Origin of the sequence: Rhizobium sp. Root483D2, from assembly GCF_001426685.1 — a bacterium.
Lineage (GTDB): Bacteria > Pseudomonadota > Alphaproteobacteria > Rhizobiales > Rhizobiaceae > Pararhizobium > Pararhizobium qamdonense.
This window is the reverse complement of sequence record NZ_LMFB01000038.1, coordinates 1-55,217: the sequence shown is the minus strand read 5'-3', so window position 1 is coordinate 55,217 and position 55,217 is coordinate 1. Positions and strand designations below refer to the sequence as shown.

Annotated in this window: 59 protein-coding genes and 2 pseudogenes (1 of these 61 running past the window's edge); 34 read left to right on the top strand and 27 right to left on the bottom strand. The window is 60.5% G+C overall.

Annotated features, from left to right (window positions below):
• The 3 genes in view from cobN to cobO are tightly spaced (at most 9 nt apart) and all read left to right on the top strand, a layout consistent with a single transcriptional unit that may run on beyond the window.
• Positions 1-3,287: the 3' portion of a cobaltochelatase subunit CobN gene (gene cobN / locus ASD32_RS23290; protein ID WP_060640422.1), read on the top strand. The gene continues 871 nt to the left of window position 1, outside the view; the window shows 3,287 of its 4,158 coding nt (coding positions 872-4,158); the start codon falls outside the window, past its left edge; the stop codon is at positions 3,285-3,287.
• 9 nt (positions 3,288-3,296) lie between these two features.
• A complete protein-coding gene (locus tag ASD32_RS23285; RefSeq protein WP_060640421.1) occupies positions 3,297-3,887 on the top strand; it encodes a dimethylsulfonioproprionate lyase family protein in 591 nt (196 codons plus the stop codon).
• Positions 3,880-4,524, top strand: a complete 645-nt coding sequence (gene cobO, locus ASD32_RS23280; protein WP_060640420.1) for a cob(I)yrinic acid a,c-diamide adenosyltransferase — start codon at positions 3,880-3,882, stop codon at positions 4,522-4,524. The genes ASD32_RS23285 and cobO overlap by 8 nt, the downstream gene beginning before the upstream one ends.
• 26 nt (positions 4,525-4,550) lie before the next feature.
• Here the strand turns inward: cobO and ASD32_RS23275 are convergent, their stop codons facing one another.
• From ASD32_RS23275 to ASD32_RS29785, 3 genes are all read right to left on the bottom strand, one after another.
• Positions 4,551-5,336 (bottom strand): TSUP family transporter, encoded by a 786-nt coding sequence (locus ASD32_RS23275; RefSeq protein WP_060640419.1) that lies wholly within the window; start codon positions 5,334-5,336, stop codon positions 4,551-4,553.
• Between the two features lie 123 nt (positions 5,337-5,459).
• On the bottom strand, positions 5,460-5,723 hold the full coding sequence (locus ASD32_RS23270; RefSeq protein ID WP_060640418.1) for a DUF1488 domain-containing protein: 264 nt from the start codon (positions 5,721-5,723) through the stop codon (positions 5,460-5,462).
• 49 nt (positions 5,724-5,772) lie between these two features.
• Positions 5,773-6,012 (bottom strand): hypothetical protein, encoded by a 240-nt coding sequence (locus ASD32_RS29785; RefSeq protein ID WP_156383308.1) that lies wholly within the window; start codon positions 6,010-6,012, stop codon positions 5,773-5,775.
• Between the two features lie 458 nt (positions 6,013-6,470).
• Between ASD32_RS29785 and ASD32_RS23265 the strand changes: the two are divergent.
• The 13 genes and pseudogenes from ASD32_RS23265 to ASD32_RS23205 all read left to right on the top strand — a co-directional run.
• Positions 6,471-6,872, top strand: a pseudogene (locus ASD32_RS23265) (cobalamin biosynthesis protein); the annotation flags it as partial.
• A 116-nt stretch (positions 6,873-6,988) separates the two neighbouring features.
• Positions 6,989-7,831: a uroporphyrinogen-III C-methyltransferase gene (cobA, locus tag ASD32_RS23260; protein WP_060640416.1), complete on the top strand. Its 843-nt coding sequence runs from the start codon at positions 6,989-6,991 to the stop codon at positions 7,829-7,831.
• Entirely contained in the window at positions 7,828-9,132 is a 1,305-nt protein-coding gene (locus ASD32_RS23255; protein WP_060640415.1) for a cobyrinate a,c-diamide synthase, read from the top strand. Before cobA ends, ASD32_RS23255 begins: the two co-directional genes overlap by 4 nt.
• Positions 9,129-10,133 carry a threonine-phosphate decarboxylase CobD gene (cobD, locus tag ASD32_RS23250; RefSeq protein WP_060640414.1) on the top strand — a complete coding sequence of 335 codons (1,005 nt, stop codon included), beginning with the start codon at positions 9,129-9,131 and terminating at the stop codon, positions 10,131-10,133. The genes ASD32_RS23255 and cobD overlap by 4 nt, the downstream gene beginning before the upstream one ends.
• 12 nt (positions 10,134-10,145) lie before the next feature.
• On the top strand, positions 10,146-11,129 hold the full coding sequence (gene cbiB, locus ASD32_RS23245) for an adenosylcobinamide-phosphate synthase CbiB (RefSeq protein WP_060640413.1): 984 nt from the start codon (positions 10,146-10,148) through the stop codon (positions 11,127-11,129).
• A gap of 148 nt (positions 11,130-11,277) precedes the next feature.
• Complete coding sequence (locus ASD32_RS23240; RefSeq protein ID WP_060640412.1) at positions 11,278-11,706, top strand: L,D-transpeptidase; 429 nt, start codon at positions 11,278-11,280, stop codon at positions 11,704-11,706.
• A 253-nt stretch (positions 11,707-11,959) separates the two neighbouring features.
• Positions 11,960-12,244, top strand: coding sequence for an acyl carrier protein (locus ASD32_RS23235; protein WP_112834592.1), 285 nt, complete (start codon positions 11,960-11,962; stop codon positions 12,242-12,244).
• 229 nt (positions 12,245-12,473) lie between these two features.
• Positions 12,474-12,959, top strand: a complete 486-nt coding sequence (locus ASD32_RS23230; protein WP_060640509.1) for a 3-hydroxyacyl-ACP dehydratase FabZ family protein — start codon at positions 12,474-12,476, stop codon at positions 12,957-12,959.
• A gap of 2 nt (positions 12,960-12,961) precedes the next feature.
• A complete protein-coding gene (locus ASD32_RS23225) occupies positions 12,962-14,167 on the top strand; it encodes a beta-ketoacyl-ACP synthase (RefSeq protein WP_060640510.1) in 1,206 nt (401 codons plus the stop codon).
• A gap of 12 nt (positions 14,168-14,179) precedes the next feature.
• Entirely contained in the window at positions 14,180-15,463 is a 1,284-nt protein-coding gene (locus tag ASD32_RS23220; RefSeq protein ID WP_060640411.1) for a beta-ketoacyl-ACP synthase, read from the top strand.
• Between the two features lie 56 nt (positions 15,464-15,519).
• A complete protein-coding gene (locus ASD32_RS23215) occupies positions 15,520-16,548 on the top strand; it encodes a zinc-binding dehydrogenase (protein ID WP_060640410.1) in 1,029 nt (342 codons plus the stop codon).
• 11 nt (positions 16,549-16,559) lie between these two features.
• Complete coding sequence (locus tag ASD32_RS23210; RefSeq protein ID WP_060640409.1) at positions 16,560-17,492, top strand: lipid A biosynthesis lauroyl acyltransferase; 933 nt, start codon at positions 16,560-16,562, stop codon at positions 17,490-17,492.
• A 397-nt stretch (positions 17,493-17,889) separates the two neighbouring features.
• Positions 17,890-18,600 carry a PAS domain-containing protein gene (locus tag ASD32_RS23205; protein WP_060640408.1) on the top strand — a complete coding sequence of 237 codons (711 nt, stop codon included), beginning with the start codon at positions 17,890-17,892 and terminating at the stop codon, positions 18,598-18,600.
• Positions 18,601-18,646: 46 nt separating this feature from the next.
• Here the strand turns inward: ASD32_RS23205 and ASD32_RS23200 are convergent, their stop codons facing one another.
• Together ASD32_RS23200 and ASD32_RS23195 are read right to left on the bottom strand one after the other, a co-directional pair.
• Positions 18,647-18,997 carry a VOC family protein gene (locus ASD32_RS23200; RefSeq protein ID WP_060640407.1) on the bottom strand — a complete coding sequence of 117 codons (351 nt, stop codon included), beginning with the start codon at positions 18,995-18,997 and terminating at the stop codon, positions 18,647-18,649.
• Positions 18,998-19,017: 20 nt separating this feature from the next.
• Positions 19,018-19,416: a hypothetical protein gene (locus ASD32_RS23195; RefSeq protein ID WP_060640406.1), complete on the bottom strand. Its 399-nt coding sequence runs from the start codon at positions 19,414-19,416 to the stop codon at positions 19,018-19,020.
• A gap of 268 nt (positions 19,417-19,684) precedes the next feature.
• On the opposite strand from ASD32_RS23195, the gene gndA reads away from it, so the two are divergent.
• Positions 19,685-21,115, top strand: coding sequence for an NADP-dependent phosphogluconate dehydrogenase (gndA, locus tag ASD32_RS23190; protein ID WP_060640405.1), 1,431 nt, complete (start codon positions 19,685-19,687; stop codon positions 21,113-21,115).
• A gap of 75 nt (positions 21,116-21,190) precedes the next feature.
• Here the strand turns inward: gndA and ASD32_RS23185 are convergent, their stop codons facing one another.
• Positions 21,191-22,219, bottom strand: a complete 1,029-nt coding sequence (locus ASD32_RS23185) for a LacI family transcriptional regulator (protein WP_060640404.1) — start codon at positions 22,217-22,219, stop codon at positions 21,191-21,193.
• Positions 22,220-22,712: 493 nt separating this feature from the next.
• Between ASD32_RS23185 and ASD32_RS23180 the strand changes: the two genes are divergently transcribed.
• The 9 genes from ASD32_RS23180 (at position 22,713) to mgrA (ending at position 33,549) form a co-directional block, all read left to right on the top strand.
• On the top strand, positions 22,713-23,948 hold the full coding sequence (locus ASD32_RS23180; RefSeq protein WP_060640403.1) for an ABC transporter substrate-binding protein: 1,236 nt from the start codon (positions 22,713-22,715) through the stop codon (positions 23,946-23,948).
• A 118-nt stretch (positions 23,949-24,066) separates the two neighbouring features.
• On the top strand, positions 24,067-24,969 hold the full coding sequence (locus ASD32_RS23175) for a sugar ABC transporter permease (protein ID WP_060640402.1): 903 nt from the start codon (positions 24,067-24,069) through the stop codon (positions 24,967-24,969).
• A 7-nt stretch (positions 24,970-24,976) separates the two neighbouring features.
• Positions 24,977-25,903 (top strand): carbohydrate ABC transporter permease, encoded by a 927-nt coding sequence (locus ASD32_RS23170; RefSeq protein ID WP_156383315.1) that lies wholly within the window; start codon positions 24,977-24,979, stop codon positions 25,901-25,903.
• Positions 25,904-25,913: 10 nt separating this feature from the next.
• Positions 25,914-26,993, top strand: coding sequence for an ABC transporter ATP-binding protein (locus tag ASD32_RS23165; protein WP_156383314.1), 1,080 nt, complete (start codon positions 25,914-25,916; stop codon positions 26,991-26,993).
• 205 nt (positions 26,994-27,198) lie between these two features.
• The gene (locus ASD32_RS23160) at positions 27,199-29,664 is read left to right on the top strand and encodes a glycoside hydrolase family 2 protein (protein WP_060640400.1); all 2,466 of its coding nucleotides are present in this window, start codon (positions 27,199-27,201) and stop codon (positions 29,662-29,664) included.
• 9 nt (positions 29,665-29,673) lie between these two features.
• Entirely contained in the window at positions 29,674-30,363 is a 690-nt protein-coding gene (locus ASD32_RS23155; RefSeq protein ID WP_060640399.1) for a D-lyxose/D-mannose family sugar isomerase, read from the top strand.
• 39 nt (positions 30,364-30,402) lie between these two features.
• Entirely contained in the window at positions 30,403-31,164 is a 762-nt protein-coding gene (locus ASD32_RS23150) for a sugar phosphate isomerase/epimerase (RefSeq protein ID WP_060640398.1), read from the top strand.
• Positions 31,165-31,193: 29 nt separating this feature from the next.
• Positions 31,194-32,327, top strand: a complete 1,134-nt coding sequence (locus ASD32_RS23145) for a Gfo/Idh/MocA family oxidoreductase (RefSeq protein WP_156383313.1) — start codon at positions 31,194-31,196, stop codon at positions 32,325-32,327.
• Positions 32,328-32,517: 190 nt separating this feature from the next.
• Positions 32,518-33,549, top strand: coding sequence for an L-glyceraldehyde 3-phosphate reductase (gene mgrA / locus ASD32_RS23140; RefSeq protein ID WP_060640396.1), 1,032 nt, complete (start codon positions 32,518-32,520; stop codon positions 33,547-33,549).
• A gap of 73 nt (positions 33,550-33,622) precedes the next feature.
• On the opposite strand, the gene ASD32_RS23135 is transcribed toward mgrA, so the two are convergent.
• From ASD32_RS23135 to ASD32_RS23120, 4 genes are all read right to left on the bottom strand, one after another.
• Positions 33,623-34,642 (bottom strand): sulfate/molybdate ABC transporter ATP-binding protein, encoded by a 1,020-nt coding sequence (locus ASD32_RS23135; RefSeq protein ID WP_060640395.1) that lies wholly within the window; start codon positions 34,640-34,642, stop codon positions 33,623-33,625.
• Positions 34,639-35,568 (bottom strand): sulfate ABC transporter permease subunit CysW, encoded by a 930-nt coding sequence (gene cysW, locus ASD32_RS23130; RefSeq protein ID WP_060640394.1) that lies wholly within the window; start codon positions 35,566-35,568, stop codon positions 34,639-34,641. The genes ASD32_RS23135 and cysW overlap by 4 nt, the downstream gene beginning before the upstream one ends.
• Before the next feature lie 2 nt (positions 35,569-35,570).
• Positions 35,571-36,392: a sulfate ABC transporter permease subunit CysT gene (gene cysT / locus ASD32_RS23125; RefSeq protein WP_060640393.1), complete on the bottom strand. Its 822-nt coding sequence runs from the start codon at positions 36,390-36,392 to the stop codon at positions 35,571-35,573.
• Between the two features lie 95 nt (positions 36,393-36,487).
• On the bottom strand, positions 36,488-37,465 hold the full coding sequence (locus ASD32_RS23120; protein WP_060640392.1) for a sulfate ABC transporter substrate-binding protein: 978 nt from the start codon (positions 37,463-37,465) through the stop codon (positions 36,488-36,490).
• Positions 37,466-37,977: 512 nt separating this feature from the next.
• Here ASD32_RS23120 and ASD32_RS23115 point away from each other — a divergent pair.
• The gene (locus ASD32_RS23115) at positions 37,978-39,084 is read left to right on the top strand and encodes a TRAP transporter substrate-binding protein (protein WP_060640391.1); all 1,107 of its coding nucleotides are present in this window, start codon (positions 37,978-37,980) and stop codon (positions 39,082-39,084) included.
• A 112-nt stretch (positions 39,085-39,196) separates the two neighbouring features.
• Here the strand turns inward: ASD32_RS23115 and ASD32_RS23110 are convergent, their stop codons facing one another.
• Together ASD32_RS23110 and ASD32_RS23105 are read right to left on the bottom strand one after the other, a co-directional pair.
• Positions 39,197-40,993: a TRAP transporter large permease subunit gene (locus tag ASD32_RS23110; RefSeq protein WP_060640390.1), complete on the bottom strand. Its 1,797-nt coding sequence runs from the start codon at positions 40,991-40,993 to the stop codon at positions 39,197-39,199.
• Entirely contained in the window at positions 40,990-41,565 is a 576-nt protein-coding gene (locus ASD32_RS23105) for a TRAP transporter small permease subunit (protein ID WP_060640389.1), read from the bottom strand. Before ASD32_RS23105 ends, ASD32_RS23110 begins: the two co-directional genes overlap by 4 nt.
• A 342-nt stretch (positions 41,566-41,907) precedes the next feature.
• On the opposite strand from ASD32_RS23105, the gene ASD32_RS23100 reads away from it, so the two are divergent.
• Positions 41,908-43,527 carry a glycoside hydrolase family 43 protein gene (locus ASD32_RS23100; RefSeq protein WP_060640388.1) on the top strand — a complete coding sequence of 540 codons (1,620 nt, stop codon included), beginning with the start codon at positions 41,908-41,910 and terminating at the stop codon, positions 43,525-43,527.
• Between the two features lie 141 nt (positions 43,528-43,668).
• Entirely contained in the window at positions 43,669-44,022 is a 354-nt protein-coding gene (locus ASD32_RS23095; protein ID WP_060640387.1) for an RcnB family protein, read from the top strand.
• Positions 44,023-44,105: 83 nt separating this feature from the next.
• On the opposite strand, the gene zigA is transcribed toward ASD32_RS23095, so the two are convergent.
• Together zigA and znuA are read right to left on the bottom strand one after the other, a co-directional pair.
• On the bottom strand, positions 44,106-45,311 hold the full coding sequence (gene zigA, locus ASD32_RS23090) for a zinc metallochaperone GTPase ZigA (protein WP_060640386.1): 1,206 nt from the start codon (positions 45,309-45,311) through the stop codon (positions 44,106-44,108).
• A gap of 90 nt (positions 45,312-45,401) precedes the next feature.
• Positions 45,402-46,397, bottom strand: a complete 996-nt coding sequence (gene znuA, locus ASD32_RS23085; protein ID WP_060640385.1) for a zinc ABC transporter substrate-binding protein ZnuA — start codon at positions 46,395-46,397, stop codon at positions 45,402-45,404.
• A gap of 101 nt (positions 46,398-46,498) precedes the next feature.
• Between znuA and ASD32_RS23080 the strand changes: the two genes are divergently transcribed.
• The 3 genes from ASD32_RS23080 to ASD32_RS23070 are packed head-to-tail and all read left to right on the top strand — an operon-like array spanning position 46,499 to position 48,661.
• Positions 46,499-47,431, top strand: a complete 933-nt coding sequence (locus tag ASD32_RS23080; RefSeq protein WP_244490246.1) for a metal ABC transporter ATP-binding protein — start codon at positions 46,499-46,501, stop codon at positions 47,429-47,431.
• Positions 47,424-48,257 carry a zinc ABC transporter permease subunit ZnuB gene (znuB, locus tag ASD32_RS23075; protein ID WP_060640383.1) on the top strand — a complete coding sequence of 278 codons (834 nt, stop codon included), beginning with the start codon at positions 47,424-47,426 and terminating at the stop codon, positions 48,255-48,257. Before ASD32_RS23080 ends, znuB begins: the two co-directional genes overlap by 8 nt.
• Positions 48,257-48,661 (top strand): Fur family transcriptional regulator, encoded by a 405-nt coding sequence (locus ASD32_RS23070; protein WP_060640382.1) that lies wholly within the window; start codon positions 48,257-48,259, stop codon positions 48,659-48,661. Before znuB ends, ASD32_RS23070 begins: the two co-directional genes overlap by 1 nt.
• 48 nt (positions 48,662-48,709) lie before the next feature.
• On the opposite strand, the gene ASD32_RS23065 is transcribed toward ASD32_RS23070, so the two are convergent.
• The 3 genes from ASD32_RS23065 to ASD32_RS23060 all read right to left on the bottom strand — a co-directional run bounded on the left by ASD32_RS23065 (position 48,710) and on the right by ASD32_RS23060 (position 49,712).
• On the bottom strand, positions 48,710-49,240 hold the full coding sequence (locus tag ASD32_RS23065; protein WP_060640381.1) for a gamma carbonic anhydrase family protein: 531 nt from the start codon (positions 49,238-49,240) through the stop codon (positions 48,710-48,712).
• Positions 49,241-49,249: 9 nt separating this feature from the next.
• The gene (locus tag ASD32_RS29780; protein ID WP_156383306.1) at positions 49,250-49,414 is read right to left on the bottom strand and encodes a hypothetical protein; all 165 of its coding nucleotides are present in this window, start codon (positions 49,412-49,414) and stop codon (positions 49,250-49,252) included.
• A 100-nt stretch (positions 49,415-49,514) separates the two neighbouring features.
• Complete coding sequence (locus ASD32_RS23060; protein ID WP_060640380.1) at positions 49,515-49,712, bottom strand: hypothetical protein; 198 nt, start codon at positions 49,710-49,712, stop codon at positions 49,515-49,517.
• 284 nt (positions 49,713-49,996) lie between these two features.
• Here ASD32_RS23060 and ASD32_RS23055 point away from each other — a divergent pair, with 284 nt between their 5' ends.
• Positions 49,997-50,245: a hypothetical protein gene (locus ASD32_RS23055; RefSeq protein WP_060640379.1), complete on the top strand. Its 249-nt coding sequence runs from the start codon at positions 49,997-49,999 to the stop codon at positions 50,243-50,245.
• 253 nt (positions 50,246-50,498) lie between these two features.
• Complete coding sequence (locus tag ASD32_RS23050; RefSeq protein ID WP_060640378.1) at positions 50,499-50,741, top strand: DUF982 domain-containing protein; 243 nt, start codon at positions 50,499-50,501, stop codon at positions 50,739-50,741.
• Between the two features lie 168 nt (positions 50,742-50,909).
• On the opposite strand, the gene ASD32_RS29775 is transcribed toward ASD32_RS23050, so the two are convergent.
• The 10 genes and pseudogenes from ASD32_RS29775 to ASD32_RS30125 all read right to left on the bottom strand — a co-directional run.
• On the bottom strand, positions 50,910-51,263 hold the full coding sequence (locus tag ASD32_RS29775) for a hypothetical protein (protein ID WP_156383305.1): 354 nt from the start codon (positions 51,261-51,263) through the stop codon (positions 50,910-50,912).
• On the bottom strand, positions 51,244-51,537 hold the full coding sequence (locus ASD32_RS23045) for a pyocin activator PrtN family protein (RefSeq protein ID WP_060640377.1): 294 nt from the start codon (positions 51,535-51,537) through the stop codon (positions 51,244-51,246). Before ASD32_RS23045 ends, ASD32_RS29775 begins: the two co-directional genes overlap by 20 nt.
• Entirely contained in the window at positions 51,534-51,908 is a 375-nt protein-coding gene (locus ASD32_RS23040) for an HNH endonuclease signature motif containing protein (RefSeq protein WP_060640376.1), read from the bottom strand. The genes ASD32_RS23045 and ASD32_RS23040 overlap by 4 nt, the downstream gene beginning before the upstream one ends.
• On the bottom strand, positions 51,905-52,180 hold the full coding sequence (locus ASD32_RS23035) for a hypothetical protein (RefSeq protein WP_060640375.1): 276 nt from the start codon (positions 52,178-52,180) through the stop codon (positions 51,905-51,907). Before ASD32_RS23035 ends, ASD32_RS23040 begins: the two co-directional genes overlap by 4 nt.
• A 46-nt stretch (positions 52,181-52,226) precedes the next feature.
• Complete coding sequence (locus ASD32_RS23030; RefSeq protein ID WP_060640374.1) at positions 52,227-52,487, bottom strand: hypothetical protein; 261 nt, start codon at positions 52,485-52,487, stop codon at positions 52,227-52,229.
• Positions 52,484-52,720, bottom strand: a complete 237-nt coding sequence (locus tag ASD32_RS30130) for a hypothetical protein (RefSeq protein WP_162252699.1) — start codon at positions 52,718-52,720, stop codon at positions 52,484-52,486. The genes ASD32_RS23030 and ASD32_RS30130 overlap by 4 nt, the downstream gene beginning before the upstream one ends.
• On the bottom strand, positions 52,713-53,288 hold the full coding sequence (locus ASD32_RS30810) for a hypothetical protein (protein ID WP_244490245.1): 576 nt from the start codon (positions 53,286-53,288) through the stop codon (positions 52,713-52,715). Before ASD32_RS30810 ends, ASD32_RS30130 begins: the two co-directional genes overlap by 8 nt.
• Positions 53,285-53,941 carry a hypothetical protein gene (locus ASD32_RS23020; protein ID WP_060640373.1) on the bottom strand — a complete coding sequence of 219 codons (657 nt, stop codon included), beginning with the start codon at positions 53,939-53,941 and terminating at the stop codon, positions 53,285-53,287. Before ASD32_RS23020 ends, ASD32_RS30810 begins: the two co-directional genes overlap by 4 nt.
• Positions 53,934-54,701: a hypothetical protein gene (locus ASD32_RS23015; protein ID WP_156383304.1), complete on the bottom strand. Its 768-nt coding sequence runs from the start codon at positions 54,699-54,701 to the stop codon at positions 53,934-53,936. The genes ASD32_RS23020 and ASD32_RS23015 overlap by 8 nt, the downstream gene beginning before the upstream one ends.
• Positions 54,691-55,217: pseudogene (locus ASD32_RS30125) on the bottom strand (hypothetical protein); the annotation flags it as partial. The pseudogene ASD32_RS30125 and the gene ASD32_RS23015, both read right to left, overlap by 11 nt.

Sequence of the window (55,217 nt, the reverse complement as noted above, 5' to 3'; positions counted from 1 at the left end):
CGCTTGTTCAAAGTGGCGAAACCAAACCCGTCGAAGCCCTGATCGCAGCACTCGGTGCCGAAGGGATGACGGTGCTGCCGGTATTCGTGTCCAGCCTCAAGGATGCCGTGTCGATCGGGACGCTTCAGGCGATTTTTGGCGAGGTGCCGCCGGCTGTGGTGATGAATGCAACCGGGTTCGCGGTCTCTGCGCCCGGCGCCGACCGTAAGCCGACCGTGCTGGAGTTTTCGGATGCACCCGTTTTGCAGGTGATCTTTTCCGGTTCGTCGCGATCCGCATGGGAAGCCTCGCCGCAGGGGCTGATGGCGCGCGATCTCGCCATGAACGTGGCGCTGCCGGAGGTCGATGGCCGCATCCTGTCGCGGGCCGTCTCGTTCAAGGCGGCGGCAATCTATGACGCGGATGTCGAGGCCAATATCGTCGGCCACGAACCGCTGGCCGACCGGGTCGCCTTTGCCGCGAAGCTTGCGGCCAACTGGGCAAGGCTGCGCAAGGCCGCGCCAAGCGAGCGCCGCGTGGCGATCATCATGGCAAATTACCCCAACCGCGACGGGCGGCTCGGCAATGGCGTCGGTCTCGATACCCCTGCAGGAACCATCGAAGTGATGAAGGCAATGGCCGCCGCCGGCTATGCCATCGATTCGATCCCCGCCAGTGGCGACGCGCTGATTGCGCATCTGATGGAGGGTCCGACCAACTCGGCGCGGGCGGATTGCGACATCCGTGAAACGTTTTCGTTGAGTGAATACAACGCCTTCTTTGCATCACTTCCCGATCGGATTCAGGCTGAGGTTACCGGCCGGTGGGGCGAGCCGCAGAGCGATCCGTTTTTCCGGGATGGCCGTTTCGCCCTGCCTTTGACGCGCTTTGGGCAAACGCTGGTAGGCATCCAGCCGGCACGCGGCTATCATATCGATCCGAAGGAAACCTATCACTCGCCGGACCTTGTGCCGCCGCATGGATATCTCGCCTTCTACGCCTGTCTGCGCCGCGACTACGGCGCCCATGCCATCATCCATATGGGCAAGCACGGCAATCTCGAATGGCTGCCGGGCAAGTCGCTGGCGCTGTCGGAAGGTTGCTATCCGGAAGCCGTCTTCGGCCCGATGCCGCATCTCTATCCGTTCATCGTCAACGATCCCGGCGAGGGCACGCAGGCCAAGCGCCGCACGGCCGCCGTGATCATCGACCACCTGACGCCGCCTTTGACGCGGGCTGAATCCTATGGTCCGCTGAAGGACCTGGAAGCGCTGGTCGACGAATATTACGACGCGGCCGGCGGTGATCCCCGGCGCCTGCGGCTGCTCAGCAAGCAAATTCTCGAGCTCGTCCGCGATATCGGCCTTGACCATGATGCCGGCATTGCCGGCACGGATGGCGAGGACAAGGCGCTTGAAAAACTCGATGCCTATCTCTGCGACCTCAAGGAATTGCAGATCCGCGATGGTCTGCATGTCTTCGGGGTGGCGCCGGAAGGCCGGTTGCTGACGGATCTGACGGTTGCGCTGGCGCGCGTGCCCCGCGGACAGAGCGAGGGCGGCGATCAGAGCCTGCAACGGGCGATTGCGGCGGATGCGTTTGCGAAAGACCCCACCCCAACCCCTCCCCACAAGGGGGAGGGGCTTAACCCGGCTTCTAACGCCGGGGCCCATGTTCAAGACAGCGAGGGTGCTGCGTCTGCAGAGTTTGGCAGTAGCCTGACGGGCAAGCCGCAGATTAGTCCCTCCCCCTTGTGGGGAGGGGTTGGGGAGGGGATCTTTTCCTTCGACCCGCTCGATTGCATCCCGTCCGATCCCTGGTCCGGCCCGAAACCGGCCATTCTCGCCGAGATATCCGACGCCCCATGGCGGACGGCTGGCGATACCGTCGAGCGCATCGAGCTTCTGGCGGCGAAATTTGTCTCCGGCGACTTGCCATGCCCGCAAGGCTGGGCGGCCACCGGCGCCGTTCTGCATGAGGTCGAAACCCGTCTCAAACCGTCGATCGTCCAGTCCGGGCATGCGGAAATTGCCGCCCTGATGACTGGTCTTGATGGACGGTTTGTCGCTCCCGGTCCGTCGGGTGCGCCGACGCGCGGGCGGCCGGACGTGTTGCCGACCGGGCGCAATTTCTATTCGGTCGATAGCCGCGCCGTACCGACGCCGGCGGCCTTCGAACTCGGAAAGAAATCGGCGGAACTGTTGATCCGCCGCTATCTGCAGGATCACGGCGACTGGCCGACATCGTTCGGGCTGACCGCCTGGGGCACATCGAACATGCGCACCGGCGGCGACGATATCGCCCAGGCCATGGCACTGATCGGCACCAAGCCGGTCTGGGATATGATGTCGCGGCGTGTGACGGGCTATGAAATCGTGCCGCTTGCTATTCTCGGCCGTCCGCGCGTCGATGTCACCTTGCGCATTTCCGGCTTTTTCCGCGATGCCTTTCCCGAGCAGATTGCCCTTTTCGACACGGCTATCCGCGCCGTTGGCGGGCTCGAGGAGGATGATGCCGACAACATGATCGCCGCCCGCATGCGTGCGGAAGCCAAACGGCTGGAAGCCGCCGGCGTTTCGGCAAAGGATGCGGCACGGCGCGCGTCCTACCGCGTCTTCGGGGCCAAGCCCGGCGCCTATGGTGCCGGGTTGCAGGCGCTGATGGACGAGGGCGGCTGGGGCAATCGCGCCGATCTCGCCGATGCCTATCTCACCTGGGGAAGCTATGCCTATGGCGCGGGCGAGGACGGCAAGGCCGAGCGCGGGCTGCTTGAAGCGCGATTGAAGACGGTTGAGGCCGTCGTGCAGAACCAGGACAACCGCGAGCACGACCTGCTCGATAGCGACGACTATTACCAGTTCGAAGGCGGCATGAGCCTGGCCGTCGAGCAGATGGCCGGCACGCGCCCGGTGATCTATCACAACGACCATTCGCGCCCGGAAAAGCCGGTGATCCGCTCGCTGGAAGAAGAGATCGGCCGGGTGGTGCGCGGCCGCGTTGTCAATCCGAAATGGATCGACGGCGTCATGCGCCATGGCTACAAGGGCGCCTTCGAAATCGCAGCCACCGTCGATTACATGTTTGCCTTCGCGGCAACGACGGGTGCCGTGCGCAGCCATCACTTCGAGGCGGTCTACCAGGCCTATGTGATGGACGAGCGCGTGCGCCAGTTCATGGAAGAGAAGAACCCGAATGCACTGCGGGAGATGACCGACAAGCTGATGGAGGCGATCGACCGCGGCCTGTGGTCGCCACGCTCCAACTCGGCCCGGTTCGAGCTGCAGGGCCTTTCGGCGGCGGCGGAATAGGCGGCGGCGATGGAAAAGCGGACGCTGCTCACGGCATTCAGGGACTATCTGGATTCGATGAATTCAGCTGATGTCGCGGATTTTCTCGATGGTTTCGACTGGGATTTGCAGTTGCGGCAGCTTGACCCGGAAACCATCCCGGTCGTCAGGCAACTGCAGTCGATCACCGCAGGTCCCGGCGATAGCCTTCTAGAGATGCTGTCGCAGCAAGCGCATGGCCTCCATTGGGGGCGCACCTATGGCTCGGCCGATTTCGGCGAGCATTTCCTCAGGAACTATGGCTGGATGGAGCTTTTCGGCTCTCGCGGCCATTTTGCCAGCGGCGACATGGCGGGCGGTTTTCTTCTTCTGGGGCCTGATATCGACTATCCGGATCACCATCATATCGCCGAGGAAATCTACGTGCCGCTGACGGATGGCTCTCTGTGGAGCCGCGATCGCAGCGCGTTTGCAATCCGCATGGCCGGTGAGGTCATCCATCATCCATCCGGCATCAACCATGCCATGAAAACCACGGACCGGCCGCTCGTTGCACTCTATCTGTGGCGCGGCGGACCGCTTGCTGAGAAACCGAAATTTGAGGGGACACACCATGAGTGAAGACGACGTACAGGCAGCGGAAACAGGCCCCGTCCACGACGAAGCCCGTCACGCCATGAAGATGGCGAAGAAGAAGACCGCGCGTGAAAAGATCATGGCGACGAAGACGGACCAGAAGGGCCTCATCATCGTCAATACCGGCAAGGGCAAGGGCAAATCGACGGCCGGTTTCGGCATGATCTTCCGCCATATCGCCCATGGCATGCCGTCAGCCGTCGTGCAGTTCATCAAGGGCGCCTGGGAAACCGGCGAGCGCGATCTGATCGAGAAGCATTTTGGCGATGTCTGCCAATTCTATACGCTGGGCGAGGGCTTCACCTGGGAAACGCAGGACCGGTCGCGCGACATCGCCATGGCCGAAAAAGCCTGGGAAAAGGCCAAGGAACTGATCCGCGACGAGCGGAATTCCATGGTCCTGCTCGATGAGATCAATATTGCGCTGCGCTATGATTATATCGACGTGGCCGAGGTGGTACGGTTCCTGAAAGACGAAAAGCCGCCTATGACGCATGTGGTGCTGACCGGCCGCAACGCCAAGGAAGAGCTGATCGAGGCCGCCGATCTCGTCACCGAGATGGAACTGATCAAGCATCCTTTCCGCTCCGGCATCAAGGCGCAGGTCGGCGTCGAGTTCTGACCGTCTAGCGGTGAAGCGCTCGTGTTTTACCAGCCGAGCCAGATCCGGACCGGATGGCCCGGATCGGCCAGAAGCTTGATCGCCAAGGCGATGCAGGTGACGACCAGGAGCGGCTTGATGATCTTGGCGCCGTTTTTCATGGCAAACCGCGATCCGACCTGAGCGCCGGCAAACTGACCGGCGCCCATCAGGAGGCCAACTTTCCACAGGATCACGCCGTACAGCGCGAACACGACGAAGCCGCCGATATTGGAGCCGAAATTCAGGAATTTCGTATGCGCCGTCGCCTTCAATATGCCGAAACCGGCCAATGTTACAAAGCCCAGCATGAAGAAGGACCCTGTGCCGGGGCCGAACACGCCATCATAAAAGCCGATCAACGGAACGAAGATCAGGCCGAAGAGAAAGGGTGTCATCCGCCGTGTCCGGTCGGTGTCGCTGATATTCGGCTTCAAGCCGAAATAAAGCGCGATGGCGATCAGGAAAAACGGTAGCGCCACCTTCAATACGTCACCGGGAACGATCGTGGCGAGCACGGCACCCAGCGCTCCGCCGATCATCGCAAGGGCCGCCATCGGCAATTGTCCGACCAGATTGACATGGCCGCGCCGCGCATAGGCAATGCTCGCCGAGCCTGATCCGAACAGCGATTGCAGCTTGTTGGTCCCCAGCGTTTCGAGCGGCGGAATACCGGCAATCAGCATGGCCGGTATGGTGATCATGCCGCCGCCACCGGCGATGGAATCGATGAACCCGGCAACAAAGGCGGCGATGAATAGGAAGGCGAGGAGATGGGGGGCAAGATCGTGCACGGGGAGACTCGGACGGCCGGAGCGGATGGAAATTCAGCCACTGTGTGTCAGAGGTTCACCGGAAATGCAAAGGCGGCGGCCAGAACGGCGCCGCCCCTTGCAGAGATCACGATGGTTTGTGCCCTATTTGAAATGCGCCTCGGTCAGCACATAGCTGTCACGCCGGTCGCGCCCATAGGCCTTGCGGGCAATATCATGCACGGACGTGCGCGCCGCATCGAAGGCGGCCAGGCAATCGGCCTCGCTCGGTGCGCGCGAGACGATCTTCGGCAGGGCGCCGATTTCAACGAAGAATTTGACCTCGAACATGCCGTCATGGCCCAGAAAGCGGACGCGTCTGGCAGTTTCGTCGTAGCTGCGGCTGGTGTTTGGAAAGGTCAATGCCATGAAAAATCTGTGCCTTGAATGATTGAAATATCGGCTGCCGAAATCCGGCTTATAAAAGGCGGTTATCTTCGACAGTGCGCAGCATGCGGCGGTGTTGACCGTCGCTGTCTGGTTTCCCGGCCGCCTTGACCTTGATCTCGGCTATCTTGCGCACCGGCCTTGGCGTTGTTGCCGAGACAATCTGGATCAATGCCGGCTTTTTCTTGAAAAACATCATGGACAGTCCTCCCGCATCGGCTTGGCTGTCGGCAGCGAACGCTCGATACTGTTCTATCAAATGCCCGCGCACCGAGCGCGCATCCTGCGGTTCGTGCCGTCACTGATTGTCATTGGTAGCGCGATGACCAGGAGCAATGGTGCTTGTCATCGTCAGAAATATTCCAGAACGGAATGCGGTGCCGCAGTCTTTTGCGGTTTTGGGTGCACCTTGTCTGAGGCGTGGGCGTCAAATGCGGTTTAAGTGCGTTCAAAGCGTGGGGAGGCGCGTTTGCGGTGCTTGAAAGGGCATAATCGTCTGTATGACGCGGGCGGCTGCGCGAATGGCGCAATCCGGTTTGACCGGGCAGGTGGCCTCCGTTAAACAGGAGTGACGTGCGACGGTGCCCATCGAGGTGGGCTGAAAGAGCGTCCGGTGCGGCCGACCCAGTCAGGGGGCTTCATCCGGTGCTGTCCAGACCGCTTCGAAGCCTTTGGCTGTCGAAGGCCCCGCGCATCGTGATCGTGCGGCGCGGGAGGCGCGTTTTGGTGATGCATCGGGATATCGGCGATCAGGCGGGCCAAAGGCCGCTCGTGCTCGGCCTTGGCTGCGAGCGCGGCACGCCATGTGGCGAGGTGATCCTCCTGGCCGAAAACGCGTTGCGTCTGGCAGGTCTCGATCGCCGTGACCTGACCGGTATTGCCTCCCTCGACACGCGTGCGGCAGAACCGGCGATGCTGGCGGCCGCCACGCATTTCTCCGTACCCTTTCTGGTCTTTGATGCCGGCGCGCTGGAGGCGCAGACGTCACGGCTTAAAAATCCGTCGGAGATCGTCTTTGCCCTGACGGGCTGCCATGGCGTGGCGGAAGCGGCGGCGCTGGCTGCGGCCGGCAAGTCTGGCTCGCTCATCGTTGCGAAGATCAAGTCGGCCCATGCGACCGCAGCCATTGCTTGCGGAGAATTTGTCGAATCAAATCCGAATGTTGCCGCCGGGCGCTGGCAAAGTGATTCCGCATCTTCACATCTGGAATCAGGGCGCCTCGTATCCGTGCTGAGCGGAGCCGCGTCATGACAGGCGGACTGTTTTCCGGTCTTCCCGAGCTGGCGCCGGGCTCTGTCTGGCTCGTCGGTGCCGGTCCCGGCGATCCCGGCCTGCTCACCCTGCATGCCGCCAACGCGCTGGGCCAGGCGGATGTCATCGTCCATGATGCGCTTGTGAACGCCGATTGCCTGAGCCTCGCCAAGCCGGGCGCCGTCCTGGAATTTGCCGGAAAGCGCGGCGGCAAGCCGTCGCCGAAACAGCGCGACATTTCGCTCCGGCTGGTCGAACTGGCACGGCAGGGCAAGCGCGTGCTGCGGTTGAAGGGGGGCGATCCCTTCGTCTTTGGCCGTGGTGGCGAAGAGGCGCTGATGCTGGTCGAGCATGGCATTCCGTTTAGAATCGTGCCGGGTATCACCGCCGGGATCGGCGGGCTGGCCTATGCCGGCATTCCGGTGACGCATCGCGAGGTCAATCACGCGGTGACGTTTCTCACCGGCCATGATTCCTCCGGGCTCGTTCCCGACCGCATCCATTGGGAGGGCATCGCCAAAGGTTCGCCCGTGATCGTCATGTATATGGCGATGAAACATATCGGCCAGATCGCCGCCAATCTGATGGCCGCCGGCCGCTCGCCGGACGAACCCGTTGCCTTCGTGTGCGACGCCGCAACGCCGCAACAGACGATTTTGGAAACGACGCTGTCGCGGGCGGAGGCCGATATGGCCGCATCCGGGCTACAGCCGCCGGCGATCGTCGTGGTCGGGGAGGTGGTGCGCCTGCGGGCGTCGCTCGACTGGCTGGGTGCGCTCGATGGCCGGGTCCTGACATCCGATCCCCTCTCAAGCCGCGCCTACAAGGACCCGGCATGACCGGCCTGCTGATCGCAGCGCCATCCTCCGGTTCTGGCAAGACGACGGTGACGCTCGGCTTGATGCGGGCCTTGCGCAATCGCGGAATATCGCTGGCGCCGGGCAAGGCTGGTCCTGATTATATCGATCCGGCCTTCCATACGGCCGCAAGCGGCCGGGTGTGCCTAAACTATGACCCATGGGCGATGCGCCCGTTGCTGCTCGGTTCCAATGCGGCGATGGCAAGCGCAGGCGGCGAAGCGCTGATCATCGAGGCGATGATGGGGCTTTATGACGGTTCCGTGGATGGCACCGGTTCGCCCGCCGATCTCGCCGCCATGCTGGGGATTTCCGTCATCCTGGTGGTGGATTGCGGCCGCATGGCGCAATCGGTGGCAGCGCTGGTGCGCGGCTACGCCACGTACCGCGACGATGTGCAAATCTGCGGCGTTATTCTCAACAAGGTCGGCAGCGCGCGCCACGAAACGATGCTGCGCGGTGCGCTGGATGCGATCGGCATGCCGGTGCTGGGCGTGTTGCGGCAGGATGCCGGCCTGAAGCTGCCCGAGCGTCATCTCGGCCTCGTGCAGGCCGGGGAACATGGCGCGCTGGATGCGTTCATCGAGCACGCCGCCACACAGGTCGAACAGGGCTGCGATCTGGATGCAATCCTGTCTCTTGCCCGGCCGGGCCCTATATCGCGTGCGCAGGCCGATATCGCGCCTTTGAAGCCGCTTGGCCAGAAGATCGCCATTGCCCGCGATATCGCCTTTGCTTTTTGCTATGAGCATCTTCTGGCGGGCTGGCGGCGTGCGGGGGCTGAACTCGTGTTCTTCTCGCCGCTTGCAGACGAGGCGCCCGCTGATGATACCGACGCCGTCTATCTGCCGGGCGGCTATCCCGAGCTTCATGCGGGCACACTCGCGAATGCCGCAACGTTCAAATCCGGCATGGCGGTAGCCCGGGATCGCGGCGCCCGGATTTTTGGCGAATGCGGTGGCTATATGGTGCTGGGCGAGGGGCTTGCCGCTGCCGATGGCACGCGCTACGAAATGCTTGGCCTCCTGCCGCTCGCCACCAGTTTTGCGGTGCGAAAACGGCATCTGGGCTACCGGCGGGTCACGCCGCTCAATGCCAGCTTTTTCGATGGTCCGCTGATGGCGCATGAATTTCACTATGCCACGATCCTGTCCGAGGGCGACGCCGACAGGCTGTTTGCCACTACCGATGCCGCAGGCACGCCGCTGGGGCCCGCCGGGCTGCAGCGCGGGCAGGTTGCCGGTTCCTTCATGCATCTGATCGACATGGCCGCCGGCGCATGACCGCGCCGATCGTGCATGGCGGCGGGATTACCGAGGCTGCAGCTGCGTTCGGCGGCAAGCCGGAGGACTGGCTGGATCTTTCGACCGGCATCAACCCCAATCCTGTGCGTTTGCCCGATATCGACGTTCAGGCCTGGCACCGGCTGCCGGACCGGCATCTGGTGGACAGCGCCCGGCATGCGGCAGCTCGTTATTATCGTAGCAGCGGCAGCCTGCCGCTTCCTGTTCCCGGCACGCAGTCGGTCATCCAGCTCCTGCCGCGTCTGGTTGCGCCCGGCCGCCGCATCGCCATTTTCGCGCCGACTTACGGCGAATATGCGCGGGCCTTCGCCAGTGCCGGTTTCGCGATCGACGAGATTTCGTCAGCCGATCAGCTGACGCCGGATCATGGACTGGCGGTCCTGGTCAATCCCAACAATCCGACCGGACGCGCCTTTGCGCCCGAGGATGTCGTCTGCATGGCGCAGCGCATGCAGGCTCATGGCGGGTTGCTGCTTGTCGATGAAGCCTTTGGCGATACCGCGCCTGATCTCTGCGTCGCCGGACAGACCGCCGCTCACGGCAATCTCATCGTCTTCCGCTCCTTTGGCAAATTCTTCGGCCTGGCGGGGCTGCGGCTTGGTTTCGTCATTGCAGCGGAGCCGGTTCTATCCGCGTTTCAGGAATGGCTCGGCCCCTGGGCGGTGTCAGGGCCGGCGCTTGTGGTGGCGGCAAAGCTGATGGGCGGGGATACGAAGGCGGTGCAGTCGCTGATTCTGGCGCGGAGTGAAGGGCTTGCGGCCGTCCTGCGCCGGGCCGGGCTGACGATCATCGGCGGCACGCCGCTTTTCACGCTTGTTGATCACGCGCGGGCAGCCGATCTGCACGCGCATCTCTGCCAGCAGCGGATTTTGACGCGGAAATTCGCCTATGCGCCGTCATGGCTGAGGATTGGACTTGCACCCGATGCGGCAGGCGATACACGTTTGGCGGATGCCTTGCGCAGCGCGCACCTCGCCTGAACGGACCTTCTAATGTCGACCGGAATTCTGCTCGTCCTGATCGCCGCCCTGCTGCTCGACCGGATTATCGGCGATCCCGATTGGCTCTGGCGCCGGCTGCCGCATCCGGTCGTTCTGTTCGGGGCGATGATCGGCTGGTGCGACCGGACGTTCAACCGCAAGCGTCTGGGAGAGGATGCCCTGCGGATCAGCGGTGTTCTGGTCATTGCAGGTTTGCTGTTGTGGAGCCTGTTCTGCGGCTGGCTGCTGCACCGTGTGTTCATGCAGGTGGGCAAATTCGGCTGGTTGCTTGAAACCGTTGTCCTTGCCATTTTCCTTGCCCAGAAAAGCCTTGCCGATCATGTGTCGCGGGTGGCAACCGGTCTTCGCAGCGGCGGGCTGGAGGGTGGCCGGCAGGCCGTGTCGATGATCGTCGGGCGTGATCCGCAGACTTTGGACGAGCCGGCCGTGTGCCGTGCCGCGATTGAAAGCCTGGCTGAGAATTTTTCCGACGGGGTGGTCGCTCCGGCGTTCTGGTATGCGCTCCTCGGCCTGCCGGGCGTGCTTGCCTACAAGATGCTCAACACCGCCGATTCGATGATCGGTCACAAGAGCCCAAAATATCTGCATTTCGGCTGGGCTTCGGCCCGTCTCGACGATCTCGCCAATATCCCTGCAGCCCGGCTGTCGATTTTTCTGATTGCTGCCGGGGCGTTCTTTACCAATGGGCGGCGCGCGGCAAGTAATGCCCTTGGCGTCGCATTGCGCGATCACGGATTGCATCGTTCGCCCAATTCCGGCTGGCCGGAGGCTGCAATGGCGGGGGCACTCGATGTGCAACTGGCAGGCCCCAGAATCTATGGCGGGGCCTTGGTGAGTGAGCCGATGGTCAACGGAGCGGGCCGGGCCGTGGCAACCGTCGCCGATGTCGAGACGGGTGTTTCCATATTCTACCGCGCCTGCGGTTCGCTGACAGTCTTGGCGGCCATAACGGCGCTTTTCTTCAGTATAGTCTGAGCTTTCTACTTTCCTTGATAAAATTGAATGCGCGGGCGTTAACGCAGAATTTTCCAATTGTCTTAAACGTCTATCATGTCAAAGGCTGTAAAGTCTGTGCCGTTGGGGACACCAGTAAAATTCGGCGTATTTTTCGGAGAGAGCTTTCATGCGTACAGTCTTTATGGCCTCTTTGGCCGTCTTATTGATGCAATTTCATTCGCCAGCGGCCTTTGCCGCCAATCTTGTTGCAAGAGTGAGCCTTTCTTCTCAGACCATGACTGTGTCGCAGAATGGTTTTGTCCGGTATCGCTGGAAGGTTTCCACCGCCCGCAAAGGCTATGTGACGCCGCAGGGAAGCTGGAGCGCCAAGTGGCTGTCGCGGGACCATCGCTCGCGCAAATATGACAATGCGCCCATGCCATATGCAGTGTTCTTCAACGGCGGTTACGCCGTGCATGCGACATTCGACCTGAAACGCCTCGGCCGCCCCGCCTCGCACGGCTGTATCCGCCTGCATCCGGAAAATGCTGCCGAATTCTTTTCGCTGGCACGGGAATACGGACTGAAGAACACCCAGATCGTCGTCAGCCGCTGATGGGGGTGAGTCTTGCGGCATCGCTGACAGCGCTGCGGCATCGCTACCGCGCTGCGGCATCGCCAACAGCGTTGCCAACTGGAGCATGCCGAGCTTGATCCGCACCCCAACGGGGCTTTGAGGCCGCGTATTTCAGGGCGAACTTGATGTTTGCGCAACACCACCGCCATAAATGCAACTCTTGAGCCCAAGGCCATTGGCTTTTCAGCCGCATTTACCTATAGGTTCGCCAAAACATGTATTCTAAAGAGGTATGCGCGTGACAGCTACATTCGACAAGGTTGCCGACATCATTGCGGAAACGAGCGAAATCGATCGCGAGACGATTACGCCGGAAAGCCACACCATCGACGATCTCGGCATCGACAGCCTGGACTTCCTCGACATCGTCTTTGCGATCGACAAGGAATTCGGCATCAAGATCCCGCTTGAGCAGTGGACCCAGGAAGTCAACGAAGGCAAGGTTTCGACGGAAGAGTATTTCGTCCTGAAGAATCTCTGCGCCAAGATCGACGAACTGAAAGCCGCCAAGGGCTGATGACGATATTGCGCGTTTTCAGCGCGCGATCCCGTGCATGAACCACCCATCAATGCCGCCTGTCGCGTGGACCGCGCTTGACAGGCGGCATTTGCGTTTTTACTTGACGGTCGGATGATCGCGATACCGGACGCTGTCCGGACGGGATCATGCGCGAATTTGAAATCCGGAATCGTTCAGGCGCCGTTACCAAAGCGCCGCGCTCCGGGCCAAGCTGGATTTGCTCCTGATGCTCCTTGAATATTTTCAGATGATCGATCGGGTCGAAACGGTCGATCTCAATGCCAAGACGCTGACGGCGCGGTCTGTGGTGCCGGCCAAAAGCCCCGTCTTTGAGGGACATTTTCCCGGTTACCCGCTGGTTCCCGGTGTTCTTTTGATCGAGACGATGGCGCAGGCCTGCGGCTTTCTGGTGCTGGCTGCCACCGATTTCGCCGCCATGCCGTTCCTGATGTCGGTCGATAGCGCCAAGATGCGCACTTTTGTGGAGCCGGAAGCGGTGCTCGATATCGAGGCCTTCCTGGAACATGACGGTTCCGGCTTCGCGGTGGTGAAAGCCAAGATCACCTCGCAGGGCAAGAAAGTCTGCGATGCGCAATTGAAGTTGCGCACCATGCCGTTCGATCAGGTGCCGCTCGGCCCGGTCGTCAAGAAGCGGGCTGAAGAAGTGGGGCTGATGGCCGCGATTGCGGCGTCAGTTGCGACGGGGGAATGACGATGAGCAAATCCGCCAATGATGTTGTGATCACCGGTGTCGGCATTGTCACCAGCCAGGGCGTTGGCGCGGACGTGCACACGGCATTTCTAACCGCTGCAGAAACCCCGGCCGTGCGCGTCGATACCGAGCGTTTCGCGCCGTATCCGGTGCATACGCTGCCTGATATCGACTGGTCGCAGCAGATTTCCAAGCGCGGCGACCAGCGGCAGATGGAAAACTGGCAGCGGCTGGGCGTTTTCAGCGCCGGCCTCGCACTCGATGATGCCGGTTTCAAGGACGATCTGGAGGCCTGCGGCAGCATGGACATGATCGTGGCGGCCGGTGGCGGCGAGCGCGATATCAATGTCGATTCGCTGATCGTCGATGAAGCCTTGAAGCGCAACGACCGCGAACAGCTTCTCAACGAGAAACTGACGACCGAACTGCGCCCGACGCTGTTTCTGGCCCAGCTTTCAAACCTGATGGCCGGCAATATCTCCATCGTGCACAAGGTCACCGGTTCCTCGCGGACCTTCATGGGCGAAGAGGGCGCCGGCATTTCGGCGATCGAAACCGCCTTTGCCCGCATCAAAGCCGGACAATCGACCCATACGCTGGTTGGCGGTGCGTTCTCGGCCGAACGTCTCGACATGATCCTGTTGATCGAAGCGATCCAGGGCCATGCGCTGGGTGCCCATTATCCGATCTGGTCGCGCAAGCCTGAAGATGGCGGCGGCATGATCACGGGTTCGGTCGGCGCGTTCCTGATGCTGGAATCGCGCGCGCATGCCGAGGCCCGCAATGCCCGTATCTACGCAACGATCGATGCCGTCGGCGGCGATCGCGGCAGCCGCGAAGGCGACCGCCTTGAGCAGCGCCTGCAGTATCTGACGGCTCCTGCCGCAGACGCCGATCCGGCGCGCACGGTGATCTTTTCCGGCGCGACCGGCTTTCCGGACCTTACGGCGCGCGAAAAGGCGTTTCTCGATGCGCAGTTTCCCAAGGCTGCCGTGCGGGCCTATAGCGGGCTCGTCGGCCATGGTCTGGAATCCCAGTTTCCGCTGGGCCTGGCGTTTGCCGCGCTGTCGCTCGGCGCGGGTGCCAAGGTGCCGCCATTCGATCCGGGTGCAGAGACCGCCATGGAACAACCGGCTAAGACGGCCATCGTCACCACGATCGGCCATGCGCGCGGCGAAGGCATTGCCGTGCTTTCGGCAGAAGAATAAGGAGCGGCAGATATGACCAGCGCTTACAAGGATCATCTCGGCCGCCCGCTGATCGCCGTGACCGGCATGGGTGTCATCACCTCGCTCGGCCAGGGCGTCGAGGATAACTGGAAGGCGTTGACCTCCGGCGTCTCCGGCATCCACAAGATTACCCGTTTCCCGACGGAAGGCCTCTCGACCCGAATCAGCGGAACCGTCGATTTCATTGATTTGCCTGCGGAAAACGCCGTTGAGCGTTCCTATGCCTTCGCCCGCGAAACCACCGCTGAAGCCTTGGCTCAGGCGGGAATTTCCGGCGATTTCAACGGCCCTCTGTTTTTGGCAGCGCCGCCGATCGAGCCGGAATGGAACGCCCGTTTCGAACTCGCCGACCGTTCGCCGCCATCGCAGAAGCCGGGCGACGCCTATGACCGTTTTCTCGCCGCCATGCGCGAGCGGGCCGATCCGGTGTTCCACGAGGCCGCCCTGTTTGGGGCAATTTCCGAGCGCCTGTCGGACCGGTTCGGCACGCGCGGACTGCCGGTGACGCTGTCGACGGCCTGCGCATCGGGCGCAACGGCGATCCAGCTGGGTGTCGAAGCGATCCGCCAGGGCCGCACCGACCGGGCGCTCACCGTCGCCACCGACGGTTCGGTCAGTGCCGAGGCGCTGATCCGCTTTGCCCTCCTGTCGGCTCTATCGACCCAGAACGACCCGGCCGAGCGCGCCTCCAAGCCGTTCTCCAAGGATCGCGACGGCTTCGTCATCGCCGAAGGTGCGGCGACGCTGGTGCTGGAATCGCTGGAAGCGGCAGTCGCGCGCGGCGCAAAAATCTACGGCATCCTGAAGGGCTGCGGCGAAAAGGCCGATTCGTTCCACCGCACGCGGTCTTCGCCCGATGGCGGCCCGGCGATCGCGACGATCCGCGCTGCACTTGCCGATGCCGGGCTGAGCGAAGGCGATATCGGCTATATCAATGCGCACGGCACTTCGACCCCCGAAAACGACAAGATGGAATATGGCGCCATGCTGTCTGTGTTCGGCGACGCTCTGCCGTCCATTCCGGTCTCGTCGAACAAGTCGATGATCGGCCACACATTGACGGCAGCAGGCGCCGTCGAGGCGGTGTTTTCGCTGCAGACGATTCTCACCGGCACCGTGCCGCCGACGATCAACTATCAGAACCCCGATCCGTCCATCGTTCTCGATGTCGTGCCGAATGTGAAGCGGGATACGCAGGTTCATGCCGTCCTGTCGAACTCCTTCGGCTTCGGCGGCCAGAATGCCAGCCTTGTCATGGCCGCAGAACCGGCCTAATCGGACGTCACATTTTTTTTCCAGGCACATATGCCTCGGGCTCAAGGACTTATATCATGCGCGCTTTGCAACTGGTCGATGACCGCAAGCTGGAAATCACCGATCTGCCCGAGCCGGACGCGCCGGGTCCCGGTGAAGTCACCCTTCGCGTCAAGGCCGTCGCGCTCAATCATATCGATGTCTGGGGCTGGCGCGGCATGGCGTTTGCCAAGCGCAAGATGCCGCTGGTGATCGGCGCGGAAGCGTCCGGCGTGGTCGATCAGATTGGTCCTGGCGTCTCCAACGTCCTGCCGGGGCAGCTCGTATCGATCTACGGCGCGCGCACCTGCGGCCTTTGCCGTCCGTGCCGCGAAGGCCGCGACAACCTGTGCGAACATGTCGGCGGCGTGCATGGCTTCCATCTCGATGGCTTTGCGCAGGAAAAGGTCAATCTCCCGGCGCGTCTGCTCGTTCCGGCTCCTCCAGGCGTCGATGCGGTTGCTGCTGCCGTCGCTCCGGTGACCTTCGGCACCGTCGAGCACATGCTGTTCGACAATGCCAAGCTTGAGCCCGGCGAAACCATTCTCATTCACGCCGGCGGTTCCGGCATTGGCTCGGCGGCGATCCAGCTTGCCAAGAAGATCGGCTGCACGGTGATCACTACCGTTGGATCCGACGACAAGATCGAAAAGGCGAAGGCCCTTGGCGCCGATCACGTTATCAACTACCGCAAGGACCGTTTCGAGGGCGTGACGCGCAAGCTGACCAAGAAGAAGGGCGTCGATGTCGTCTTCGAACATGTCGGCAAGGATACGTTTGCAGCGTCCATGTTCGTTCTGAAACGCGGCGGCCGTCTGGTCACCTGTGGTTCGACCTCCGGCGTTTCCACCGAAATGAACCTGATGATGCTTTTCCAGCAGCAGCTGAAGCTGTTCGGCTCGTTCGGCTGCCGGATGGAGAACATGGCCAACGCGATGCAAAAGATGGCGCGCGGGCTCGTTCACCCCGTCATCGATACCGAAGTCGGTTTTGGCGACATCGACAAGGCGCTGGAGCGCATGGAAACACGCCAGGTCTTCGGCAAAATCATTCTGCGGATGGACTGAACACCGTGCGCATGCTGATCACACGCCTGGTTCTGTCCCTGCTGCGGTTTCGCCAGTGGTCGATCGCCCAGTTCGTCTTTCTGCTTTTGGGTCTGCTCAAGCTGTTTCCGGCGAGAGGCGCCATCGAGTTTTCCGCGCGCTTCACCCGTTGGCTGGGGCCGAAACTGAAGCGGCGCCACACGCTGACGATGACCAATCTTCGCAATGCCTTTCCGGAAAAGAGCGAGGCGGAGATCGAGGCCATCGCGCTGGAAAGCTGGAGCAGCATCGGCCGGCTTGCCGCCGAATATGTGTTTCTGGACGAGATCTTCGATTTCGATCCGGAAAATCCGGTGCCCGGCCGGATCGAAGTTTCAGGTATTCCTCTATTCCTGGAACTGCGCGACAATCCGCGTCCCTTCATCGTGTTTACCGCCCATACCGGCAATTTCGAGCTGTTGCCGGTGGCAAGTGCGGCGTTCGGGCTGGATGTGACGGTGCTTTTCCGGCCGCCGAACAACCCTTATGTGGCCGAAAAGGTTTTCGATTTCCGCAAGCAGCGCATGGGAAATCTGGTTCCGTCGCATGCGGGCTCCTCGTTTACGCTGGCGCGCAGGCTGGAGGCGGGCGGGGCAGTCGGCGTTCTCGTCGATCAGAAATTCCGCAAAGGCTTGATGACGAAATTCTTCGACCGCGACGTGCGCACCAATCCGCTTTTGGCCAAGCTGGTGCGGCAGTTCAATTGCGAGGTCTATCCCGCCCGCTCGATCCGCCTGCCGGATGGCCGCTTCCGCCTGGAGCTGGAGCCTGCGATCGAAATCCCGCGCATGCCCAACGGCAATGTCGATGTCAATGCAACGGCGCAGCTGTTGAACGACAAGGTGGAAAGCTGGGTGCGCGAATATCCGGGACAATGGCTCTGGTATCACGACCGCTGGCACATCAAGAAATCCCTGAACGACTAAGCCTCACCCCGCGCATTTGAGACGTCTGGAGGGGCGGTATTCACATTCCGGAGGGGACCACGCGGCTTCCGGGCATTGTGCGCGGGAATCGGCATATTTTTGACGCCGTGGATGATCCGGGAATGCCGATGGCAGCTCCGGTTGCATGAAATCGCCGCCCCTTACCGGACATTTTATATAAATCATCTAAAATATCTTCACCGGAAACGTTTCAGGTCAATTTTCGGGTGTTGAACAGGACAATTTTGGGTGTAAACTTCGAATATTACTATAGGACGATTGCAAGCGCTTCGGGTCTGTAAAAATAGCGCCTTCAATCGATTTGATTTTTGATTGCGTTCAATTTTCCGAGCTGTTCTGGCTTAAATGGAGGATTGAGTGGGGAGTGGGGTGGAAATTGAAGGCACTGATCGAGCTCTTCTGGTTCAAATATTCTCAGCTGCAATATGCGGTGAAATCCGGCGATGATCTGCTGATCAGCATTCTGGATCGCGAGATCGATCCGGTTCTGACCGCGATCTATGAGGAAAAGGCCGGGAACGTCCACGACGCGCGCATGCAGTTCCAGTTCGTCCTCGATCTCCTGCGCAAGGAAGCCGATGACGTCTCGAGCGTTTTGCGTCAGCGCGAGGCCCTGCAGACGCTGGCCGACCGCTATTTCTCCACCGGCAGCAACGAGATTGCCGGACAATCCTGGAAATCGCCGTCTCCGGTTGTCGCCCTCAAGGGCCGGGCCGACGAAGGGTTCCTCAACGAGGCCATCCTTGACTGTTTGCCGGACCGGGTTGCGGTGATCACGCCGGATTATCGCTATCTGTACAGCAACCCCCTCAACGCAGCGCGCCTCGAAGAGCGTCCGATGGATCTCGTTGGACGCCATATTGTCGAGTTCGTCGGCATCCAGCGGTTCGAGCAGCGGGTGAAGCCCAATCTCGACAGGTGTTTTTCCGGCGAACTGGTGGACTATACCTTCGCCAAGGATGTTGGAAACCGCACCGTGGTGGTCCGCTGCCGGATGACGCCGTGCATGTCCGGCACGGGCAAGGTCATCGGCGCCATCCTGGTGTTGCAGGAAATCGCCGACCGCCGCCGTTCGATTGCGGCCTGAGCGTGAGAGGCGAGGGCGCTTGCCCTCGCTCGATGTCCTCTAAAGACTATTTGTCTGACCACACAGCCAATTCGTATCCATCCGGATCCTGGAACTGAAACCGTCTTCCGCCGGGGAAGGAAAAGGTTTCCACCGTGATGCGGGCGCCGAGCGCTTCCAGCCGCGCTTGGGTTTCAGCAAGATCATCGGCATAGAGGATGATCAGGGGGCCGCCGGGTCTTGCCGTTCCCGTGGTCAAACCGCCCGTCAGCCGGCCGTCTGTAAATTCGCAATATTGTGGCCCGTATTCCGTGAATGACCATCCGAAGGCGCCGCCGTAAAACGCCTTCGAGCGCGCGATATCGGCAACTGCGAACTCGATATTGTCGATCTGGCGGTCCGTGCCCTTCTGTCCCATGCTGTCTCTCCTACGAGGCTCTATGCTTCCAATCGTTCTTTCAATGCGGTGAGGTCCTTCTTGACCCATGCGGCATCGTCGTCGAACTGTTCCTTGCTCATAGCAGGCTGCCTGAGCAGCGTGAACATGACTTCCGCTCCGCTGCCGTTCGCCACGACGCGAAGGGCGTTGTGCACCTGAACTCCTGTTTCCAGTGTGACGAGATGGTCAAGCACGCCGAAATCATTGAGAGGCGTGAAGCGGATGCGGGCATTGCCGAGGGCGCCATGCGCAACCCAGTCCTCGCCATCCGGCTCCAGTCCGGCGGCCAAACCTGATGCCCAGAGGGGCATATTTTCCGGCTTTGCCGCAAACGCGTAGACGTCGCGCCACTGTCTTTCGATGGTGATATGGATGATTTTTGCGTCCATTGCAGCCATGCTGTTTTCTCCGTTCAGATCATTTGCCGTCTGGTTTTTGCAGTCTGCATTGAGGCGTCAAAGACGACCGCGCCATACCGGAAATATATCACTTTTGACAACAATCACTTGTCGTTAATCGATTTGAATGCCAAAACTCCCTCAGCATCTGCGGGGCGTGCCTGGCTTTTGGAGCCTGAGCAAAGTCACCCTGCAACTTCAATCTGGTGGAGCCGTGCGCACGCCCAGCCGGGCTTTGGCACCTTCACTGTCCAACGGAGGCACATACGTGGCACAGGCAGAAATCGGCCTTATCGGTCTTGGCGTTATGGGATCGAATCTGGCGCTCAACATTGCCGAAAAGGGCAACACGATCGCAGTCTTCAACCGCACCGTCGAGGCGACGCGGAAGTTCTATGCCGAAGCCGGCGCGTTGCAAAGCCAGATCGTGCCATGCGAGACCATCGAGGAATTCGTGGCTGCGATCCGCCCGCCACGGCCGATCATCATCATGATCAAGGCCGGCGAGCCGGTCGATCAGCAGATGGAACTGCTCAAGCCCTATCTCGAGAAGAATGACATCATGATCGATGCCGGCAACGCCAATTTCCGCGACACGATGCGCCGCTTCGACAATCTGAAGGATAGCGGCCTGACCTTTATCGGCATGGGCGTTTCCGGTGGCGAGGAAGGCGCGCGCCACGGCCCGTCGATCATGGTCGGCGGCAAGGAAGAATCCTGGAAGCGCGTTGAAAAGGTGCTGACCTCGATCGCTGCGAAATACAATGACGATCCGTGCGTTGCCTGGCTCGGCGAAAATGGCGCAGGCCATTTCGTCAAGACCATCCATAATGGTATCGAATATGCCGACATGCAGATGATCGCCGAAATCTACGGCATCCTGCGCGATGGCCTGAAGATGAGCGCCACCGAAATCGGCGAGGTCTTCGGCGAGTGGAACAAGGGCCGCCTGAATTCCTACCTGATCGAAATCACCGAGAAGGTGCTGAAAGCGGCCGATCCGATCACGGGCAAGCCGATCGTCGATCTCATCCTCGACAAGGCCGGCCAGAAGGGCACCGGGAAATGGTCGGTCATCGAGGCGCAGAACATGGGCATTCCGGCGACCGCGATTGAAGCCGCAGTTGCTGCCCGCAGCATCTCGTCGGTCAAGGGCGAGCGCGAAGCGGCCGAAAAGGTACTGGGCCTGCCTGCTGTCGGTGAGTTCAACGTTGCCGACAGGACCGCGTTTCTCAAGGATCTGGAAAGTGCGCTGCTGGCCGCTAAGATCGGTGCCTATGCGCAGGGCTTTGCCGTGATGGCCGAAGCGTCGCGCGAGTTCAACTGGAACCTGCCGATGCCGACGATCGCCAAAATCTGGCGCGCCGGCTGCATCATCCGCTCGGCCTTCCTCGACGAAATCACCACTGCCTTCACCAAGGATCCGAATGTCGCCAACCTGATCGTGACACCGGCCTTCTCCGGCATGGTCAAGGAAACCGACGGCGCGCTTCGCCGGGTCGTGTCGGCAGCCGTGCTCGGCGGCCTGCCGGTTCCAGCGCTCGCCTCGGCACTCGGCTATTTCGACAGCTACCGCCGCGGCCGCGGCACGGCAAACGTCATCCAGGCGCAGCGCGACTTCTTCGGCGCTCACGGTTTCGACCGTATCGACGGAGCCGATTCGCACCATGGCCCCTGGGGCAGCGGCCTCATCGCCTGATCGCGTTTCATTATCTTGAAACAACAAAGCCCGCGTGGAGCGATCCACGCGGGCTTATCAATGGCACCTCTTCAGTCAAACAGCTTTGCTGAGGCTTTGCAGTTCTTCTGCAGGCGTGCCGGCGATGCGGGCGATCACGGCCTTGGCGAGTTCGCGGCCTGCATGGCGGATGTCCTCGTTCATGGTGATGACTTCCGGCCGCAGCCAACTCAGGAAATCGCTTGGCACTTTGGAGACCATATCGACATCATGCTTCAGCCGTTTTCCGACCGCTTCTAGACCGGCAATGACCGCGATCGAGCCTGCGCCGGAGCCGGAGACGATGCCGTCAGGCGCATCCGGCGCACCCATCAGACTCTCGAAAGCAGCGCGGATATCCACGAGGCTATTGTCGATATCGACGGAATTGAACGGCACGGCTTCGATCCCGAAATCGCGGACGGCCCGGTCAAACCCCTTTCGCATATGCCGGTGGAAGGTCAGATGCTGCGGCGGCTGCAGGATGACGATGCGCTTTCGCCCAAGTTCGGCCAGGCGCCGCACGGCCTCATAGGCAAAGCCTTCGTTGTCGAAGTCGTGATAGGGGTGGGTCAGCCCCATATCGGTGCGCCCATGCGTGGCGAAGGGAAAATTCCGCTCCATCATCAGGGCAACCCGGGGGTCGTTCGGTTCGGTCCGTGAGATGATCACGCCGTCGGCCGCGCCCGTGTCGAGCACGTAGCGCACCGGCGCCAGCGCGTCCTTGGAGAAGCGGTATGGCGTGATGACGAGGTGATAGCCCGTCGAGGCCAGGATTTCGGAAATACCGACGACGATCGGGCTGGTCAGGCCCATCACCTCTTCCTCAAGCGAGAGCACAAGGCTGATCACATTGGTTTTGCCGGTGCGCAACCTGACGCCGGCGCGGTTGGGCTGATACCCGACCTGTTTGGCGACCAGCCGCACGCGCTCCTTGGTTTCGGCGCCGATATCGGGAGCATCCTTCAGCGCGCGCGATACGGTGGTGATGCCAAGGCCGGTCATGAAGGCGATTGTCTTCAGGGTGGGGCGATCATTCATCGAGGCCGGGTGCGCCGCCTGTCGGCTTTTGTTTTTGTCGTCCATTCCCGTCCGTCGCTTTCCATGTTCAGACCGATCCATCACAAGGATGGAGCCTGCCTGCAGCAGTTTAAAAGGTCCTGCCTTGCCTTATATCCGATTCACAACCTGGAGGCACCCACGGCCTGATCTCTTCCCTTGTCTCGAAATCTGTAACGATACAGTAGCATTGTCGAGCGGTTTTTTTCGTCTCACTAAAGTTGCTCCCGGAAGGGTTGAATGATGCGCCGCACCAAAATCGACTGCAGATGCGAGGCTCTTACTCCGGATCGGGTTTATTGCATATTCCCGGAAATATCGCCAAATAACTGCATTTCCAGCAATTCTTGAGCTTATTTTCTCGCTTTACGTCGTCACGCGGGATTATTTTGCAGCCGCGAAAATTTACACTCTGGATTGTGTGGAGATTTTTAACTGGAATTTTGCGTTGTAGAGGTTGCGTCTGGAAAACGATTGAACTAAGTTTTTACGGTAACGTTACAGTGAGGGAGGAAAACTCATGAAATTGCGTTTGTTGGCTGCTGCATTGGCGGCGACTGTGGTTTTGCCGTTGGGCATGGCCAACGCTGCCGATCTGGAAGTAACGCATTGGTGGACGTCGGGAGGCGAAGCCGCTGCCGTCGCTGAACTCGCCAAGGCATTCGATGCCACCGGCAATAAATGGGTCGATGGTGCCATCGCCGGTTCCGGCGGCACGGCGCGGCCGATCATGGTCAGCCGCATCACCGGCGGCGATCCGATGGGCGCCACCCAGTTCAACCATGGCCGCCAGGCGGAAGAGCTGGTGCAGGCCGGGCTGATGCGCGACCTGACAGATGTTGCGACCAAGGAAAACTGGAAGGACGTCATCAAGCCGTCGAGCCTGCTCGACAGCTGCACGATCGACGGAAAGATCTATTGCGCCCCGGTCAATATTCATTCCTGGCAGTGGCTCTGGCTGTCCAACGCCGCCTTCAAGACGGCCGGCGTCGAAATTCCGAAGAACTGGGATGAATTCGTCGCTGCCGGTCCCGCATTGGAGAAGGCCGGTATCGTGCCGCTCGCCATCGGTGGCCAGGCCTGGCAGGCAAACGGCGCCTTCGGCGTTCTGGTGATCGCGATTGGCGGCAAGGACGTCTATCAGAAGGTCTTTGCCGACAAGGATGAGGAAGCCGCAGCCGGTCCCGAGATGGTCAAGGTCTTCAAGGCTGCCGACGACGCGCGCCGCCTGTCCAAGGGCACCAACGTGCAGGATTGGAACCAGGCCACCAACATGGTCATCACCGGCAAGGCCGGCGGCCAGATCATGGGCGACTGGGCGCAGGGCGAATTTCAGCTCGCCGGCCAGACGGCCGGGACCGACTATACCTGCCTGCCGGGCCTCGGCGTCAATGAGATCATCTCGACGGGCGGCGATGCCTTCTATTTCCCGCTTCTGGAGGATGAGGAGAAATCGAAGGCGCAGGAAGTGCTCGCCTCGACGCTTCTGAACCCGAAAACGCAGGTTGCCTTCAATCTGAAGAAGGGGTCGCTGCCGGTGCGCGGCGACGTCGATCTGGCCGCCGCCAACGACTGCATGAAAAAAGGTCTCGACATTCTCGCCAAGGGCAATGTCGTCGTGAGTACCGACCAGCTGGTGTCCGCAGACAGCCAGAAGCAGATGGAGGATCTCTTCTCCGAGTTCTTCGCCACACCAACGATGACGCCGGAAGATGCGCAGAAGCGCTTCGTGGATATCATCGCCGCTGCCGACTGACGGGCACGTCTTTGTGAAAGACCGGCTCTGCAGTGCAGGACCGGTCTGAAGCAAGCTGGCATCTCATGCCTGCGCTTCATCCTCGCACGAAAACCACGATCCAGGGGAGGGTTGATCCATGACGGGCCAAGCGAATGCCGGCCGGCCAAACCAGTTGCTGCGCAATCTCCATTCAAAGATTGCCTCAATTCCGATGATACTCACCGCCGTCGTCATCTTTCTCGGCGGCACGCTCTGGACGGTGTTTTATTCCTTCACCAATTCCAAGCTCCTGCCGCGCCTCTCCTTCGTCGGGCTTGATCAGTACGAGCGTTTGTGGGCCGCACCGCGCTGGATCGTCTCCATCCAGAACCTTGCCATTTACGGCGTCTTCTCGCTGATCTTCAGCCTGGTCATCGGCTTTCTGCTGGCAGCGCTGATGGATCAGAAGATCCGTTTCGAAAACACCTTCCGGACGATCTTCCTCTATCCTTTCGCCCTGTCCTTCATCGTCACGGGACTTGTGTGGCAATGGATCCTCAATCCTGAATTCGGTATCCAGTCGGTGGTGCGTTCGCTGGGCTGGACGACATTCAGCTTCGATCCGCTCTACACGCCGAGCATCGTCATCTACGGCATTCTGATTGCAGCGCTTTGGCAGGGCACCGGCCTTGTCATGTGCCTGATGCTGGCCGGTCTGCGCGGCATCGACGAAGACATCTGGAAGGCCGCGCGCGTCGATGGCATCCCGATGTGGAAGACCTATCTGTTCATCATCATCCCGATGATGCGTGCCGTCTTCATCACAACGCTGGTCATCATCGCCAGCGGTATCGTGCGCGTCTACGATCTCGTGGTGGCGCAGACCAGCGGCGGGCCCGGCATCTCCTCGGAAGTTCCGGCAAAATACGTCTACGACTACATGTTCCAGGCCCAAAATCTCGGCCAAGGCTTTGCCGCCTCGACCATGATGCTGATCACCGTCGCCATCATCATCGTTCCCTGGGCCTATCTCGAATTCGGAGGACGCAAGCGTGGTTGATATCGCAATGCCTATCGATCCGTCCTCAAAGGCCGGTTCCACCACGAAAATGGCCCCCGGTCCAAGCGGCAGGAAGCCGCGTCCGATGCTTTCGCCGCGCAACATCATGGTCTATGGCGCGCTGCTCTTTGCGGCCGCTTATTATCTGCTGCCGCTCTACGTCATGGTCGTCACCTCGCTGAAGGGCATGCCGGAAATCCGGCTTGGGAATATCTTCTCGCCGCCGATGGAGATTACCTTCGCGCCCTGGGTCAAGGCCTGGTCGAGCGCCTGCACGGGGCTAAACTGCGACGGGCTTTCGCGGGGGTTCTGGAATTCGGTGCGCATCACCATCCCATCGACGCTGTTTTCCATCGCGATCGCCTCGATCAATGGCTATGCGCTCGCCAACTGGCGGTTCAAGGGCGCGGACCTATTCTTCACCATCCTGATCGTCGGAGCGTTCATTCCCTACCAGGTGATGATCTATCCGATCGTTATCGTGCTGCGCGAACTGGGGCTTTACGGCTCGCTCACCGGCCTGATCATCGTGCATTCGATCTTCGGCATGCCGATCCTGACCCTTCTGTTCCGCAACTATTTCAGTTCGTTGCCGGAGGAACTGTTCAAGGCGGCGCGTGTCGATGGCGCCGGGTTCTGGACGATCTATTTCAAGATCATGCTGCCGATGTCGCTGCCGATCTTCGTGGTCGCGATGATCCTGCAGGTCACCGGGATCTGGAACGACTTCCTGTTCGGCGTCGTGTTCACCCGGCCGGAATATTATCCGATGACCGTCCAGCTCAACAATATCGTCAATTCGGTCCAGGGCGTGAAGGAATACAACGTCAACATGGCGGCCACCATCCTGACCGGCGCCGTGCCGTTGATCGTCTATTTCGTCTCCGGACGGCTTTTCGTCCGTGGCATCGCCGCTGGCGCAGTGAAAGGGTAATTGCATGACCATCAACAGCGTATCGGTCAGGGATCTGTCATTGAGCTTCGGTGCCGTCACCGTGCTCGAAACCCTCAATCTCGATGTCCGGGATGGCGAGTTCCTGGTGCTTCTCGGCTCGTCCGGCTGCGGAAAATCGACCCTTCTGAATTGCATCGCCGGTCTCCTCGACGTCACCGGCGGCCAGATCTTCATCAAGGACAAGAATGTCACCTGGGAAGAGCCGAAGGATCGCGGCATCGGCATGGTGTTTCAGTCCTATGCGCTCTATCCGCAGATGACGGTGGAGGGCAATCTGTCCTTCGGCCTGAAGGTGGCCAAGCTGCCGCAGGCGGAAATCGACAAGCGGGTGGCGCGCGCCACCGAAATCCTGCAGATCCAGCCGCTCTTGAAACGCAAGCCGTCGGAACTCTCCGGCGGCCAGCGCCAGCGCGTGGCCATCGGCCGGGCTCTGGTGCGCGATGTCGATGTGTTCCTGTTTGATGAGCCGCTGTCCAATCTCGACGCCAAGCTGCGCTCGGAACTGCGCGTCGAAATCAAGCGGCTGCATCAGTCCTTGAAGAACACAATGATCTACGTCACCCATGACCAGATCGAGGCACTGACGCTGGCCGACCGTATCGCGGTGATGAAAAGCGGCGTCATCCAGCAGCTGGCCGATCCGATGACGATCTACAACATGCCGGAAAATCTCTTCGTCGCCGGCTTCATCGGCTCGCCCTCGATGAATTTCTTTCGCGGCGAGATCAAGGACAAGAGCGGCCGCAAGGTCATCGAGATCAATGGCGTCGATTTCGCCATGGACGCCTATCCGGCCCGCGGGCCCTTGGAGGCCGGCCGCAAGGTCGTGCTCGGGGTGCGCCCGGAACATGTCAAGGTGGATGAGCCGGGTGCTGAGATCCATGACGCGGTCGTCGATATCGAGGAACCGATGGGGGCCGACAATCTCCTGTGGCTGAAGCTTGCCGGGCAGACGATCTCGGTGCGCATTGCCGGCGCGCGGCGCTACGCGCCGGGGACGGCGGTAAAACTCAGCTTCGACATGTCGATGGCCTCGGTGTTCGATGCCGTGACGGAGAACAGGATTTAGTCCGTATTTGCGGAGGCTTTACCCCCCTCTGTCGGCGACGCCGACATCTCCCCCTCAAAGGGGGGAGATTACCGCAAGCTTCAGAGCTTCAATCGCCAGTGTGGCACAGAGTTCTCGGTCGATCTCCCCCCTTTAGGGGGAGATGTCCCGGAGGGACAGAGGGGGGTGCAAGCCCCGAACACGAAAATATATTGGATAGTCTCGCATGACCACATTCACCCAGAACACCGCCATCGACCTTTCCGGCGACTGGCAGCTTGCCGCGTCCGACAGCAGCCATGCGTTGACGATTGCCATTCCCGGTGATGTCCACAGCGCGCTGCAGGCGGCAGGCGTGATTGCCGATCCCTATGCCGGGCGCAACGAGGACGATGTACAGTGGGTGGCGCACAAGGACTGGGTGCTGGAGCGGCAGTTTCATCTCGATGCGGCTGATCTGCCCGGCAATTGGTATCTCGACATCGACAGCCTCGACACGGTTGCCGATGTCTATGTCAACGATCAGCGGGTGCTCACCGCCGACAATTGCTTCCGGCGCTACCGCCCGGATGTTGCCCCGGCCTTGAGCGCGGGCGAAAACAAGCTGCGCATTGTCCTTCATTCCTCGATTGCTGCGGGCGTGGAGCGGCAGGCGGCCCAGCCATTCTACATTCCCTATTCGACCGGCAACTCGCCGATCGCCAATGGCAACATGCTGCGCAAGCCGCAATGCCATTTTGGCTGGGACTGGAATATCGCCATTGCACCGCTCGGCATCTATGGCGAGATCGCGCTCAAGAAATTTGCGGCTGCGCGCATCGAGCATCTGACGACGCGGCAGGTGCCGCGTGTCGGCGGTGCGATTGATCTTCATGTGACGGTGACGCTGTCTGGGAACGAGCCCGGCACTGTCGGCCTTGATTTCGCGCTGGATGGCGAACAACAGTGGCTGGACTGCACGGTCACTGCCGGTGAAACGCGGATCACCCAGATTTTCACCGTCGAAAACCCGAAACTCTGGTGGCCGGCGGGCAGTGGCGAGCAGGCCGTGTCGGTGCTGACGGTCTCGCTGCCGGGCGAAACCGTCTCCCGTCAGATCGGCTTTCGCACCGTCGAACTGCTGACCGACGCGGATGCGGCGGGTAGCCGGTTTGCATTCCGTGTGAATGGTCGCGAAATCTTCTGCCGTGGCGCCAACTGGATCCCGGCCGATGCGCTGGCCTCGCGGGTGACGCGCGCGGGCGTCGAGGATCTGCTGCAATCGGCCGTCGATGCCAACATGAACATGATCCGCATCTGGGGCGGTGGCTTCTACGAGCCGGACTGGTTCTATGATCTGTGCGACCGGCTGGGCATCATGGTCTGGCAGGACTTCATGTTTGCCTGCAATCTCTATCCCTCGACGCCGGATTTCCTCGACAATGTCGCAGCCGAGGTCGCCTATCAGGTCAAGCGCCTGTCGTCGCATCCCTCCATCGTGCTCTGGTGCGGCGATAACGAACTGGTCGGCGCGCTCACCTGGTTTGAGGAAAGCCGGAGGGATCGTGACCGCTATCTCGTCTCCTATGACCGCCTGAACCGGGTGATCGAGACGGGCATCAAGGTGGCCGCCCCTGAGGCGATCTGGTGGCCGTCGAGCCCATCGGTCGGGCCGCTCAATTTCGGCGATGCCTGGCATGCCGATGGCTCCGGCGACATGCATTACTGGTCGGTCTGGCACGAGAACAAGTCGTTCGACAATTACCGCACCGTGCGGCCGCGTTTCTGCTCGGAATTTGGCTTCCAGTCCTACACCTCGATGCCGGTCATCCGGCAGTTTGCCGGGCAAAACGACCTGAACGTCGCTTCGCCGGTGATCGAAGCGCATCAGAAGAACGCCGGTGGCAATGAGCGCATCGCCGCCACCATGTTCCGCTATTTCCGGTTCCCGAAGGATTTTTCCAATTTCGTCTATCTCAGTCAGATCCAGCAGGGGCTGGCGATCCGCACCGCCGTGGATTTCTGGCGGTCGCTGAAACCGCATTGCATGGGGACGCTCTACTGGCAGCTCAACGACACCTGGCCGGTCGCCTCCTGGGCGAGCCTCGATTATGGCGGCAACTGGAAGGCCATGCATTATATGACCCGCCGGTTCTTCCAGCCGGTCACCGTTGCCGCGATCCCGTCCGATAACGGCAAGACGATCAGCTTTTCCATGGTCAACGACACGCAAGCGCCGGTGACGGTCGCGCTTCAGACGTTCCTTGTGACGCTCTCAGGCGAAAAACGGCCCTTGATGGCCGCAGCCGGGACCTGCAGCCCGGATCGCGCGGCAACGCTGATGACAATGGCGGCATCGGATATTCCAAAGGACGAAGTGCTGTTCTGGTCGTTCGAGGCTTCAAACGGCATGCGGGGCGAGGGGCATCATGTTGCCGGCACCTACAAGGCGCTGGATCTACAGCCCTCCGGCCTTTCCATCTTGGCAATTCCAACCGGCGACGGTTCCTTCGGGGTCACCGTGTCTGCCACTGGCCTTGCCTTGCATGTGATGATCGAAGCCGATGCCGAGGGCCGTTATTCCGACAACGCCTTCGATTTGACGGCTGGCGAAAGCCGCGTCATCCGCTTCACCCCCAGACAGCCGCTGGCTGAAGGCAGCGTGCCGGTCTTTACCGGCTACGACCTGCAGTCCTGCCAGGGCAACGGATAGGAGACCACGATGCTGCGAAGCGAAGTCAATGCCATCATCGAGAAAAGCGACGCCTTCATGCGCCAGCATGGTTTCGTCCTGCCGCCATTCGCCTACTGGTCACCGGATGAGTTGAAAACGCGGGTTGCGTCTGACACCCCGTCGATCCGCGATACGCGGCTCGGGTGGGATATCACGGATTACGGCAAGGACCGGTTCAGCGCGTTCGGCCTTGTGCTCTTCACGCTGCGCAACGGTTCTGCCGCAGCGCTCGCCCATGGCCGTGGCATGCTCTATGCCGAAAAGCTGATGATTACCGCCAAGGACCAGGTCAATCCGCTGCACCGGCATGCGGTCAAGACCGAGGATATCATCAATCGCGGCGGCGGTACGCTGGTGCTGCAGATGTACGATTCGCTGCCGGACGGCGATGTCGATGAAGCAACGGATGTGGTGGTGGCGGCAGATGCGCGGCTGCGCACGCTGAAGGCCGGCTCTTTCCTGCGCCTGTCGCCCGGCGAAAGCGTCACACTCTTGCCTGGAAACTGGCATGCCTTCTGGGCTGAGGGTGCCGATGTGCTGATGGGTGAGGTTTCCACCGTCAACGACGATCTCACCGACAATTATTTCCGCGAGCCTGTCGGCCGCTTTTCCACCATCCAGGAAGACATCAAACCGAGCCATCTCTTGGTGTCGGACTATGACACCTGGCTTTCGTAATCGATCCCCTTTCCCAAGCGATCCCAAGGAGACATTCCCATGCAGACCGTCAGCTTCCAACTTTACAGCGCCCGAAATTTTCCACCGCTCGCCGATGTCCTAAAGACCATCGGTGCCGCCGGCTATACGCAGGTCGAAGGCTATGGCGCGCTCTATGCCGCCCTCGACGATGCGGCCCTCACGGCGCTGAAAGCCGACATGGACAAGAGCGGCGTCACCATGCCGTCGGCGCATTTCGGGCTCGACCTGCTCGAATCCGATCCGGCGCGGGCCGTGCATATCGCCCAGACGCTCGGCATCCAATCGATCTACTGCCCTCATCTCGCTGCAGACCAGCGGCCGGCCGATGCGAGCGGCTGGAAGGCTTTTGGGGCGCGGCTGGAAAAGGCAGGCCAACCCTTCCGGGATGTCGGTCTCGATTTCGGCTGGCACAATCATGATTTCGAATTCGCCGCACTGCCCGATGGCTCGATCCCGCAGACCCATATTTTTGCCGGTGGGCCGAACCTGTCCTGGGAAGCCGATATTGCCTGGATCATTCGCGGCGGTGCCGACCCCTTCGCCTGGATCGAGACATACGGCCACCGCATCACCGCCGTCCACGTCAAGGATATCGCGCCAGCCGGGGAGAATACCGATCAGGACGGCTGGGCCGATGTTGGCCACGGCACCGTCGAATGGGCGAAACTCTTCAAGGCGCTGTCTGCGACACCTGCCAAATATTACATCGTCGAGCACGACAATCCCAAGGATTACAAGGCGACGGCCGAGCGCTCGATCGCGTCGATCAAGACCTATTGAAAGAAAGACAGACCATGACACAGGAACGAGTGACCGGGGAGCTTGGCGTCGGCATCATCGGATGCGGCAATATCTCTACCACCTATTTCACGCTCTCGCCGCTCTTCAAGGGCATCAAGGTTATCGCCTGCGCCGACATCAACCCGGCGGCTGCCGAAATCCGCGCGGCTGAATTTGGCGTCGAGGCACAGACGATCGAAGCGCTGCTGGCCAATCCGGACGTCGATATCGTCGTCAACCTGACGATCCCGGATGCGCACTTTCCGGTCTCCAAGATGATCCTGGAAGCCGGCAAACACGTCTATTCCGAAAAGCCGCTGGTCCTGTCTCTGGAACAGGGCGAGCAGCTGCGCGGGATCGCGACCGCCAGCAATCTCAAGGTCGGTTGCGCTCCTGACACGTTCCTCGGCGGCGCTCATCAGCTGGCGCGCGATTATATCGACCAGGGCAAGATCGGCCGCGTCACTTCCGGAACCTGCCACGTCATGAGCCCGGGCATGGAAATGTGGCATCCGAACCCGGATTTCTTCTTCCTGCCCGGCGGCGGCCCGATCCTCGATCTCGGCCCTTACTACATTGCCGATCTCGTCAACCTGATCGGCCCGGTCAAGCGCGTTGCGGCACTGACCTCGATGGCCAATGCAAGCCGCACCATCACCAGCGAGCCGCGCAAGGGCGAGGTCATTCCGGTTGAAACGCCGACCAATATCCATGCGCTGCTCGAATTCCAGAATGGCGCAACAGTTACCCTGTCGGCGAGCTGGGATGTCTGGTCGCACAACCATGCCAATATGGAGCTCTACGGCACGGAAGGCTCTCTGTTCGTGCCGGATCCGAATTTCTTTGGCGGTACGGTTTCGGCAAGTGGGCGCGACAAGGATATCCAGCCGCTGGAAACCTGGGATCATCCGTTCTCCGTTCCCAACCAGGAACACAAGCAGGGTATGATGGCGAATTACCGCACCGCCGGTCTTGCCGACATGGCGCTCGCCATCCTCGATGGCCGGGACGCACGCTGCTCGCTGGAGCGTGCATTGCACGGCGTCGATGTCATGGTTTCGATCCTGAAATCGGGCGAAGAGGGCCGGTTCATCGAACTGACGACGACCTGCACCCAGCCGGCGGCACTGGGGATCGAGGAAGCCAGGGCTCTCTTGCGCTGAAGCAATTGCGCCAAAACTGCGCAACGGTTTTGGGTCCGGAATTGCGCCGGCATAAAAGCCAAATCTGGGGGGGCCGGTCAGTATCGCTTTGCACCGTCATCACAATAAAATATACCGGATCTATCCCAATCCTTCCCGGAGCATCGCTGCTCCGGGAATTCCAATTTCAAAGACAGGGCAGGATAACACCATGAGCTGGCACCCGGCTGACAATCGCTATGAGACGATGAAGTACAATCGCTGCGGCAAGACCGGCCTGAAGCTGCCGGCGATCTCGCTCGGCCTTTGGCACAATTTCGGCCATGACACACCGCATGAGCGCAAGCTCGACATGTGCCGCACGGCGTTCGACCTCGGCATCACCCATTTCGATCTTGCCAACAATTACGGCCCGCCTCCGGGCTCAGCCGAAACCGCATTCGGCGACATCCTGCGCACCGATTTTGCCGGCCTGCGCGACGAGCTGATCATCTCGTCCAAGGCCGGCTATGACATGTGGCCGGGTCCTTACGGCGAATGGGGCAGCCGCAAGTACCTGATCGCGTCCTGCGACCAGAGCCTTGCGCGCATGGGTCTCGATTATGTCGACATCTTCTATTCGCATCGCTTCGATCCGGAAACGCCACTGGAGGAAACCTGCGCTGCGCTCGATCATATCGTCCGCTCGGGCAGGGCGCTTTATGTCGGCATCTCCTCCTACAATTCGCAGCGCACCCGCGAAGCCGCGGCGATCCTGAAGGATCTCGGCACGCCGCTGATCATCCATCAGCCGAGCTATTCGATGCTGAACCGCTGGGTCGAGGATGACGGTCTGGTCGATACACTGGATGATGTCGGTGCCGGCTCGATCGTGTTCTCGCCCTTGGCGCAGGGCATGCTGACGACGAAATATCTCGGCGGCATTCCAGCCGACAGCCGCGCGGCGCAGAACCACTTTCTCAAGAAGGACTTCATCCGCCCGTCGATCCTCGACAATATCCGCAAGCTCAACGAGATCGCAGAAAAGCGCGGACAGACCTTGGCGCAGATGGCGATCGCCTGGGTGCTGCGGGGCGGCCGCATCACCTCGGCGCTGATCGGCGCCAGCCGCTCCTCGCAGATCGTCGACTGCGTGGCAGCGCTCGACAACGACACGTTCACGCCGGAAGAACTGGCGGAAATCGATATCTATGCCAAGGAAGCCGACATAAACCTGTGGGCTTCGTCGGCGGAACGCGACTAAGCACTGAACTCAATTACAACAGAAAGAGCCACCGGATCGCGAGATCCGGTGGCTTTTGCGTTTTGCAATGTGTTCAGGCCGGATAAACCCGCGGGCGGCGGATATCGACGAAGCCGCGGGCTTCCGCGCGGAACGGGAATTCCGGGGCGGCGTCGAACTCGATGGACTGGCCATCCACCGTCAGGGCAAGCACCCGTTTGGAATCGGGCCGGTCGATGACGCGGGCAATGGTCGCCTGGATGCCGTGACCGTCCTCGCGCCAGGTGACGTCGGCCGGGCGGAAGTAGAGTTCGGCGGCACCGTCGGCGATCCCGGCGGCGTCGAAGACGACATTCTGGATCTGCGCTTTTTCAGCCGATACCGTCACCTTCAGACGATTGGCATCGCCGAGGAAGTTCATCACGAAGGCGCTGGCTGGCGCACGGCAGACTTCTTCCGGCGTTCCCGTTTGAATGATCCGGCCCTTGTCGAGGATGACGACGCGGTCGGCGAGATCGAGCGCTTCGGCCTGGTCATGGGTGACGAACAGCGTGGTGATGCCCAACTCGTCATGGATCTTGCGCAGCCAGCGGCGCAGGTCGCGCCGCACATTGGCATCGAGCGCGCCGAAGGGTTCGTCGAGTAAGAGCACCTTCGGATCGACGGCGAGCGCCCGGGCAAGCGCCACGCGCTGTCTTTGCCCGCCGGAAATCTGCGCCGGAAAGCGGTCCTGCAGGCCTTCAAGCTGAACCAGGCGCAGAAGATGCGCGACGCGTTCGGAAATCTCGGCACCCGACCGTTTTGTCTTCGAGACCTTCATGCCGAAAGCGATGTTTTCCCCCACCGTCATATGCGGGAAGAGCGCATAATGCTGGAAGACGAAGCCGACGCCGCGATGGCGCACCTCGATATCGGTGGCGTTCTCGTCACCGAAATAGATGGCGCCGCCGTCGGGGAATTCGAGGCCTGCGACCATGCGCAGGATCGTCGTCTTGCCGGAGCCGGAAGGGCCGAGCAACGCCACCAGTTCGCCGCTCTCAATATCCAGCGAGACGCCGTGCACGGCGCGAAACGTGTCGAATGTCTTGACGACGGTATCGAGGCGGATTTTCACGGTGTGGTCTCCGGTGTGTTCGGCGCTGTGCCGGCAAGCGACGGGCGGCGCACGCGGCCGGCTCCACGGCGCTCCAGCGCAACCTTGGCAATCAGGGTAACGACCGCAAGGGCAGCCAGGATCGAGGCGGCGGCAAAGGCGCCGACGGCGTTATAGTCGTGATAGAGCAGCTCGATATGCAACGGCAGGGTGTTGGTCTGGCCGCGAATATTGCCCGAGACCACCGAGACCGCGCCGAACTCGCCCATGACCCGCGAGTTGCAGAGGATGACGCCGTAGAGCAGCGCCCATTTGATATTGGGCAGGGTGACGAAGAAGAATGTCCGCCAGCCGCTGGCCCCGAGCGAGGTGGCGGCTTCCTCAAGGTCGCGGCCCTGCGCCTGCATCAAAGGAATAAGCTCGCGGGCGACGAACGGGGCGGTGACGAACATGCTGGCAAGCACGATACCGGGCAGCGCGAAGAGGATTTTGACATCGGCCGATTGCAGCGCATCGCCGAACAGTCCCTGCAGGCCGTAGACGAACAGATAGGCGACGCCGGCAACGATCGGCGACACGGAGAATGGGATCTCGATGACGATCAGAAGCAGGCGGCGGCCGGGAAAATCGAATTTGGTGATCGCCCAGGCGGCGGCCACGCCGAAGGCGGTGTTGACCGGCACCGCAATCAATGCGGTCAGCCCCGTCATCAGGATGGCGTGACGCGTATCGGAATTGGCGATGGTCTTGCCGAAATAGGCGACGCCCCTGGAAAAGGCTTCATAGCCGATGACGGCGAGCGGCGCGATAATGACCAGCGCCACCAGGATCAGCACGACGGTGATCATGGTGTTGCGGAAGATCGGCGCCTCGCCGATCCGTGGCGGGCGCCGGGTCTTGGATTTGGTCTTGGTCTTGGCTGGCGTTGCGGCTGCAGTTTTGGCCATGCTCAACCCTTCACCGTGTAACGCAGGGCGCGCGCCTGCAGAAGATTGGTGATGGCCAGCATCGTGAAGGCGGCGATCAGCATGACCGAGGCGATGGCGGCAGAGGCGGGGTAGTCATATTCCTCCAGCCGGATGAAGGCGAGAAGGGCGGTTATTTCCGTCTCGAACGGCTGGTTGCCGGCGATGAAGATGATCGCGCCGAATTCGCCAAGGCTGCGCGCGAACGACAGCGACAATCCGGCCAGGATCGCCGGTGCCAGTTGCGGCAGGATCACGCGCATGAAGATTTCAAGATCGCTGGCGCCAAGCGTCTGGCCCGCTTCCTCCAGCGCCGGATCGAGTTCCTCCAGCACAGGCTGCACGGTGCGCACGATGAAGGGCAGGCTGGTGAACGCCATGGCGATGATGATGCCGAGCGGCGTATAGGCGACCTTGATGCCGATGGCGGCAAGCGGCGCGCCGAACCATCCGTTCGAGGCAAACAGCGTCGTCAGCGCGATACCGGCAACGGCAGTCGGTAGCGCGAAGGGCAGGTCCACCAGGGCATCGACGAAGCGCCGTCCGGGAAAGCGGTAGCGCACGATGATCCAGGCAAGCGCCATGCCGAAGACGAGGTTGAACAGCGTGGCCGCGAGCGCGCAGAGAATGGTGACCCGGTAGCTGGCTATGGCGCGGTCAGACGAGACGATGCGCCAGTAGTCTTCCGGCCCAAGGCTGGCGGCCTTGAAAATCAGCGCGCCAAGCGGCAGCACCACGATGATGGCGACATAAACGAGCGTGATGCCGAGCGTCAGGGGCAAGCCTGGAAGAATGCGCCGTGCCAAAACATGCCCTTTGAAAATCGAGTTCAAAAATAACGGGAGGCCGTGGCGGATCGATATCCGCCACGGCCTCCGTTTTTCACATTATTCGTTTGGGATCAACGATTACCGTAGATTTTATCCAGTGAGGCACCTTCGGCGAACTGCTCCGTCTTGACCTTCTCCCAGCCACCGAAGACATCTTCGACCTTCAGCAGACGGACGTCGGGGAACTGGTCCTTGAATTCGGCAGAAACGGCCGCATCGTTGACGCGGTTGCCGTTCTCGGCCAGGATCTTCTGGCCTTCCGGCGTGTAGAGGAAGTCGAGATAGGATTTGGCCAGCGCGCGGGTGCCATTCTTGTCCACCACCTTATCGACGATCGCGACCGGGAATTCGGCGAGAAGGCTGACGGAGGGCGTGACGATGTCGAACTTGTCTTCGCCGAATTCCTTGGCAATGCCCTTGGTTTCCGCTTCAAACGTGATCAGCACGTCGCCGGTTTCGCGCTCGACGAATGTCGTCGTGGCTGCACGTCCGCCGGTGTCGAAGACCGGAACATTGTCAAAGATCTTCTTGACGAATTCCTCGACCTTGGCCGGATCGTTGGCGAATTTTTCCTTCGCGTAAGCGGTGGCGGCGAGGTAGGTGTAGCGGGCATTGCCTGATGTCTTCGGGTTCGGGAAGATCACCTTGACATCGTCGCGCACCAGATCGCCCCAGTCCTTGACACCCTTCGGATTGCCTTCGCGCACCAGGAAGGACGGGAAGGAATAGAAGGGCGATGCGTTGTTGGCAAAGTCGCTCTTCCAGTCCTCGGACACAAAGCCGCCCTTGACCAGGGCATCGACGTCGGTCACCTGGTTGAAGGTCACGACGTCGGCCTCGAGGCCCTCGAGAATGGCGCGGGCCTGCTTGGAGGAGCCGCCATGCGACTGGTCGATGGTCACGCCGGGATGGGCGGCGACAAAGGCTTCGTTCACCTGTTCGAACAATTCACGGGAAATGTCGTAGGATGCATTGAGCAGCTTGTCGGCGGCTGCGGCCGGAGCGGTCAAGGCCGCAAGCGCGACGCCGATGAGCAGTAGACGTTTCATTAAAAAACTCCCCGAGATTTGATTTCGGGTGGAGCATAAGCTGGAGGCGTGGACCTGCCGAGGAACCCATCTGTGAATGTGTCAGCCACATTGGAAAAATATTGCCGTAAACGCTTCAATGAAGAAACGGTCGCCTTAAGCGGGCAAAAACCGGCAGAGACTTCCGATTTCTCTATATTAGCTCTTTCAATAGTTTGGCGCTGTGTCTTCACAAAGTTTGGCGGTTCGCGTGCTGCTCAGACCAACCTCGCGTCAGCCGCTGCAAACCCGGGTGATTGGTCTTAGACAAAAGTCGAACATCGCCGCTTCCCGCATAGCTGGACATGAGGGGGTGAGCGTGTAATCTGCCGTGTGAAGGCATGCGCATTCCCATCAAAAATCGCATGTTCGCAAATGGATTGAGATTGCGCATATCCGTTTTTGACCGGCCGATACCGGCCGGTGCGGCTTGCGCCCGCGGGGAGGAGCAGATCAGGCTTTGCCGTTCTGTCCGCGACAACAGAGGAGAGAACATGGATCGCCGTCTATTCATCAAGCGCGCGGCTCTCGGTGGCGTCGGTGCCGCTGCAGCTACGACGCTCGCAGCGCCAGCCATCGCCCAGAGCAATCCGAAGATCAACTGGCGCCTGGCATCATCGTTCCCGAAATCGCTCGACACGATCTATGGCGGCGCCGAGGTGCTGTCGAAATATCTGTCTGAGGCCACGGATGGCAATTTCCAGATCCAGGTCTTTGCCGCCGGTGAAATCGTTCCGGGCCTGCAGGCTGCAGACGCCGCTGCCGCAGGCACGGTCGAAGCCTGCCACACGGTATCCTATTACTATTGGGGCAAGGACCCGGTCTGGGCGCTCGGCGCTGCCGTTCCCTTCGCGCTCAACGCACGCGGCATGAACGCCTGGCACTATCATGGCGGCGGCATCGACATGTTCAACGAGTTCCTGGCCACCCAGGGTCTCGTCGGCTATCCCGGCGGCAATACCGGCGTGCAGATGGGCGGCTGGTTCCGCAAGGAAATCAAAACCGTTGCCGACATGCAGGGGCTGAAGATGCGCATCGGCGGTTTTGCCGGCAAGGTGGTCGAGAAGCTCGGCGTCGTGCCGCAACAGATTGCCGGCGGCGATATCTATCCGTCGCTGGAAAAGGGCACGATCGATGCGGCCGAATGGGTCGGCCCCTACGATGACGAGAAGCTCGGCTTCTACAAGGTTGCGCCCTATTACTACTATCCCGGCTGGTGGGAAGGTGGCCCGACGGTGCATGCGATGTTCAACAAGGCGGCCTTCGACGGCCTGCCGAAGAACTATCAGTCGCTGCTGCGCACCGCCTGCCAGGCAACCGACGCCAACATGCTGCAGAAATACGATTACCTGAACCCGGCCGCAATCAAGCGTCTGGTGGCCGCCGGCGCCAAGCTCAGCCCGTTCAGCCCGGAAATCCTGTCGGCCTGCTTCGAAAAGGCCAACGAGGTCTATGCCGAGATGGAAGCGACCAACCCGACCTTCAAGAAGATCTGGGATTCGATCAAGGCTTTCCGCGGCGAATACTATCTCAACGCCCAGATCGCTGAATACAATTACGACACGTTCATGATGATCCAGCAGCGCGGCGGCAAGCTTTAAGCGCTGGAGAGATAATCGCGGAAACCAAAAACCCCGAAGTTGAACAGCTTTGGGGTTTTTCATTGTCTGCTTTTGGAGGGAAGGGCCGGTTCGAAAACCGGCCCTTCCGTTATCAATTGAAGGACGGCGGAGCGCTGAGGTCCGTGGCAGGCTTGTTGCCACCCGCGCCACCGTTCTGATCCGCCGGTTTCTGGCTGTCGCCATCCAGCGCGCTGCCGCCCGGCAGCTGCAGGCCACCGGGCAATCCAAGCCCGCCGCCATTGTCCGGCAAGGTCAGCCCGCCGCCGCCTGTTCCAAAACCAGGAACGACGATGTTGATCGTATTGGGATCGACCACGGCAGCATCGCCCTTGTAGTGCATGACCATCTGCGGGAACATGATGGTGAGCCCGACCATGATGATCTGGATGCCGACGAACGGGACGGCGCCCCAATAAATCTGCCCCGTCGTGACAGGTTGCGTCACCTTGCCGGTAACCCTGTCAAGATAGGGCACCTTGGCCGCCACCGAGCGCAGGTAAAACAGAGCGAAGCCGAAGGGCGGGTGCATGAAGCTCGTCTGCATGTTGATGCCCAGAAGCACGCCGAACCAGATGAGATCGATGCCGAGCGCATTGGCCGCCGGTACGAGCAGCGGCACGATGATGAAGGCCAGTTCGAAGAAATCCAGGAAGAAGGCCAGGAAGAATACGAGCAGGTTGACCGTGATCAGGAAGCCGGTTTCGCCGCCGGGCATGGCGACCAGCAGATGCTCGACCCAGATATGGCCGTTGACGCCGTAGAAGGTCAGCGAAAACACCCGCGCACCGATCAGGATGAACAGCACGAAGGCCGAGAGCCGCGTGGTGGCGGCCAGGGCCGAGCGGATCACCTCCATGCTCAGCCGCCCCTTGGCCGCCGCCATGACGAGCGCGCCAACGGCACCCATCGCGCCGCCTTCGGTCGGCGTTGCGATGCCGAGGAAGATCGTGCCGAGCACCAGGAATATCAGCGCCAGCGGCGGGATCAGCACGATGATGACCTGCTGGGCCAGCCGCGACATCGCGTTGACCTTCAGCCCCTTGTCCAGAAGGGCGACGATATAGATGAAGCCGATGCCGACGGTTGCGCCGAGGATATCGGCGTTTTCGCCATGTGCCGGATAGAGATAGATATGGGCGGCATAGGCAAAACCGGCCGCCACGATCAAGGCGATGATCAGCGAGGTGACGCCGGAGCCGAGCGTGCGGGCTTCGAGCGGCAGGGCCGGCATGGAATCGCGCCGGACGAAGGTCATGATCAGGATATAGAGCATGTAGAGCCCGGTCAGAACCAGGCCGGGGATAAGCGCGCCGGCATACATGTCGCCGACGGAGCGGCCGAGCTGGTCGGCAAGGACGATCAGCACCAGCGATGGCGGGATGATCTGTGCGAGCGTTCCGGACGCGGCAATGACGCCGGAGGCGACGCGGCGGTCGTAGCCGTAGCGCAGCATGATCGGCAGCGAGATCAGGCCCATGGCGATGACAGATGCGGCAACCACGCCGGTGGTTGCGGCCAGAAGTGCGCCGACGAAAATGACCGCATAGGCAAGGCCGCCCCGGATCGGGCCGAACAGCTGGCCGATCGTATCAAGCAGATCTTCGGCCATGCCCGAGCGTTCCAGCACGATCCCCATGAAGGTGAAGAAGGGAATGGCGAGCAAAGTGTCATTCGACATCACCCCCCAGAAGCGATCGGGCAGAGCGTTGAGCAACGGCCAGGACAGGTTGATAGAGCCGCCGGATAAGGGTGCCAGTTCCACGCCGATGATGAAGAACAAAAGACCGTTGGCGGCGAGCGAAAACGCGACGGGATAGCCAAGCAGCAGAAAGATGATCAGCGACACGAACATGATCGGCGCAAGATTGACGGCGATGAATTCCATCATGGGCGTGCCTCCGGAACGGTGACATCGTCAAGCGGCGCATGGGTCGGCACATAGGGCGTCGGATCGTCCACGTTGCCGGTCATGATCGCCACCTTCTTGATGATCTCGGAGACGCCCTGGAGCGCCAGAAGCACGAAGCCGGCCAGGAGGATGGCCTTGGCCGGCCAGACGATCAGGCCGCCGGCGCTGGAAGACCCCTCCTGCGAGCGAACCGACATCAGCACGTAGGGGATGAGGTAATAGGTCATCAAAAGCACGAAGGGCATCAGGAAGAAGACATGCCCGAACAGGTCGATCCAATGCTGGGTGCGGCGCGAAAACTTGCCGTAGACCACGTCGATGCGGATATGTTCGTTCTGGCTGAGCGTATAGGCGGCCGCGAGCATGAAGGCGGCCCCAAACAGGTACCATTGCGCCTCCAGCCAAGCGTTCGACGACATGTTGAATATCTTCCGGATGATGGCATTGCCGGCGCTGACCAGAACGGCCACCAGGATCAGCCAGGAGACTGATTTGCCGATGATTTCCGTGACACGGTCAATGAGCCTGCTGAACCCGAGCAGTGCGGTCATATAGTTTCCTCCACCGCTAAGCTGATTGTCGATTTTTATGGCCAAGCCTAGCCACAGTGCCGATTTCAAGCCCTGTTTCAAGTCTGGTTTCCGATTTTCCGGCCTAGTCCGCCACCGTCATACCAAAGTCGCATATAGGCTTTCCGCCTTTGCCTAAAGCTTGGGCAAAAACTGTGGGAAACCAGCGTAGGACGGTGGATGACGTGGGCTCGATTGCGCCCGCAAGACCAGTGGCCGGCCGAGTCGAAAAGGCGGGAAGCCGCTCGCGGAACCGGGCAGGGGTTGAATTTCCCATCGGTTTGAGGCCGTATGGCGTTCCGAGAAACATGAGGTACGTCCATCATGACCGCGACGATCCGCAATCCGATCCTGCCCGGTTTCAATCCGGACCCCTCGATCTGCCGCGTCGGCGATGACTATTATATCGCCACCTCGACCTTCGAATGGTATCCGGGCGTGCAGATCCACCATTCCCGCGATCTGGTGAACTGGACCCTGGTGCGCCGGCCGCTGGAACGGGCGAGCCAGCTCGACATGCGCGGCAATCCCGACAGCTGCGGTGTCTGGGCGCCGTGCCTGTCGTTTGCGGACGGTCTGTTCTATCTGGTCTATACCGACGTCAAGCGCTTCGACGGCAATTTCAAGGACGCCCACAACTACATCGTCACGTCAGCAACGATCGAAGGCGTCTGGTCGGAGCCGGTCTATGTCAATTCCTCAGGCTTCGACCCGTCGCTGTTTCACGATGACGACGGGCGCAAATGGTTTCTCAACATGCAGTGGAACCACCGCACCGAGAGTTTTGGCGGCGCGCCGAAATCCCCGGCCTTCGACGGCATTCTCCTGCAGGAATGGGACCCCATCACGAAAGCGCTGACCGGCCCGATCCGCAACATCTTTGCCGGCAGCGCGCAGGGGCTTGTCGAGGGGCCGCATCTGTTCAAGCGTGACGGCTGGTACTACCTGACCACGGCCGAAGGCGGCACCGGTTACGACCACGCGGTGACCATGGCGCGCGCCCGAACCATCGAGGGTCCCTACGAGATGCACCCGCAGACGCATCTGATCACCTCCAAGGACAATCCGGAAGCGGTGCTGCAAAGGGCAGGGCATGGCCAATATGTCGAAACCCCGGATGGCCAGCCCTACCACACCCACTTGACCGGTCGGCCGCTTGCGCCGCACCGGCGCTGTACGCTCGGGCGTGAGACGGGCTTGCAGAAATGCGTCTGGGGCGATGACGGCTGGCTTTATCTTGCACAGGGCGGTGTCGAGCCCGCGGTCGATGTTCCGGCGCCGGGAGAGGCCGCCGTCATCGAGAAACACCCACGCTTGGAAACGGGGTTCGATGCTCCGCATTTGCCGATGGAGTTCCAATGGCTGCGCACGCCGGAGCCGGAGAGGATCTTCTCGCTGACGGAGCGGCCGGGGCATCTCAGGCTGTTTGGACGCGAAAGCATCGGCAGCTGGTTCGAGCAGGCGCTGGTGGCGCGGCGCCAGGAACATCACGCCTTTTGCGCCGAAACCGTGGTCGAATTCGAGCCTGACACCTATCAGCAGGCGGCGGGGCTCACCCATTATTACAACCGCCACAAATTCCATGCGATCGTGGTAACGCTGCATGAACAGCTCGGCCGGGTGGTGACGATCTTTTCGTGCAATGGCGATTTTCCCCATAGCCGCATGACCTTCCCGGTCGAAAGCGGCGTTTCCGTGCCCGTAAGCTGGGTGTATCTGGCCATGGAGATCCGCGACAACGATCTGCAGTTCTTCTGGCACCCCGAAGGAGACCCGGACTGGCGCAAACTTGGCCCCTTGCTCGATGCCGGTGTGGTCTCCGACGAGGGCGGCCGGGGCGAACATGGCTCGTTTACCGGCGCCTTTGCCGGTGTCTTCGCCTTCGACACATCGGGCAGGGCGCAGGTGGCTGATTTCAGCCGATTTTCCTATGAGGCGCTTTGAAACGAGGTTGCAAGTTTGCGCGTTGTATCAGTTAATTCTTATAATTAACTGATATCATTACAATTTTGTAATTTTATGTTTCAGTTTCCGTTCATCTTTGCGGGCGTAGATTCAGAGTGTCAAAAACGAAAGGACACCCCGATGAAACGTCTGATGATTGCGCTGGTTGCAAGCTCCTTCCTGACAGCGCCGATGGCTTTAGCCCAGCCGGCGCGGCCCTTCGAAGTCGCTCAGGCCAAGGAGCGCCATGTCGAAAAACGCGTTTACAGAAACGGCAATACCAAGATTGTCGAAAAGAACGTCGTTGTTAAGAAGCGCTGGGCGCGCGGTCAGCGCCTATCTGCGGCAGAACGCCGCCGCATTGCCGCCGTCAACGATTACCGCCGCTACAAGCTGCGTGCGCCGCCGCGTGGACAGCAGTGGGTTCGCGTCGACAACAACTTCCTTCTGATCAGCGTCGCCACCGGCGTCATCGTCAATCTGGCAATGCGCTGATCGCTTGATGTGACTGACAAAAAAGGGCGGCGTTGAATGCCGTCCTTTTTTTGCGAGATTGGGGCGGCCGTTATTCCGGCGGCCTAGTTTGCCCGTGGCGACCAGTCCGTAAACGGGTCCGGCAGTGCCCGCCAGCGATCGGGCGTGAAGGCGTCGGCATCAACCAGACACTCATCGAGTTCCGCTTCCAGGGTAGCCTGATCCATCGGATCGGCGCCGATGAAGACGATTTCCTGGCGCCGGTCGCCCCAGACGGGATCGAGATAGGGCTTCATCATCGACAGAAAGCCCGGATCATCCGGCCATTGGGCTTTCGGCACGGCCGACCACCACAGTCCCATTTTCGAGGTGCGCACCATTGGCCCGGCCTGGCTGAGTTCGCCGGCGTGATGCGGCCGTGTCGCCAGCCAGAAGAAGCCCTTGGCCCGTACCACGCCCGGCCAGGGCCGGTGAACGAAATCGTGGAACCGCGCGGGATCGAAGGGTTTTTGTGCCCGGTAGACGAAGGAGCGGATGCCATATTCCTCGGTTTCAGGAATATGGTCCTTGAAGCCGTTGAGTTCCTTGTACCAGAGCGGATGCTGCTCGGCCTTGAGCATGTCGAACAGGCCGGTGCCGAGCACTTGGCGCAGCGCCACCTTGCCGAAATCCGTCTCGATCAGCCGCGCATCGGCATTGAGCCCTACGATGATTTTGCGGGCGGCATCCCGTTGTTCGGGCGTTGCGCTTCCCGTCTTGTTGAGAATGACGACATCGGCAAATTCGATCTGCTCGACCAGGAGATCGACAAGCGTGCGGTTGTCGTTTTCCCCTGCCGTATCGCCGCGCTCAGCCAGAAAATCGGCAGAGGAATAGTCACCCAGCAGGCTGACCGCATCGACCACGGTGACCATCGTGTCGAGCCGGGCGACATCGGCAAGGCTGTTGCCGTGCTCGTCGCGGAATTCGAAAGTGGTTGCGACGGGCAGGGGTTCGGCGATGCCGGTGGATTCGATCAGCAGATAATCGAACCGGTCCTGTTCGGCGAGCTTGCGCACTTCGTTTAAAAGGTCGTCGCGCAGCGTGCAGCAGATGCAGCCATTGGTCATCTCGACCAGCTGCTCCTCGGTCCGCGACAGGTTGGCGCCGCCTTCGCGCACCAGGGCGGCATCGATATTGACCTCGCTCATATCGTTGACGATGACGGCGACCCGCAGTCCGTCGCGATTGTTGAGGATGTGATTGAGCACCGTGGTCTTTCCGGCCCCGAGGAAGCCGGACAGCACAGTGACCGGAAGTTTGTCGGACATGATTTACATTTAATGTTATACTATTACATTCGATGATCTGAAAAAGGCGGACCTGGGGCCCGCCTCGTTCAGTCGCTCGGGAGGAACGCGTCAGCTGCCGGAGGAGAGGCAGGTCTTCAACGATGTGCCGATCCCCTCCATCAGCTGGAAATAAAGGTCCGGGCCGGCATCAAGGGTCGCTGCTTCCGGATCCAGCGTGCCGGATTTTGCCGGCGTGCCTTCCAGCACGACATTGACGAGCTTGGGTTCGAACTGCGGCTCGGCAAAGACGCAGGTCGCGCCGAGTTCGACGATCTTTTCGTGGATCTGCTTCAACCGTGCGGCACCTGGCAGCGTTTCCGGGCTGACCGTGATCGATCCCGCTACCTTCACATGATAGCGATGCTCAAAATACTGGTAGGCATCATGAAAGACGATGAAGGGCTTGTCCTTAATGGGTGCGACGGTCTCGGTAATCTGTTTGTCGAGCGCATCGAGCCGTATGCCGAGCGCCTCCAGATTGGCCTTGTAGGCGGCTGCGTTGTCCGGATCGGCAGCCGTCAGCGTGGCCTCGATCTGTGCAGCCATGGCCTTGGCATTGGCAGGATCAAGCCACAGATGCATGTCGAATTCGCCCTCGTCATGGTGATGACCGGCTTCTTCATGGGCGTGACCCTCGGTACCCTCTGCGCTGGCGTCATGCTCGTCGCCGTCGTCATGGGCCTCAAAGGCGCCGCCTTCGCGGAATTTCAGCTTTTCAAGACCGGGTGCGTCGTCAAGCTCGACGATCTCAGCGCCGCTGCCGAGCGATTCCAGCGGCTTTTCGAGAAAAGCCTCCAGCCCGTGGCCGACCCAGAAGACGATATTGGCCTTTTCCAGGGCTGCGGCATTGGACGGTTTCATGCTGTAGGTGTGCGGCGAGGCGGCACCTTCGACGATCAGTGCCGGCTCGCCGACACCCTGCATGATCGAGGCGACCAGGGAGTGGATCGGCTTGATCGAGACGACGACATTGGGGACTTCGGCATGGGCCGTGCCCGCCGCCAGAAGCATGGAGGGGGCGAATATCAGCGCCGATGTCAAAAGGAGGGAATTTTTCAGGCTCATGCGGGGACTCCTGTCTTGTAAATCAATGTAATGTTATTACATCAATTGCGTTATGCTATAACGTGTGGCATAGCGGCTGGCAACACCCCATCCGGATTTTTTTGATGCTGAATTTTCACAAGTCCGACCAGGCGCCGCTCGTCTCGCTCACCAATGCCGGCATCCGCCGCAATGGCCGCTGGCTGGTGCGCGGCGTCGAGTTTTCGATCAGCAGGGGCGAGATCGTCACGCTGATCGGCCCCAATGGTTCCGGCAAATCGACGACGGCGAAGGCTGCGATCGGCGTCTTGAAGCCGGACGAGGGCTGGGTCGAGAAAATGCCGGGGCTGAAGGTCGGCTACGTGCCGCAGAAGCTTTCGATCGACTGGACGCTGCCTTTGACCGTGGAGCGGCTGATGACGCTGACCGGGCCGCTGAAGGGCCGCGAGGTCGAGGAAGCGCTGCATTCGACCGGCATTGCCCATCTTGCCCGCGCCGAGGTGCAGCATCTCTCCGGCGGCGAGTTCCAGCGCGCCTTGCTTGCCCGCGCCATTGCCCGCAAGCCTGATCTGCTCGTCCTCGACGAGCCGGTGCAGGGCGTCGATTTTTCCGGCGAGATCGCGCTTTACGATTTGATCAAATCTATCCGCAACCGGACCGGCTGCGGTATCCTGCTGATCTCCCACGATCTGCATGTGGTGATGGCCGAGACCGATACGGTAATCTGCCTCAACGGCCATGTCTGCTGCCGTGGCACGCCGCAGATGGTCAGCCAGAGCCCGGAATACCTGAAATTGTTCGGCAGCCGTGCCGCCAAGTCGCTGGCGGTCTACAGCCACGACCACGACCATACCCATCTGCCGGATGGCCGCGTGCTGCACACCGATGGCAGCATTACCGAACATTGCCATCCCGGTGATGGCCACCATCACGAGGGTGACCAGGACAGCGGCCACGATCACGGCGGGCACGATCACGTCCACGGACCGGATTGCGGCTGCGGCTACAAGAGCCGGCTGCAGGGCTATGACACCAAGGAGAGCGGCCGTGTTTGACGATTTCTTCACCCGTGCTCTGATTGCCGGCATCGGCCTTGCCATCACCGTCGGCCCGCTCGGCTGTTTCGTCATCTGGCGGCGCATGGCCTATTTCGGCGACACGATGGCCCATTCCGCGCTGCTTGGTGTGGCGCTGTCGCTTCTGCTCGATCTCAATCTGATGCTCAGCGTCTTCATCGTTGCCGCCGCCGTGTCACTGTTGCTGTTGCTGCTGCAAAAGCGCGGCGCGCTGTCCACCGATGCGCTGCTCGGCATTCTCTCGCATTCCTCGCTGTCGATCGGCCTTGTCATCGTCGCCTTCATGACCTGGGTGCGGATCGATCTGGTCGGCTTCCTGTTCGGCGATATTCTCGCTGTTTCCGAAGCCGATATCGACCTGGTCTGGGGCGGTGGCATTCTGGTTTTGGCGGCGATCGTCTATCTCTGGCGGCCCTTGCTGGCCTCCACCGTCAATCCGGAACTGGCTGAGGCCGAAGGCCTGCAGCCGGAGCGGGCGCGGCTCTATTTCATGCTTTTGATGGCGCTGGTGATTGCGATTGCCATGAAGATCGTCGGCATTCTGCTGATCACCTCGCTCCTGATCATCCCGGCAGCCACCGCCCGGCGCTTTGCCACGTCGCCGGAGATCATGGCGGTGCTGGCTTCCGTCATCGGCGCGCTTGCGGTGACCGGCGGCCTGTTCGGCTCGCTGCATTTCGATACGCCATCGGGACCGTCGATCGTGGTTGCGGCGATGGTGCTTTTCGTGCTCAGTCTGCTGCCGTTCGGGCGCAACAAACAGGCTGAGACGGCGATACATTCGACGCATGGAGGACATCACTAATGGCGGCACAACAGCTCACCAAGAACCAGTCGCTGGTCCTCGATACGCTCCATCATGCCGAAGGGCCGCTCAGCGCCTATACGATCCTCGACAAGCTGCGCGATCACGGGTTCCGCGCGCCGCTGCAGGTCTACCGGGCGCTCGACAAGCTTTTGGAATTCGGCCTCATCCACCGGCTTGAAAGCATGAATTCCTTCGTCGCCTGCGCCCACCCGGATCATCATCACCATCACGACCACGGCGTGACGGCGTTTGCCATTTGCGAGGATTGCGGCCAGGTGACCGAGATGCATGACGAAGCCATGGAGGAGCGCCTGTCGGTGCTCGCCGGCAAGCAGCATTTCAAGACCGAGAAGACCACGATCGAGATCCGCGGCCATTGCCAGAACTGCACCGCCGAATAGGCAAAGGACTGTCTTCGGGCTGTCGCGTTGCGGGCGCCCCGGCGTCGCCTATTCGATGACGGAAAGACTTGCCGCAAACAGCTGCCATTTTTTGACGTAGCTGTCTGCAGATAGCCGCAAGCCCGCCACAGCAGCCTCATCCAGCAGCCGGATGGCCTTTGCCGGCGCCCCGACGATCAGCGAATTGTCGGGAAAGACCTTGCCTTCCGTCACCAGCGCATTGGCCCCCACCAGGCAATTGTTGCCGATCACGGCGCCGTTCAGAACCGTTGCGCCCATGCCGATCAGCGAATTGTCGCCGATGGTGCAGCCATGCACGATGGCGCGGTGGCCGATGGTGCAGCCTTGCCCGATCGTGACCGGTTGGCCGGGATCGACATGGATCACCACACCCTCCTGGATATTGGTGCGGGCGCCGATCCGGATCAGCGCATTGTCGCCGCGCAGGATCGCACCGAACCAGATCCCGACATCGTCTCCAAATTCGACCTGGCCGATCACATGCGCATCCGGTGCGATCCAGTAACGGTCTTGGGCAGGAACTGCGGGACGGGTGGTTCCAAGAGCATAAAGCGGCATATTTCCCTCTCAAACGGCGTTGATGGTCAGCGCTGCGGCTTCATCCATGCTGCGTACCGGCTTAGCAACAAGCGCCCGGCTGTGCATATCACGGCCGATCTGTACCGTGTGGACGGCGAAATTGCGACCCACACGATGCATGCGGCGACGGGAAAACATACTCTTGGAATTCATCACCGGCGCCGGCGCGGGGAGGGGATTGCAGTCATCATCAGCCGGCTATCCGTTTGCGAATAGCGGACGATGGCACCCTGTGAGGGGTGGGGACAGCGCGTCAGCTGCAGACGTAGGCCTGGAGCTGATCGCGTGTCAGAAACCGGCTGTCTGCGCGGCTATCGGGATGTGTATATTCCAGGCTCGGGACATCTGGAAGTTCCAGTGCCTGACGCACCGTCATGATGCCGACATCCCGGCGATCGCCGCCGCGCTTCAGGCTGACTTCAACGATCCGATACAGATTTTCCTCTACCATGTGGTTTCTCCCGTCTCTTTATTTTTTTGATTCTGGACTGCAGTAGCTACTCCGAAATTGGTTTTTATGAGGCACCTCATCTATTAGCATGCCACACATGAAGAAATCGCAACAGTGATTTCTGAGCAGATGCTTTTATTTGTGCCGGATCGGGACGGTGCAGTTTGCCCAATGCCGGACGTTTCGCTGCGGATTGTTCGATTTTGGTTTCACATCGCTGCCCGGCAATCTGGAACAATCCTGCCTTTCGCGTGTTTTCTTTTCGAACGGAAAAGGAGCGCGAAATGGCAAATGTCAAGAATTTGCGGACCGGCTTTACCGGCGAACTCAATGATACCAGCGGCGTGACGGCCAAGACGAAAAAAGCGGCAAACTATGTCAGCGACGAAGCCTCTGCTGTCGTTCAGAGCGCGCAGGACCATCCCTCGGCCACCAGCACGGCCCTTCTTGTCTTTGGGGCTGCGGCATTCGTTGCCGGTTATCTCATCGGCAGCGCCTCAAACGGCGCCTCAACACGAAGAAGTTACTGGTAAAGGGTGCTTTGCATCAAATTTGAATTGATTATTGTGCATCGCAGCATTATAGTCATATTTATCGCAGCAATCCACCTCCTCCCGGAAAGCTGCGATCGACCAGCGGTCACCTCCTCCCGACCGTGGGTCATTTTCAGAAAGCCTGCCGCACCTCCTCCCGCGGCAGGCTTTTTTCGTTTTGTGCTCTGCCCAAAAGGAACCAAATCCGCTATGGTGCCGTTCTGGTCTGGCAAGACATTCGGAGGAGACGCTCATGCCAAATGCCAAATGGTCCAATCCCGTCGAGGTCGGATTTGCTCACAAAGGGTCTCAGGTGGTGCTGGGTCCGTTCGATGCGCTGGCCTGCCTGATGGAAACCTGGCCCGATCTTCGCGGTCCGCGCTACGTCGCCGCGAGAAGCTTTTGCCGCGCCGCAATCGACGGCCGCAAGTCGGCGGAAGAAGCCCGCGAGGTCTTCATCGCTGCCGCGCAAGAGGCGAAACTCCAGGCGCATTGACGCCAGCGAAAAAGCTGGCGTTCAAACTGGGCAGAAAAGGGCTGTACGCGTTGGCGTCGGCCTTTTTACTCCGTTTTAGCAGTTGCTTGGTGCCATTCGTACCTTCATTAAATAGCTTTCAGGATGGGCCCGCAGAAAGCGGACCAAAACATCGTCTTTTTCGAAAAACTATCTCCGATCCTTCCGCCAAACTTCCATCTCGCTTTCAAAACCTCTGCGCTGTATAAGGCCGGAATTGGTCAGGCCGTTTGAGCCGCGAGAAACCCTTCTCCGCTCACGCGCCTTTTTTTCCATCAGACTGTACCGCCTGCCTTGCGCGCGGAGATGAAAGAATTTTTTTGCAATGGGCACTGCAGCGATTTCGGCATCGGACGGTACCGCTTCGGCATATTTTCGCGCCCCCGTCTTTGCCGTTGCCCCGATGATCGACTGGACTGAAACAGTGAAAAAATCAAATAAAAACAATACTTGTAAAGCGTTTGTAGCAAAATTGTAGCAACCGCTATCGGTGGAGTTGCTCAAATTCTTTCAAAGCGGCGGCCCGGCGCGTGTCGATATAATCCGCCAAATCCTGCAGATAGACGCCCTTTTGGCATTTCTGCGATGTCTCGGCCCGCACCACCGGCAAGGGGATTTCGCCCGAGCTGACCTTGCGAAGGAATTTGTCTGGGGTCAGGTGGCTAAAGTAATCCCGGCAGACATCCTCGACAGGGATGACGGCTCTTCCGCCATACTGCGCGAAGAGAAGGAATGGCGTCGAAAAAGCGGACGCTGCAGTGGTGTCGGGATTTCTCATCGAAGTATCTCCTCGCATTCCATCTTCGGTTTGCCGGGATGGGTAATCTGGGCACGCTTGGCCTCTTCGCGCCGAAAGGCATTGACCTTGCGCGTGACAAGTTCGACGTGATCTTTGTTGTCGGGTCGAATACAAAGCCGGTTGCGGCATTTGTGATCGAGTTCTTTTTTTCCCGGTATGAAGCCGTGTTCGTTGGTCCACATCGCCTTGTGGACGGCGACGGTCTGGCCGTCCAACCACATTCTGGGATATCCGGCGCCACGACCTTCGCTTCCCGATGTTGGCCCAGTCCATTGCCAGCATCCGGTGGCAGGATCAATTTCCACTCGCGCCATGATCTTGGCGCGAATACGGTCGCGACGATTGCTCATGCGGTAACCTCATGGCATTCGGGCATCATCGCTTCGGCGTCTTGGATAGGGAAAGGTTCGTTCCAGCGCACTCCGATGCCGCCACATTCCCGGCAGCCGTAGCCAGTGATGCAGCTGAAAATGTTACTCCACGGATAATGCCCGGTCTCCTGCCCGTCGATCGTCTCGTGGCATCCCGTGCAGGACATCCAGCCGCCGCCCTCTTCCTTGACGACATCTGCGATCTGGTTGATGACTCGCATCGCCTCGTGCAGCGTGCTGGCACCGGCCATGAACCCTTTGCGGTATGTCGCTTCCCGGCGACGGACTGTGCCTCCTTTACTCATTCGCGGTAGCCCTCGCCGATGGCGATGTCTGGCCGACGCTCTGCCGCTGAACTGCACCATTTTCGGCGTTAGTCACCCCTTCGGCACTTTCAGTCACCCCATGATCGAACGGCGAGGGGCTGGCAAAGGCATCGACGAGCTTTTGCGTGACGGTTGCCTCATCGCCGTTGCTCAACACGACGCGGAGCGGGTTTCCGCGAAACCCGGTCACCCTCAGTTTCGGGGCGGGTGCTTGCGTGTCTTTATTGGTCATGGGCGTATCTCCTGGCTGGCAGGTAGTGGCATGCAGAATTCAATATCGGCAGATATATCGGCGCATGCCGTCTTCTCGTCGAAACGCCAGTCGGCGTGTTCGAGTGGCCACCACATTGGAATGAGCCATAGAAAGCGAACTCGCTTCTCGGCGAGACACATGCGACGACGGCCTATCCAGCTGCCGTGCACAAGTCCCCAGCGGATGCGATATTCCGGGATGCGCTTAAACATCGGGCGAGCCCTCCGACGCTGACGGGCCGGGAAGCGGCGAGTGTTTCGGCTTTGCGGCCTGCTTTGCCCGGATGGCATCGACCTTCGTCCAGATGCGGGCAAGCTCGGTTTCCGCCGCCTCGTGCATGTCGAGATGGTTGGCGAGGCAGAGCGCGGCCAGCGTGACCATGACGCCGCCGACCTCTTGATGCGGTTCGCCGGTCGCGCGGCCATAGACGTAATCGACCAGTTGGTGCGCTTCGTGCGCCGTGCAGCCGGTGGACTGGACAAGCTCAAGAGCCTCTTCAAGGAAACGGTGGTTCCGCTCCTCACGGTCGCCAGCGATCATAGCGCCAAAACAAGCCATCATCCACGGTTGGACGCGGGCCTGAAAAGGCCCCACATTCGCTGCGGGCGATTGGGCGGCTATGGCAGCGTTCCAATAATGCCACCCCGCATTAATCAGCTCATCCTGGTAGCCGTCATCGCAGCGCACAAGGCATTCGGTTCGGATCTCGATTTCCAGAAAACCGCTCTCTTTCAGGCGTTCGACCACGGCGGCCTCAAATAGTTCCCGCTGATTGCTCATAGCTCTGCCCTTGCTTCTGCTAGGCACTTTTGCCAGATCTCCGGTGGGATTAGTTCAGGATCAAAATCACGGCTCATCTGCTTGCGAACCGACGCTTCGTCGCAATCGTGGTTGAGAAACCATTCTGTTAAGCGCTCTTCGCCAAGCTCTTTGTCGTAGCTGTCGCTACCTAAGAGGTCCACGATCGTCGTGCATTCCTCGCAAACTGCTTCCGTTCCGAATGCCCTACCGCCGTCACCATCATAGCATTCGCTGGAGCAACGATCGCAGCAGGCTCCGAACCCGGCTCTAAGCCAATGGTGAGACTTGATTTCTTCTGGCGTCAGCCCGTCCATTTTCGCGGCGCGATCAAGCCCGAAATGCATGTAGTCCAGCTCTTTTTTGAGGGCCTCATCATCGAGGGTAAGCATGTCCTCGATTTCTTCAGCGTTGCCGTGCCCGTGGTAATTAAGAGCCTCCCGCAATACGTCGATCTTGTTTTTGCCCTCGAACACGTGCCAGTCGAAATCGCCGTGATGTCCGGCAATCCAGATCGTCGTAGCTGGCTTGGTGGCAACTGCGGCGACGGGTGCCGTGGATACGGGAAAGGCTGGCGCCAAATGCGCGACCGCGATAGCAGACGAGCTTGCGAGAAACATACGGCGGCTAAGCATCGGCCGAGCCCTCCGAAGCTGCGAGGGCGGCGCGGGCCGCGTTTATTGCCGCGACCTGATGATGGACAAGGAAGCCGTCTGCATCCCGTTCTTTCCACGTGAGCTTCGGCGGCACCATGTCTGCCAGCGCCTTCCGAAGCTGATCCTTCTGGCTCTGGATAAGGCTGACGCTCTCCCAAGCGGCGAACGGGTCTTCCGGCTCGCCCATGTCGCTCGCGATTTTGATCATCTCGCAGGCCAGCGCGGTTACCTGGCCTGGCGTCGTGTGGCCCTTGCCCTGGCAGACGCCGCAGATCATCGACGGATAACCCACGGGGCAATCCTCGTCCTGCTCGATTAGCGTGCACGGGCACGGCACATTCGGTGCGGGCGGTGTGTCGGTCCTGCGCTGACTATCCAAGGCGACCGCTATCGCATCCGAAATTTCCGAGCGCAGCCTATACCAGTCAATCTTCGGGCATCCGCCCTCTTGGCCGGTGTGGGCCTTCAGCAGATCATGGGCGATCTGATGGACGGGAAGTGAGATAGTCAGAGGGGCGTCATTCCCCCGCGAATTCGGTGCGGGCGCTGGCAGGAACGGGTTATCCATGTGGCCGTGCTCGATGCCAAACTGCCACGCCTTCAGGCAGTGTGCTGCAGCCTTCAGACGTTCATCTGGATCGCATGGCATGCCGGTCGTGGGGCACACGCCGTTTTCGTCAGCACATCCACGGCATCGGCCGCCGTAATGGCTTGCATACGCGATAGGTTCAAACTTCATTGGCCGATCCCTCCGTTACAATGCGATACGGCGCGATCAGCACCTCGGCGGGTACGCCGTGCTCGAAGTGGAGCTTGCGGATCATTGCGATGGACAGTGGGCGCTTGCGGCTCATGCACTCGGAGGCGCGTGACTTAGCGGGGAAAACGTCCTTCCGCGTCAGACCTCTTTTATCCATCATGCGCTGGATGGCGTCGATTGCATCGTCATCGATGGCTTCCATATCTTCCGCAAAAGAAGCAACTTGCTCGTCGGTCATGTGCCACCAGACGGCACCTAAGCCGCCGCACTCATGGCAACCGCATCCGATCGCAGTCTGCAACGCGGGGCTGAAGTCATATTTCTGGGTTGGGTGCCCGTCTTCGGTATCGTAGCAACCGGAGCACGGCTGCCAGTGCCCACCGCTTTCCTCAATCTCTTCGGCTATACCGATCAGAGCCGGGTCCGCCTTCACATGTTTTTCGGGTGATGGGGAGAAACTCGCGAAGGATGTGAATTCCTCGACCATATCTTTGG

Excerpts from the sequence above, each read along its gene's own strand:
- ASD32_RS23050 (WP_060640378.1), top strand. The coding sequence starts at position 50,499 with ATGCCAAATGCCAAATGGTCCAATCCCGTCGAGGTCGGATTTGCTCAC.
- ASD32_RS23285 (WP_060640421.1), top strand. The coding sequence starts at position 3,297 with ATGGAAAAGCGGACGCTGCTCACGGCATTCAGGGACTATCTGGATTCG.
- ASD32_RS23155 (WP_060640399.1), top strand. The coding sequence starts at position 29,674 with ATGCTGCGAAGCGAAGTCAATGCCATCATCGAGAAAAGCGACGCCTTC.
- znuA (WP_060640385.1), bottom strand. The coding sequence starts at position 46,397 with ATGAGCCTGAAAAATTCCCTCCTTTTGACATCGGCGCTGATATTCGCC.
- ASD32_RS23240 (WP_060640412.1), top strand. The coding sequence starts at position 11,278 with ATGCGTACAGTCTTTATGGCCTCTTTGGCCGTCTTATTGATGCAATTT.
- cobA (WP_060640416.1), top strand. The coding sequence starts at position 6,989 with ATGACAGGCGGACTGTTTTCCGGTCTTCCCGAGCTGGCGCCGGGCTCT.
- ASD32_RS23020 (WP_060640373.1), bottom strand. The coding sequence starts at position 53,941 with ATGCTTAGCCGCCGTATGTTTCTCGCAAGCTCGTCTGCTATCGCGGTC.
- ASD32_RS23040 (WP_060640376.1), bottom strand. The coding sequence starts at position 51,908 with ATGAGCAATCGTCGCGACCGTATTCGCGCCAAGATCATGGCGCGAGTG.
- ASD32_RS23210 (WP_060640409.1), top strand. The coding sequence starts at position 16,560 with ATGCTGATCACACGCCTGGTTCTGTCCCTGCTGCGGTTTCGCCAGTGG.
- ASD32_RS23230 (WP_060640509.1), top strand. The coding sequence starts at position 12,474 with ATGCTCCTTGAATATTTTCAGATGATCGATCGGGTCGAAACGGTCGAT.
- cbiB (WP_060640413.1), top strand. The coding sequence starts at position 10,146 with ATGTCGACCGGAATTCTGCTCGTCCTGATCGCCGCCCTGCTGCTCGAC.
- ASD32_RS23180 (WP_060640403.1), top strand. The coding sequence starts at position 22,713 with ATGAAATTGCGTTTGTTGGCTGCTGCATTGGCGGCGACTGTGGTTTTG.
- ASD32_RS23015 (WP_156383304.1), bottom strand. The coding sequence starts at position 54,701 with ATGAAGTTTGAACCTATCGCGTATGCAAGCCATTACGGCGGCCGATGC.
- ASD32_RS23160 (WP_060640400.1), top strand. The coding sequence starts at position 27,199 with ATGACCACATTCACCCAGAACACCGCCATCGACCTTTCCGGCGACTGG.
- ASD32_RS23120 (WP_060640392.1), bottom strand. The coding sequence starts at position 37,465 with ATGAAACGTCTACTGCTCATCGGCGTCGCGCTTGCGGCCTTGACCGCT.
- ASD32_RS23100 (WP_060640388.1), top strand. The coding sequence starts at position 41,908 with ATGACCGCGACGATCCGCAATCCGATCCTGCCCGGTTTCAATCCGGAC.
- mgrA (WP_060640396.1), top strand. The coding sequence starts at position 32,518 with ATGAGCTGGCACCCGGCTGACAATCGCTATGAGACGATGAAGTACAAT.
- ASD32_RS23060 (WP_060640380.1), bottom strand. The coding sequence starts at position 49,712 with ATGGTAGAGGAAAATCTGTATCGGATCGTTGAAGTCAGCCTGAAGCGC.
- ASD32_RS23070 (WP_060640382.1), top strand. The coding sequence starts at position 48,257 with ATGGCGGCACAACAGCTCACCAAGAACCAGTCGCTGGTCCTCGATACG.
- ASD32_RS23030 (WP_060640374.1), bottom strand. The coding sequence starts at position 52,487 with ATGACCAATAAAGACACGCAAGCACCCGCCCCGAAACTGAGGGTGACC.
- ASD32_RS23110 (WP_060640390.1), bottom strand. The coding sequence starts at position 40,993 with ATGATGGAATTCATCGCCGTCAATCTTGCGCCGATCATGTTCGTGTCG.
- ASD32_RS23095 (WP_060640387.1), top strand. The coding sequence starts at position 43,669 with ATGAAACGTCTGATGATTGCGCTGGTTGCAAGCTCCTTCCTGACAGCG.
- cobO (WP_060640420.1), top strand. The coding sequence starts at position 3,880 with ATGAGTGAAGACGACGTACAGGCAGCGGAAACAGGCCCCGTCCACGAC.
- ASD32_RS23105 (WP_060640389.1), bottom strand. The coding sequence starts at position 41,565 with ATGACCGCACTGCTCGGGTTCAGCAGGCTCATTGACCGTGTCACGGAA.
- ASD32_RS23175 (WP_060640402.1), top strand. The coding sequence starts at position 24,067 with ATGACGGGCCAAGCGAATGCCGGCCGGCCAAACCAGTTGCTGCGCAAT.
- ASD32_RS23170 (WP_156383315.1), top strand. The coding sequence starts at position 24,977 with ATGCCTATCGATCCGTCCTCAAAGGCCGGTTCCACCACGAAAATGGCC.
- ASD32_RS30810 (WP_244490245.1), bottom strand. The coding sequence starts at position 53,288 with ATGAGCAATCAGCGGGAACTATTTGAGGCCGCCGTGGTCGAACGCCTG.
- zigA (WP_060640386.1), bottom strand. The coding sequence starts at position 45,311 with ATGTCCGACAAACTTCCGGTCACTGTGCTGTCCGGCTTCCTCGGGGCC.
- ASD32_RS23185 (WP_060640404.1), bottom strand. The coding sequence starts at position 22,219 with ATGGACGACAAAAACAAAAGCCGACAGGCGGCGCACCCGGCCTCGATG.
- ASD32_RS23225 (WP_060640510.1), top strand. The coding sequence starts at position 12,962 with ATGAGCAAATCCGCCAATGATGTTGTGATCACCGGTGTCGGCATTGTC.
- ASD32_RS23200 (WP_060640407.1), bottom strand. The coding sequence starts at position 18,997 with ATGGGACAGAAGGGCACGGACCGCCAGATCGACAATATCGAGTTCGCA.
- ASD32_RS23115 (WP_060640391.1), top strand. The coding sequence starts at position 37,978 with ATGGATCGCCGTCTATTCATCAAGCGCGCGGCTCTCGGTGGCGTCGGT.
- ASD32_RS23045 (WP_060640377.1), bottom strand. The coding sequence starts at position 51,537 with ATGAGAAATCCCGACACCACTGCAGCGTCCGCTTTTTCGACGCCATTC.
- cysW (WP_060640394.1), bottom strand. The coding sequence starts at position 35,568 with ATGGCCAAAACTGCAGCCGCAACGCCAGCCAAGACCAAGACCAAATCC.
- cobD (WP_060640414.1), top strand. The coding sequence starts at position 9,129 with ATGACCGCGCCGATCGTGCATGGCGGCGGGATTACCGAGGCTGCAGCT.
- ASD32_RS23270 (WP_060640418.1), bottom strand. The coding sequence starts at position 5,723 with ATGGCATTGACCTTTCCAAACACCAGCCGCAGCTACGACGAAACTGCC.
- ASD32_RS23055 (WP_060640379.1), top strand. The coding sequence starts at position 49,997 with ATGGCAAATGTCAAGAATTTGCGGACCGGCTTTACCGGCGAACTCAAT.
- ASD32_RS23195 (WP_060640406.1), bottom strand. The coding sequence starts at position 19,416 with ATGGCTGCAATGGACGCAAAAATCATCCATATCACCATCGAAAGACAG.
- ASD32_RS30130 (WP_162252699.1), bottom strand. The coding sequence starts at position 52,720 with ATGTTTAAGCGCATCCCGGAATATCGCATCCGCTGGGGACTTGTGCAC.
- ASD32_RS23255 (WP_060640415.1), top strand. The coding sequence starts at position 7,828 with ATGACCGGCCTGCTGATCGCAGCGCCATCCTCCGGTTCTGGCAAGACG.
- ASD32_RS23220 (WP_060640411.1), top strand. The coding sequence starts at position 14,180 with ATGACCAGCGCTTACAAGGATCATCTCGGCCGCCCGCTGATCGCCGTG.
- ASD32_RS23215 (WP_060640410.1), top strand. The coding sequence starts at position 15,520 with ATGCGCGCTTTGCAACTGGTCGATGACCGCAAGCTGGAAATCACCGAT.
- ASD32_RS23150 (WP_060640398.1), top strand. The coding sequence starts at position 30,403 with ATGCAGACCGTCAGCTTCCAACTTTACAGCGCCCGAAATTTTCCACCG.
- ASD32_RS29780 (WP_156383306.1), bottom strand. The coding sequence starts at position 49,414 with ATGAATTCCAAGAGTATGTTTTCCCGTCGCCGCATGCATCGTGTGGGT.
- ASD32_RS23065 (WP_060640381.1), bottom strand. The coding sequence starts at position 49,240 with ATGCCGCTTTATGCTCTTGGAACCACCCGTCCCGCAGTTCCTGCCCAA.
- ASD32_RS23235 (WP_112834592.1), top strand. The coding sequence starts at position 11,960 with ATGCGCGTGACAGCTACATTCGACAAGGTTGCCGACATCATTGCGGAA.
- ASD32_RS23035 (WP_060640375.1), bottom strand. The coding sequence starts at position 52,180 with ATGGCCGGTGCCAGCACGCTGCACGAGGCGATGCGAGTCATCAACCAG.